Raw genomic sequence first — 42,489 nt, 5'->3', positions numbered from 1 at the left:
CCGGCCAGCAACTGACGACGCTGTGTGCCTGGTCCGAAGAAGAATTCCTGCGCCATACCGAAGGCAGCGCCATCCGCCGCATCGGCCACGAGCGCTGGCTGCGCAATATCGCCGTGGCGCTCGGCAATGCCCTGCGCGCCGGTGCGGACGACAGCCTGCGCAGCGCCTTGCTGGCGCGGCGCGAACATGGCAGCGAGGTGGTCAGGGAACATGTGGCATGGGCGCTGGATCAGGCGTCCCTTCATGAGTTGTCCATAAAACAGGCATCCAGCCCTTGACGGGCGGGCGCCTTCAGCTATTTATTTTGTAGCAGTATAGGCGCGGCCAAGTCCGGCCGTCCAGCCCCGCCGGCAAAACCCCGCCAGCGGCGGTCCTTATAATCCCGCTGTGTCCAACACCCCGTCCTGTCGCCCGCTGTGGGCCCGCTTCGCCGCGTGGCTGGGGTTTCTGGCCGTCTTCTCGGCGCTGCTGGCGCCCGTGTCCATGCTGGCGGAGGACATGCGGACCGGCAAGCTGGGCGGTCTGTGCACGATGGCCTCCGGCGCATCGTCCGCTGCGGCCGGGGACCTTCCGGGCGGTGACGGGTCTTCACCGGCTGCGGCGCATTGCGACCTCTGCGGCTCGACCGGGCCTGGTTTGCCGCCGTCCTGCCAGGCCGGCGTTTTTCCCGCACCCATCCCCGCGATGGTTGCCGTCTTCGATGATGCCGTCCGCTCGGCGTCGTCGCCGGGGCTGCCCTTCAGCCGCGGCCCGCCTGCACTTTGAACTGAAACGCCTCTGAGGAGGTTTCCCGCGTGTGGGCCGGACCGCCCGCGCGCTTGTTTTCATTTCAATGTGTGGTTTCCATGAAATTTTTATCGACTATCAAAATAATAGCGCTGTGCGCAGGAGTGGCGGGCGCTACACCTGTTTTTTCCCATATTTCCCTGGCCCAGGGGCAGGCCCCGGCCGGCAGCAGCTACAAGGCGGTGTTCGGTGTCAGCCACGGTTGCGCAGGCTCGGCCACCACCGGGCTGGACGTGCATTTGCCCGCGGGCTTTCAGGGTGCCCGGCCCATGCCCAAGGCCGGCTGGACCGTGACGACCCGGGTCGACAAGCTGGCAGCGCCCTACACCAGCCATGGCAAAACCGTGACCGATGACGTGATGCTGGTCAGCTGGCGTGCGGCCAACCGTGAAGCGGCGCTGGCCGATGCCCATTACGACGAGTTTGTGCTGCGCGGCAAGTTGCCCACCCAGGCGGGCCCGCTCTGGTTCAAGGTGCTGCAGACCTGCGAGTCAGGCCGCAACGACTGGTCAGAGCTGCCGGCCACCGGCACCTCCACCCAGGGCCTGAAATCACCAGCCGTCCTGCTGGATGTGCGGCCCGATGGGGCCGGACAGCACCACCACTGAGTAGTATTTTTTTCGACGCATCCTCATTTTTTTAACGAAAGCGATTCATGAAAACAAAAGTTATTGCCGCCCTGTGGGCACTTTCCGCCGGACTGGTGTACGCCCAGACTGTGGACGTCAAGGACGCCTGGGTGCGCGCCGCCGTGCCCGGCCAGTCGGGCACCGGCGCCTTCATGAGCATCACGGCCAAAGACGGTGCCAGGCTGGTGGGCGTGTCGTCCCCGGTCGCCGGTGTGGCGGAAGTCCATGAAATGAAGATGGACAACGACGTCATGCGCATGCGTGCCATCCCCGCGCTGGACCTGCCCGCCGGAAAAACTGTGGCGCTCAAGCCCGGTGGTTACCACGTGATGCTGATGGAGCTGAAACAGGCCCTGCCCCAGGGCAGCACGGTGCCGCTCACGCTGACACTGCGGGACGCCAAAGGGCAGGAAAGCAAGGTGGAGCTGAAGCTGCCGGTGGCCGCCGCGGCGCCGGGTGCGGCCATGCCGGCATCGGGCAGGCCCGCTGCCATGGACCACAAGCACTGACTATTTGGATTTGCCGCCCAGACGGCGGTAGACGGTGGCGCGGCTGATGCCGAGTGCCCGTGCCGCTTTCATGACGTTGCCGCGGGCTTCGTTGACCGCCTTGCGGATCAGCGCGGTTTCGACGTCCTTGAGCGGCAGCGCCGGCGCCGGCGCAGGTGACGCCCGGCCAGTGAACCACCCCGGTGCCGCTGCGCGGCCACGCAGCAGCGGCAGCGCGTGCAGGCGCAGTCCCGACCACAGGGGCACCTCCATGGCCTGGGGGCTTCCCGCGGTGTCGCTTCTGGCGGCATCAAACAGCATTTCGTAGGGCAGGGCAAACAGTTCGCTGCAATGGACAGCGGCCGGGCCGCCGGCCTGCAGCGCCGGCACCATCTGCCGCGCCGCCGGGTTGGCCCCCAGCACCCAGCCGTCCGGATCCAGGCTGACCAGTCCGTCGCTGTCTTCTCCGAGGCTGTGGCTGGACCAGTTCAGCCGGATCAGCAGATCGTGCGGCCGGCTGTGGATCAGCGCGTTTTCGATGCTGCGCGCCGACTGCACTACCAGGTGTTTGAGCTCGGGTCGCTCGACCGCGTCCACACCGGTCAGGTCCAGCATGCCGGCGCAGCGGCCGTCCGGTCCGAACAGCGGAGCGCCGGCGCAGCTGTAGGCCGAGTTGGCATTGAAAAAATGCTCGCCGCGGTGCAGCCAGACCGGTTGCAGCTCGGTCAGCGCCGCGCCAATGGCGGTGGTGCCCACACTTTGTTCGGACAGGTCCACGCCGATGCGCGTGATCAGGTCGGCACGCCGGTCGCGCCGGTCGATGGCGCCGTTGACGTCCACCACCACGCCCTGCGCGTTGGTCAGGATGGCGAAGTAACGCGTGCTGGCAATGGCCGCGCCCAGTTTTTCGAGCACCGGGCGTGCTGCCTGCACCAGCACGTGGTTGGCCTCCTCGGTGCGGCGCAGCGCCTGGGCCGACAGCACGTCGAAACTGACCTCCTGTTCGGGCCTTTTGCCGCTGGCCAGGCAGCGCTGCCAGGAGCGTTCTATCCACGATTCGGCCAGCAGGCCGGGCAGGCTCTGGCCGTCCCGCAGCACGGCCTGACGCGCCTGCGCGATCTGCTGCAGGCGCTGTTCGGAGGAGGTCGGAAGGACGGTCAGCATGGGTGGTCAATGCCCGTGAAAGGCGGCTGTCTGCGGGAGGATGCCCGCGGTGGCTGCAGCGTATCAGACCTCGTGGCGACGCGCTGGCGGCCGGTCACCAACTGTTCCATTTTGAGAATTTCACCGGGCTTTGGCAAGCTCCTAGGGTTTAACCTAGGCCCCCGCAGGGTCGCCAATTCAACAATGATCGGTGTTTCGTCCGTAGCCAAACCCGTCAACAAAAACAGCCCACTGGAGACAAGCCCATGCAAGTTCAATTCAAAGTCAACGGAAAAGCCAAAAGCGTTGAAACCCCGCCCAACACCCTGCTGGTGCAGGTGCTGCGCGAGCAGCTCAAGATGACCGGCACCCATGTCGGCTGCGACACCGCCCAGTGCGGCGCCTGCACGGTCATCATGAACGGCCGCGCCGTGAAGTCCTGCAACATCCTGGCCGCCCAGGCCGAGGGCAGCGAGATCACCACCATCGAAGGCCTGGCAGCCGCCGACGGCACCATGCACCCGATGCAGGCGGCGTTCAAGGAATGCCACGGCCTGCAATGCGGCTTCTGCACCACCGGCATGGTCATGAGCGCGGTGGACCTGTGCAAGCACCATCCCAAGGCCAGCGAGGGTGAAATCCGCGAGCTGCTCGAAGGCAACATCTGCCGCTGCACCGGTTACCAGAACATTGTCAAGGCGGTGCAGCAGGGCGCTGCCGCCATGGCGACCTGAACCGCTGCACCGACCTCTTATTCCGGCGCCGCCATCGGGCGAACCGCTGGCAACTTTGCCAAACAGTTTCTTTCCAAATTTTCAGGAGTACACACATGGGTGCATCCGATTTCGTCAACCTGCCAAACATTGGCACCTCCGTCCGCCGCAAGGAAGACTACCGCTTTCTGACCGGCGGCGGGCAATACACCGATGACATCACGCTGGCCAACCAGAGCTACGCGGTGTTCGTCCGTTCCCCGCATGCCCACGCCAAGATCAACAGCATCAACACCGCTGCAGCCAAGGCCGCGCCCGGTGTGCTGGACGTGTTTGTCGGTGAGGACGTGGCGGCCGACAAGATCAACGGCCTGCCTTGCGGCTGGCTGATCACCAGCACCGACGGCAACCCGATGAAGGAGCCGCCGCACCCCATCCTGGCCCAGGGCAAAGTGCGTTATGTCGGTGACCACGTCGCCATGGTGGTGGCCGAAACGCTGGAGCAGGCGAAAAACGCCGCCGAGCTGGTCGAGGTCGATTACGACGTGCTGAGTGCCGTCGTGCGTGTCACCGACGCGGCCAAGGCAACGGCCCTGCACGAAGCTGCCCCCGACAACCATTGCTACAAATGGGCGATTGGCGACAAGGGCCAGGTGGATGCAGTCTTCGCCACGGCCGCCCATGTGACCAAGCTGGACCTGACCAACAACCGGCTGATTCCCAACGCCATGGAGCCGCGCGCGGTGATCGGCTCCTACAGCCGCGCGACCGACGAATACGTGCTGTATGTCTCGAACCAGAACCCGCACGTCGAGCGTCTGCTGCTGACGGCGTTCGTGATGGGCCTGCCCGAGCACAAGGTGCGTGTCATCGCGCCCGACGTCGGTGGCGGCTTCGGCTCCAAGATCTATCTGTATGCCGAAGACGTGTGCCTGACCTGGGCGTCCAAAAAACTCAACCGCAACATCAAGTGGACGGCTGACCGCAGCGAGGCTTTTGTCAGCGACGCCCATGGCCGCGACCATTCCAGCCACGCCGAAATGGCGATGGACAAGGACGGCAAGTTCCTGGCCATGCGTGTGCACACCGACGCCAACATGGGCGCCTACCTGTCCACCTTCGCGCCGGCGGTGCCGACCATCCTCTACGCGACGCTGCTGGCCGGCCAGTACACCTGCCCGCAGATCTACGTCGAGGTTGATGCCTGGTTCACCAACACCGCCCCGGTCGATGCCTACCGCGGCGCCGGTCGCCCCGAGGCGACCTACCTGCTGGAACGCCTGGTGTCGCGCTGCGGCTGGGAGCTGGGGCTGGCGCAGGACGAGATCCGCCGCCGCAACTTCGTCAAGGATTTTCCTTACCAGACGCCGGTGGCGCTGCAGTACGACGTGGGCGACTTCCACGCCCTGCTCAAGCGCGGCAACGAACTCGCCGAGGTGGCCGGCTTTGCCCAGCGCAAATCCGCGTCGGCTGCCAAGGGTCTGCTGCGCGGCATGGGTTACTCCTGCTACATCGAGGCCTGCGGCCTGGCGCCCAGCAACATTGCCGGTGCGCTCGGGGCGCGCGCCGGTCTGTTCGAGTGCGGCGAGGTGCGGGTGCACCCAACCGGCAGCGTGACGGTATTCACCGGCTCGCACAGCCATGGCCAGGGCCACGAGACCACCTTTGCGCAGGTCGTGGCCGCGCGCCTCGGCATTTCGGTGGATCAGGTCGATGTGGTGCACGGCGACACCGGGCGCGTTCCCTTCGGTATGGGCACCTATGGGTCGCGTTCACTGTCCGTGGGCGGCACGGCCATCATGAAGGCGCTCGACAAGATCGAGACCAAGGCCAAGAAAATTGCCGCGCACCTGATGGAGGCCAGCGACGCCGACGTGGAGTTTGCCAACGGCGAGTTCACCATCAAGGGCACCGACAAGAAGGTGACCTTCGGCCAGGTGGCGCTGACTGCTTACGTGCCGCACAACTACCCGCTCGACAAACTCGAACCCGGCCTGAACGAGACGGCGTTTTACGACCCGACCAACTTCACCTTCCCGGCCGGCACCTACATCTGTGAGGTCGAGATCGACCCCGCCACCGGTGTGGTGCGGGTCGACCGCTTCACCGCGGTCGATGATTTTGGCAACATCATCAACCCGATGATTGTCGAAGGCCAGGTGCATGGCGGGCTGGTGCAGGGCATCGGCCAGGCGCTGCTGGAGAACTGCGTCTACGACCCCGAGTCCGGCCAGTTGCTGACCGGCTCGATGATGGACTACGCGATGCCGCGCGCCGACGACATGCCCAACTTCACGCTGGACACGCTGTGTACGCCCTGCAGCCACAACCCGCTGGGCGCCAAGGGCTGCGGCGAGGCCGGGGCCATCGGTTCGCCGCCGGCGGTCATCAATGCCGTGCTCGACGCCCTCAAGCCGCTCGGCGTGACGGACTTCGACATGCCGGCGTCCCCCAGCCGCGTCTGGGAAGCCATCCAGTCGGCCAAGAAATAAACAGCTATCCAAGGAGAAAACCACCATGTACCCATTCACCCTGGAACGACCCACCTCCCTGGCTGCCGCCGCGCAGCTCACGGCCGATGGCGCCAAAGCCCTGGCCGGCGGCCAGACCCTGCTGGCATCGATGAAACTGCGCCTGTCCAGCCCTGACCAGCTGGTGGATCTCAGCGGCATCAAGGAGCTGAGCAGCATCAAGCGGGAAGGCAATGCCTTTGTGATCGGCGCCATGACGCGCCACGCCGACGTGGCGACCAACGCCGAGCTGAAGGCGGCGCTGCCGGCGCTGGCCGACCTGGCCGCCAACATTGGGGACCGCCAGGTGCGCGCCATGGGCACGCTGGGCGGCTCGGTCGCCAACAACGATCCTTCGGCCTGCTACCCGAGTGCGGTGCTGGCGCTGGGCGCCACCATCCACACCACCAAGCGCAAGATCGCCGCCGACGACTTTTTCCTCGGCATGTTTGCCACCGCGCTGGAAGAGGGCGAGCTGATCACCGCGATCAGCTTTCCAATCCCGAAGCGCGCGGCCTACATGAAGTTCAAGCAGTCGGCCTCTCGTTTTGCGCTGGTCGGCGTGTTTGTGGCGCAGTTCGATGCCGGCGTGCGCGTGGCGGTCACCGGCGCCTCCAGCGGCGTGTTCCGCCACGCGGGGCTGGAAGCGGCGCTCAGCAAGAGCTTCACGCCCGAAGCGGCCGCAACAGTGAAAATCGACGCGACCGACCTCAACAGCGACATCCACGCGACGGCGGCCTACCGCGCCAACCTGATCAGCGTGCAGACCCAGCGCGGCGTGGCGAAGGCGCTGGCTGCCTGAGCCATGGCTTGTCATTGCGGGCTTGACCCGCAATCCATGCCTGCGCTCTGCCTCCTGCTGACGATGGAAGATGCGACATGGATCCCGGATCAGGTCCGGGATGACATCCGCTGCGACATGTTGATTAAATTGGCCTCCCACCCTTGATGGGTGGGCGCAAGTAGCTATTGAATAGATAGCAACAGGTACACTGACCCGATGACACCCTTTCCCACGATTGATGCACTGGTCCAGGCGCTGCAGGGCGCCGGCTACTTTGCGGACCGGCGGCTGGCCACGGCAGTGTTTCTCGCGCTCAAGCTGCAGCGCCCGCTGCTGCTCGAAGGCGAGCCCGGCGTCGGCAAGACCGAACTGGCCAAGGCGCTGGCGCTCGCGCTGCAGCGCCAGCTGATCCGCCTGCAGTGTTACGACGGGCTGGAGCAGCGCGAAGCCCTCTACGAGTGGAACTACGCCGCCCAGCTGCTGCACATGCGGGCCGTCGAAGGCCACGGCGACGCGGCCGATGTCGAACGCGAGGTCTACCAGGACCGCTACCTGATCCGCCGGCCGCTGCTGCAGGCGCTGCAGACCCCGGCGCCGGGCGCCGTACTGCTGATCGACGAGGTGGACCGCGCCGACGAGCCTTTTGAAGCCTTTCTGCTCGAGTACCTCGGCGAGTACCAGGTCAGCATTCCGGAAATCGGCACGGTGCGCGCGCAGGTGACGCCGGTCACCATTCTGACCAGCAACCGCACCCGTGAACTCAACGACGCGGTCAAGCGGCGTTGCCTGTACCACTGGCTCGATTACCCCGACCGCGACCGCGAGCTTGCCATCATCCGCGCCCAAGTGCCGGAGGCGGGTGAGCAGCTGTCAGCCCAGGTGGCTGGTTTTGTGGACCGGCTGCGCCGCTCGCCGTTTGGCAATGCCTTCCAGCGCGCGCCCGGCATCGCCGAAAGTGTCGAGTGGGCCAAGGCGCTGGTGGCACTGGACACCCTAGTGGTGGACCCGGAGGTGGTGGCCGATACCGCTGGCATTTTGTTCAAGCAGCGGGAAGACGTGGCCGCGCTCACGCATGAGCTGGCGGTGGAACTGCTCAAGCCTGAAGAGGCGGGTGCATGAGATGGACGGCGTTTATGCCGGGTCATTTTCCGCAGAGCTTCGACCAGTACGCGAAGTGACAAGCGTGGAGGTTCCCTCTTCACCAGCCGGGGCCGCGGATCTGGCTTCGCCAGGCCGCAGGCGCAGTGCCCCCTCGGGGGGCAGAGAGCTACGCGCAGCGAGCGAACGTGGGGGCCTATGCTTTTAGGTGACGCACGCAGCGGCAAACTCGCCGACAACATAGCCGGTTTCGGCCGCGCCTTGCGCCGCGCCGGCGTCAAGGTGGACAGCCAGCGCATTGCCTTGGCCAAGGAAGCCGCACTCGCCGTCGGCGTCAGCGAAAGGGAAGACCTGAGCGCCGCCTTCGAAGCCGTCATGGTCAGCCGCGAGCAGGATCGGCTGGTGTTTCGCGAGTTGTTCGACGTGTATTTCCAGGACCCGAAAGTCGCCAACAAGCTGCTCGCGCAGCTGCTGCCCAGTGCCGAGGGCAAGGCCGAGCCGAGCAAGCGCCGCCCGCGTGTGCGCGAGGCGCTGGCGCCGCAAAAGGCCTTCGGCCAGCAGGCCAAACCGACGACTGAAGACCAGAAGGTCGAGTTCGACGCCGTCATGACCGCCAGCGACATCGAGCGTCTGCAGCATGCCGACTTCAACGCGCTGTCGGCCACCGAATACCGGCTGGTTGAGCGGCTGGCGCGTGACATCAAGCTGCCCTTGCCGATGTTCGCCTCGCGGCGCAGCCGGCCGGCCGCCAGCGGCGCGCGCATGCACTGGCCAGGCGTGATGCACCAGGCCGCACGCACCGGCGGCGAGCTGATGCACCTGCCGCGGCTGCAGCGGCGCGAGCAGGCCCTGCCGCTGCTGGTGCTGGTCGATGTGTCGGGGTCGATGGAGCGTTATGCGCGCCTGCTGCTGGCCTTTTTGCATGCCGCTACCCGGCGCCACCCGCACCGCGACGTGTTCGCCTTCGGCATGCACCTGACCGATCTGACGCCGGCTTTCCGCCAGGCCGACACCGACGAGATGCTGGCCCACGCCAGCCTGGCGATTGAAGACTTTGCCGGGGGCACCCAGCTCGGGGCGTCGCTGGCCACCCTGCGCGAGCGCCATGCGCGCCGCCTGGTCGGCCGGCGCACCATCGTGCTGATCATCACCGACGGGCTGGACACCGGCGAGCCGGCCGACCTGGCCCGCGAACTGGCCTGGCTGCGCCGGCGCAGCCGCCGCCTGCTGTGGCTCAACCCCTTGCTGCGGTTTGAGGGCTACGCGCCGCTGGCGCGTGGTGCGGCGGTGCTGCATGCCCAGGCGCACGGCATGCTGGCGGTTCACAATCTGGCCAAGCTTGAGGAACTGGCCGCCAGCCTGGCGGCTCTGATGAAGAAATAACATGACAAAACACTGTTTGTCATTGCGGGCTTGACCCGCAATCCATGCCGCATCAACCCGGCAATTTTGAAAAGTGCCGACATGGATCCCGGATCGAGTCCGGGATGACAAGTCCCCAAAAGTTAGAAAAAAGGAAAAAAACATGGACATGCAAGGAAGCCGCCAACTGGCCGTGACACAACAACAGGCCTGGGACGCGCTCAACGACCCGGCCGTGCTCAAGGCCTGCATCCCGGGCTGCGACAAGGTGGAGCCTACCGGCGAGAACCAGTACGCCATTGCCATGGCGCTGAAGATCGGCCCGGTCTCGGCCAAGTTCACCGGCAAGATCACGCTCACCGACATCAACCCGCCGGCCAGCTACAAGCTGTCGTTCGACGGGCAGGGCGGTGTGGCCGGTTTCGGCAAGGGCAGCGCGGCGGTCACGCTGACGCCCAATGCCGACGGCTGCGAACTCTCCTACACCGTGCATGCCTCGGTCGGCGGCAAGGTGGCCCAGCTCGGCCAGCGCCTGATCGACGGCGCGGCCAAGTCCATGGCCGAAGATTTTTTCAAGCGTTTCGATGAGGAAATGCAGCGCCAGCATCCGGAAAGTTATGCCGCCAAAATGGTCATGGGTGATGTCACCACGGAGCCGGCCGGCCCGGCTATCCCGATGTGGGTATGGGTCGTGGGTGCCGCGGTGCTGATCGCCGGCGCGGTCTGGCTCGCACGTTAGGCCGCCAAGTCAGAAGGTCAGAAAGGAGAAAGGCCATGGAAAACCTCGATGTGATGGTTCTGCGCACCCTGCGCGACTGGCGCACGGCGGGCAAGCGTGCCCTGCTCGCCACCGTGGTGCGCACCTGGGGCTCGTCGCCGCGACCGGTAGGCTCCATCATGGCGCTGTGTGAAGACGGCGCCGTGGTCGGCTCGGTGTCCGGCGGCTGCATTGAAGATGATTTGATCTACCGCCACACCCAAGCCTACGCGACGGCGCCTGCGCCGGACGGCGGCCACACCATGCCCTCGGGGCAGCCGACCTTTGTTAAATACGGCATCACCGCCGACGAAGCCCACCGCTTCGGCCTGCCCTGCGGCGGCACGCTGGAACTGCTGCTCGAATACGACCCCGACGCCGCAGCACTGGCTCAGCTGGTGCAGGCGCTCGAGGCCGGGCAGCTGATGCAGCGCACGGTGCGTCTGACCGACGGCGCGGTCACCCTCGCCGCCGCCCGCGCCCCGGCCGAGCTCAGCGTTTCGTCGGTCGAGCTGGTCAACACCTTCGGGCCCGAGTACCGCATGCTGCTCATCGGCGCGGGCCAGCTCACCGAATACCTGGCAACCATGGCCCTGTTCAGCGGTTTTGCCGTCACCGTGTGCGACCCGCGCGAGGAGTACCGCAGCGCTTGGTCGGTCGCGGGCGCCAAGGTGCTCAGCGAGATGCCGGACGACGTGGTGGTCGCCTTCAAGCCGGACCGGCGCAGTTGCGTGATTGCGCTCACCCACGACCCCAAGCTCGACGACCTGGCGCTGCTCGAAGCGCTGGCCACCGACGCCTTTTATGTCGGCGCCATAGGCTCGCGCCGCAACAACGAGGCGCGCCACCAGCGCATGGCAGAGCACTTCGGCCTCAACGAAGCCGCGCTGGCCCGCCTGCGCGGCCCCATCGGCATCTACATCGGCAGCAAGACGCCACCCGAAATCGCCGTCAGCGTGATGGCCGAGGTGCTGGCGGTGAAAAACGGCGTGGTCCTGCCGCGCGACATGGAAGTGGCGCAGGCCAAGAACGAACGTGCGGTGCTGGCTAATGACCCGGGTGACCTGGTCTGCGGGGTGGCGCGCAGTTCCTGAGGCGCCGCCACGGCCTGCCGCGCGCAGGCTGCGCCGGACCACAGCCTGGCGGACCGGGCGCCATCATTGCGCAGAATTCCGAAAAGACCGGGCTGCGGCCGGGAACTGGACGTAAGATCGCAGGCACTCTTGCGAGTGACCTGCATTCGAGGCATTGGAGTCTGACTCCTCGCATGCGCCGACAGGTTGTCCCCCTATTACCGGAGTCCCTTTATGACCACCGCGCGTCGCACCCTTCTCAAGGGCGCGGCAGCTTGGGGTGCACTTTCTGCTGCACCCCTGCCTGCCCTTGCCCAGCCTTTTCTTTTTTCCCCCTCGACCGAGCTGATGCCCAAAGGCAAGAAGCGCCGCGTGCTGGTGCTGGGCGGTGGATGGGGCGGCCTGTCTGCCGCCCGGCACCTGCGCGAAACCGCACCCGACCTGGAAGTGGTGCTGCTCGAGAAGAACCCGATTTTCTGGTCCTGCCCGCTCAGCAACAAATGGCTGGTGGACGTGGTGGACACCTCCTTCCTGGTGCATTCGTACACCGCCGCCGCCAGGCGCTTTGGCTACACCTACGTCCAGACCGAAATCGCCGACATCGACCGCGACAGGAAGCGCGTGCACACGGCGCAGGGTTTTGTGGACTACGACTGGCTGGTGGTGTCGGCCGGCGTCCGCGTGTCGTATGAGCCCTGGTTCGGCAACGACCGCCAGGCCAGTGCGTACACCCACGTGAATTACTCCAGCGCCTATGTGCCCAGCGCCGAACACCTGGCGCTGAAGCAGAAAATCAAGGCCTTCAAGGGTGGCACCTTCGTGATGACCTTGCCCCCGCCGCCGCACCGCTGCCCGCCGTCGCCGTACGAACGCGCGTGCCTGATGGCCTCTTACTTCCAGCGCAACAAGATCCCGGCCAAGATCGTGATTCTGGACCCCAAACCTTCCATCTCACCCATTGGCGGCGGCTACCGCCGGGCGTTTGACGAGCTGTACGACGACGTCATCACCTATGTGCCCAACGCCGGCGTGAAAGAGCTGGACCCCTTCAACCGGGTGGTGAAAACGGCAGCCGGTGACTTCCGCTTTGACGATGCGATTTTCATGGGCCACCACCAGGCGGCCGATCTGGTGTGGAAGCTCGGTGCCGTCGGCAAGACGGCTGAAGGCAAGGCCACCAACTGGGCGGCGGTGCACCCCGAGTTCTACAACATGAAGGACGATCCGAATGTGTTCGTCATTGGCGACAGCGTGGGCGCCGTGTCGCCACAGTTCGGCCACTACCCGAAGAGCGGCCACATCGCCAACCGCATGGGCCGCAGTGTGGCGCAGTACATCAGCCAGCAGGCCAAGGGCCAGCCGATGAAGCCCGTCATCATCGACAACCTCTGCTACATGCTGGTGAACACCGAGCCGCTGGAAGCCATCAGCGTGAAGTTTGAATACAAGATGGGCCCTGAAGGCCATCTGCTGCAAACCCTCACAGATGACATCTTTCGCCGGCCCCAGCTGTGGCAGGAAGACCTGCGCTGGTATGGCAGCATGGTGCAGGATTTTGTGGGCAGTTGATCTGCGCGCTGCTGGTTGACCACAAGCGGCCAGGGGGCCGCTTCTGCGTTTTTGGGATGTAAATACGTTCAGGGCAAGCCAGACTGAAAATCGGCCTTTGAGACATGGACAGAGCGGATGGCAAGACCGAACGCGCGGTGCCGGCCAATGGTCAGGGCGACCTGGTATGAGTGATGGCGCGGGGATCTTGAGGGGCGGGCGGTTTGAGGGGCTGCAATGCAGCGAATGCAGTCGGTCGTCGAACTCAAATGAACAGCCTCTTTCGGCCAAGACCGGACGGTCGCCGATGCCGCTCAGTTCGGGCGAAAGCAGACATCCGCGGCATGCGCATAACGGATTCAGTGCGAGTCAAGAGCGCATTGCAAGAAACAGGTACGCACAAATCGATGAACCTAGATGCCTAGGCAATATGTAACAGATGCCAAAGTAGCACCAATCTCCGACAGACCTTATTCCGCGCCCGACAGATATTCCGGGCAATTAAAGTCGTAAACACGGACCCTGGATCCATGCGGGTTCGCAGCGTCAAGAATGTGCAACAAGCAGAGCCGAAGGCGTAAACACGTTCGCAGCAATCAGAGGGCGCTGTCACGGCGCATCGGTCGCCGCTGTTGCCTGTTCCCGGCGAACAAAACGGCGCTTCGCCCATTGCAGCAGGTCGTCAACGTAGGTGAATACCACCGGAACCACGAGGAGGCTCAGCACAGTGGACGTGAGCAGGCCACCAATCACGACGATGGCCATGGGCTGGCGGAAGCTGGGCTCCGCGCCCAGGCCCAGCGCGTTTGGAAGCATGCCAGCGCCCATGGCCACCGTGGTCATCACGATGGGGCGGGCCCGCTTGTGGCAAGCGTCGATCAGTGCATCCAGCCGGCTCAAGCCGTGCTCACGCCGCGCCATGATGGCGTACTCCACCAGCAGGATGGAGTTCTTGGTCACAACGCCCATGAGCATCAGGACGCCGATTACCGCCGGCATCGAAAATGCCTGCTGCGACACCCACAAGGCGATCAGCGCGCCGCCCATCGCCAGCGGCAGGGCCGACAGGATGGTGGCAGGCTGCATGAAGTCATGGAACAGCAGCACCAGCACAGCGTAGATGCAGAAAATTCCGATGGCCATGGCCACACCAAAACTCTGGAAAAGCTCGGACATGCGCTGCAATTCGCCCTGCTCCACGCGTTTCACCCCTGAGGGCAGGTTTTTCAGCGCCGGCAGTTCCACGGCCTCAGCTTGGACTTCGCCGAGTGCGCGCCCGCCGAGCTCGACGCTCAGCGTCAGATTGCGTGAGCGGTCCAGGCGGGCAATCTGCGAGGGGCCGCTGCCCATGGCGATCTCGGCGACGGATGCCAGGCTCACCGTGCCACTGCTGCCCTGGACGCGCAGTTGACCCACCGCATCAAGGTTGGTCTGTACTGCCGGATCCATGCGCACACGGATGGGAATCTGGCGTTCCGGCAAATTGAGCTTGGGCAGCACCGTCGAATAATCACCATAAGTGGCAAACCGAACCGCTTCGGCGAGCGCCTCCGTGGTCACCCCCAGCGCCGCCGCACGCTCGGCGTTCGGCCGGATCTGAATTTCCGGCCGCTGCAGGGCGGCGCTCGAGGTCACGTTACCGATACCCTTGAGCGTGCGCAGCTGGCCCTCGACCTGCGCAGCGGCGGAGGCCAGCGCCTGCGGGTCATCGCCGGCCAGCGTAATGGCCAATGACTCCCCGCTGCCGCCACCTCCTACCGAAACCCGCACACCGGGCAGCGCCCGCAAGGTCAGGCGCATTTTTGCCTCGACGCCCGACTGCTTGAGCGTGCGCTCGCCGCGCGGCACCAGGTCCACCGTCAGCGTCGCGCTGCTGACATCGGCCGACGCGCTGGCGCCCATGCCCCCCCCACTGGTCGCGGTGCCTGCGGAAACAAAGACGCTGCTCACTTCAGGCAGGCTGCCCAGCAATTGAGCCGCGCGGCGGCCGGTCTCCGCCGTGTCATCCAGCGTACCGCCCGGCGGCAGCTTCAAGCTCACACTGGACTGGGCCTTGTCCTGCGCCGGCATGAAACCCGTGGGCAGAAAGGGGATCAGCGTGAGTGACAACACGAAAAACACCACAGTGGCCAGTACAGTTCCCTTGCGTCGGGCCAGGGTGGTGCGAACCCAGCGCAGGTAACGTGTCATCAGCGGCCCGTCCGTGTCGCCGTGTGCGCCGGGCTGGATCGGCTTGAGCAGGTAGGCCGCCATCATGGGCGTGAGCAGGCGCGCGACCAGCAGCGAGGCCAGCACCGCGACCGAGGCGGTGATTCCGAACTGGCGAAAAATAAGCCCCGGGATACCGCCCATGAAGGCCGTCGGAAGGAAAACCGCGACCAGCGTAAAAGTCGTGGCGATCACCGCCAGGCCGATTTCGTCGGCGGCCTCCATGGCCGCCTGGTAGGGGGTCTTTCCCATGCGCAGATGCCGCTCGATGTTTTCCACCTCCACGATCGCGTCGTCGACCAAGATGCCCACCACCAGCGAAAGCGACAGCAGCGTCACGGTGTTGAGCGAGTAGCCGGCAAGCGCCATCACGCCAAACGTCGGGATGATCGACAGCGGCAGGGCCGTTGCGGAAATCAGGGTGGCCCGCCAGTCGCGCAAAAACCACCAGACCACCAGGATGGCCAGCAGTGCACCTTCGACCAGCAGCAACATGGAGCCTTCGTAGTTCTCCTGAATCGGCGTCACTGTGTTGCTTGCCTCTGCGATCTTCACTTCGGGGTGGGCCTTGGCGAAAGCGTCCACGGCAGCGCGTACCTCCCCGGCAACGCCCACATCGGAGTATCCCTTCGAGCGCGTTACCTGGAAACCGACGACGGGCTTGCCGCCGCGAAAGGCGCGTGTGCTGCGCTCGGCATGGGTATCGGTGATGCGGCCGATCTGATCCAGCCGGACGTAACGCCCGTCGGTCAACGGGATGCTGATGGCCGCAACCTCTGCCGCCGACCCGACCGTCGCGATGGTGCGGGTCGACTGCCGCTGGGACCCGATCTGCCCCTGGCCGCCCGAGCTTTCCCTCTGCACGGCCTTGAGTTGCGAGGATACAGCCGAGGGCGTGACGCCGAGGCCGGCCATCAGCGTGGGATCGAGATCCACATGGACTTCGCGGTCGACACCACCGAGGCGTGCCACCGACGAGACCCCCTTGACGGCCAGCAGCGCTTTCGATATGTCGTTGTCGACGAACCAGGTGAGATCCTGCTCGTCCATCTTGCCTGACGCGATGGTGAAAGTCAGGATGGCCGATCCCGCTGTCGTCAGCTTGGAGACGGTGGGTGAGTTCATGCCTGCCGGAAGTTCCGCGCGGGCACTGTCGACCGCGTTACGCACCTCGCTCAAGGCCTCCTCGCTGTCCTTGTCGAGCTGGAAACTGACGCTGATGCTGACCGCGCCTTCGGTGATCGTGGTGGTGATGTGATCCAGACGCGTGAGCGAAGCCAGCTTGTCCTCGATTTTTCGCGCCACCTCGGTTTCGAGCTGCGCCGGTGCCGCGCCTTCGAGCGATGCACTGATCTGTATCGTCGGCAGATCCATGTCCGGGAAATCCTGGATCTCCAGGCGCTGAAATCCCAGCACGCCAAGCACCGTGAGCAGGAAGAAAAGAAGGACCGCGGGGACCGGATTGCGGATCGACCAGGAGGAGACGTTCACTTGGAACCCTCTTTCTGCACGGCCGTCGTGGGCACTGAAGCCACGGTGACTGGCGCTCCCTCCGAGAGGAAGGCACCGCCACTGGCCACCACGCGGACAGTGCCGTCGATCCCGGACACGATCTCGATCCGGTCGCCCTGCCGCCGCGCGGTGGTGACCAGCCGGCTGGCCACCTTGTTGGCCGAATTCACCACGTAGACATAGCTCCGGCCGTCACGCAACACGACTGCGGATTGCGGCAGGGTGACTGCCGGCTTTGCTTCGAGTTCGATCGTGCCGCTGGCGAAGAGTCCCGGCTGCACGCCTTCGCCGGACGGCAGGCTGACATACGCGATTCCGCGGCCGGTGCTGGTGCTCAGCGTTGGCGAAACCAGGCGCACTTTACCCTCCACCTTGTTGCCACCAGGCAGAACGAGGCGGGCGATCTGCCCTGCGCGTACGCCAGCAAGCTGGCGGGAATCCAGTTCGGCACGCCATTCCACACGCCCCTGGCGCACCAGGCGGAACAACTCTGCGCCGGTGTTGACCACATTGCCCAGAATCGCCGACTTGGAGGAAACGACGCCATCGTCCGCCGCCACGATCCGCGTGTGCGCGAGTTTCAGGCGCGCGCTTTCAACGTCCGCCTTGGCCGAGGCGACGGATGCCAGTGCTGTCGCCTCATTCGTGCGGTATTCGTCCATCTTTTGCGGCGCCAGGGCGCCGGCCACATCCACGGACTGCGCCCGTTGCAGGTTGGTGCTGGCCTGGGTCAGGCTGGCGCTGGCCTGCGCTGCCAGGGCCTCCTGCTTGCGCAACTCCGCACGCACCGTATCGTCGGCCAGCTCCGCCATCAGCTGGCCGCGCCCGACTGAATCGCCCACATCGACCAGCAGCCGCGCGATGCGCAGCCCGCCCGTCTCGGGACTGACGATGATCTCCTGCCAGGCCGTCAAGGCGCCGCTGGCTTGCAGCTGCTGTGGCCAGCTCTGTGCTTCGGCGGTGACGACGTTGACGGTCAGGGCACTCACGCTGGACTCCGTCGCCGTGCCCGGATCCTCTGCCGTCAAGGCTCGCCATGTGAACAGTGCGATCAGCAGGACGGTGACAGTGACGGCGGCCGCGATCACCAGCTTTCGATGGGTGTGGAGTTTATTCTTCATGGGTGGGTCTTTTCTTCGTCAATGGTGCCGGCGGGAGGGCTTGCCGGGGTCGCGCGCTGCCAGTCCCCTCCCAGCGCCTTGTACAGGGCGATCCAGTACGCGACGCGATCACGTTGCAAGCCAATCAATTCGATCTGGGCCGACAGCGCCTGGCGCCTCGACTCCTCCAGCGTGAGCAGGCTGATGGTGCCCGCGCGCCATTGCGCTTCGGCGCCCACGAGGTATCGCCGGTACTCCTGGGCCGCGCTTTCCGACTGCGCCGTGCGCTGCGCAGCACTGTCCAGGCGGACCAGGGACTGCTCCACTTCCTTCACGACCGTTCGCACGGTTTGACGCCAGTCGGCATAGGCCGCTTCGTAGCTGGCTCGCGCGCTGTCGACGGCGGCTCGCGTACGCCCGCCGTCGAAGAGGGGAATGGACAATGCGGGGCCGAAAGACCAGCTGGTCAGCGCCGAAGCAAGGCCAGTCGCGGAAACCTTGATGGTCCCCGACAGCGACAGGCTCGGGTAGAGGTCGGCTTGCGCCACGCCGATATCTGCACTTGCCGCCGCCAACTCACGCTCGCGCGATGCAAGGTCAGGCCGCTGACGGAGCGCCTGTGCCGGCACGCTTTGTACGGCCAGGCCCGCCGGCTGCGGGACGCCGGTGCTGCCTTGCGCCAGTTGCTGACGCAACCCGGGCTCGTCAATCCCTGTGAGGTTCACCAATGATTTCACCAGCAGCTCGCATTGGGCGCGTTGCGCGAGCCCCGCAGAGATGGTGCTGGCCAGGCTGGCGCGAGCCAGTGAACCTTCCGTGCTGGCGGTCAAGCCAGCACGCACCAACGATTCCGTGGCCTTGGCGGTTTCGTTCATGGACGTCAGTTCCTGCGCATAGGCGTCGGCGAGCAGGCCGCAGGCGCGGTATTGCACATAGGTGTCCGCCACTTCCGCCGCCAGGGAAACCCGCGCATCGTGCCAATCGTTCTCGCGCGCCTGCACACGGGCGCGGGCGGATTCGGTGCTGCGCCGTACCTTGCCAAACAGATCCAGTTCCCACGAGGCATCCAGCCCGGCGCTGCGAGCGGTCGCCACGCCGCCAGTTTGCTGTGTGCCGCGTGTCACCGATGCCTGTCCACTCGCGCCCGGCAGACCTGATGCACCGGCGCTGGACAGCGTGGCACGCGCCTTCTCGATGTTGGCCCAAGCCTTGGCTAGCGTGGGGCTGCCGGATTCGGCGGAACGCAGGAGCCGGCTCAGCGCCGGATCATTGAACTGGCTCCACCAGTCGCCGAGCGCGGTCCCGCTGCCTCCATGGGGCAGGGGCGCCTGCCAAAGCGCCGCCGCTGCGGGTGCGGGCTCTGCATAGTCCGGTCCGACCGCCGCACAGCCGCCAAGCGCAATGGCGAGGCCGATCGCGAGAATGGAAAACGGTTGCCGGCGGGTGGGTCGATGGGTTTGCATGCTGCTCCTGAAGGTCAGCAGTCATGGTAGGGATCGCGAATGCTCGCCAGCGTTGGCGAAAGTTAAGCTGGGTAAAAAAACCGGTCCTCACCGGTCTGCACCGGGGCTTTCAAGCGATACTGATGTCGCAATGATTCCGGTCCTGCTCGTTGATGATGACCTCGAACTCACGGCGATGCTGTCGCAGTATCTGGTCCGTGAGGGCTTCGATGTGCGCGCCGTACACGATGGCCAGGCCGGCGTCTCCGAGGCAGCTTCCGGTCGCTACGCCATCGTCGTACTCGACGTCATGATGCCTCGGTTATCAGGCATGGAGGCATTGCGCCGCATTCGCACCATGAGCAAGGTCCCGGTGCTGATGCTCACGGCGCGCGGTGACAATGTTGACCGCATCGTTGGCCTGGACATGGGAGCCGACGACTACGTCCCGAAACCCTGTACGCCCGGCGAACTGGTCGCGCGCATCCGCGCCATCCTGCGGCGCACGGAAGCGCGTGAGGCTGCCGCCCCCCCTTCCGGGCAGCGTGTGCTGCAGGCGGGCGCGCTGGTTTTGTCGCCCGGTAACCGGCAGGCGACATGGCGAGGGACGCCCCTGGAGTTGACAGGCACGGAGTTCAGCCTGCTCGAAGTCCTGGCGCGCCACGTCGGCCAGCTCGTGAGCAAGCAGGATATTTCGCTGCAGGCGTTCGACCGCCCGCTGGCACGATTCGACCGGCGCATTGACGTGCACATCAGCAGCATCCGCCAGAAGCTGGGGACACGGGCTGACGGCGAATCCTGGATCCAGAGTGTTCGCGGTCTTGGCTATCAGCTTCTGGAGGACTGACGGGTATGGGTACGCGACGCTTCGGCCGGCTCTTCTGGAAGCTGCTGCTGGCGCTGTGGCTCAGCATGGTGCTCTCGTTCGCCGGCACCATCGCCTATATCACGCTCACCGGGCGTCCTCCGCCTTCGGAAGACGTCGCCACTTTCGGCTTTGTGCCGTTCGTACCACTGATATCGGCCATAGTCGCTGTCCTCATCATCGGCCCGGCGCTGGCATGGTATCTGTCCCGCCCGTTGCGCCATCTGCGCTGGGCCTTGCGCCGTGCCGCCGAGGGCCGTTTCGACACGCGCGTGCAGCCGCTGATGGGTGGGCGACGTGACGAGATCGCGGACCTGGCCGGGGAGTTCGATCACATGGCTGCGCAGTTGCAGCAGGTGACCGAGTCGCGCAAGGTGCTGCTGCACGATATTTCCCACGAACTGCGCTCCCCGCTGTCCCGCCTGCAGGCTGCCATCGGCCTGCTGCGGCAGGACACCTCCCAAACAGACGCGATGGTCGAGCGTATCCAGCGCGAGAGCGAGCGACTCGATGTCCTCATTGAGGAGCTCCTCACGCTCCACCGCCTCGAGGCGCCCGCCGGCATGGTATGTGAGCGGGTCGACGTGATCGAGCTTTTGCATGCCATCGCCGAAGATGCCGACTTCGAGGCGCGGCCTCTGTCGCGCCAGGTCAGCATCGACGCACCCGGCCAGTTCGTCGCCCAGGTCAACGGCGAACTGCTGTATCGGGCTTTTGAAAACGTCATTCGCAACGCCGTGAAGTACACCGCGCCCGGCACAGTCGTCGAAATTCACGCGGCGGTCAGCGCCGACAGCGCGCAACTGGTGGTGACGGTCCTCGATCGCGGCCAGGGCGTGCCAGCGCCCATGCTGCAGAAGATCTTCGAACCGTTTACCCGCGTCGAAGGGGGCGAGTCAGTACGCGGCGTAGGCCTGGGTCTCGCCATCGCGCGGCGCGCCATGAGCTTGCACGGTGGTCGCATCGAAGCAAAGCTGCGCGACGGCGGGGGCATGATCATGACGCTCTGCTTGCCCGCCGCGGCAGAGGCCACGAATGCGGCCGAAGAATGGTCCAGGTGATGCTTGAAGAAATTTGAGACCCACATCCATTAGTCCGCCACATCGCCCCCGCGGTTTTTGTGGCAATCAACACTATTCCGAGCAATTAAAGTCATAAACAGGGGGCTAGTATCCATGCCGGCTTGCAGACGGTTGGATCTTTTCGCGGTGAAGTTAAAGTCGTAAACAATACTACAAGCCGTAGCCCATATGAGACCGCTGTCGGCCACAACCGGCCATTCACGAATTCCCCACAGAGCTGCCGCTCACCCCAGTTTTCGGGTTGACGCCCCGTGGCGCGAAAGCTACGATGCTGCGGGGTTTCTCGCTATTTTCAATAGAGCAAACTATTCAATTGGGATAGGCGTCAATGCCAGTTTTTGTGACTAAAGTTGCCACGTTATACCGCAGTACTTTGCGGTCTACATTACGTTAGGTGTCACCCCCATGAACGAAGCCGAACGTGCCGCCGGGCTGCCGGCTACCGCCCAGTATCAGTATGCCGAGCGCGTAGGCAACCAGCTCTTTGTAGCTGGTCAGGTGCCCCATGACTCCCAAGGGCGTGTTGTGGGCTTGGACGACCCCCATGCTCAAGCTCTCCAGTGCTTGAGCAACCTGAACGCACTGTTGGCGATTCATGGTTTCTCAACTTCTGATGTCCGGCAACTTGTCGTCTACGTTGTCGGGGGACAAGCCAATCTCTCAGCGGCATGGAAAACTGTCGCGGACTCCTTCGGTGGACAGGTTCCTCCAGCCACTTTGTTGGGCGTCGCAGGCCTAGGCTATGCGGGGCAGTTGGTCGAAGTGCATGCCACAGTGCTCAAGGCATAGAGCCTCCGTTGGCGAGACACAGCGTGACGCCTAACCCTTCGCTCCAGCCGACCAGCTACGGCTGGCTTCGCCAGCCTACGCAGGCGCCTGAGCTCAAACGTTAGGCGTCTAGGGACCCTCTGTGATCGTCCGAGCAGAAGAATCGCAGGATCAGCAAGCCGTCAGGTCTGTGAATCTGGCAGCCTTCGAGACTGCAGCGGAATCCAATCTCGTTGACGCGCTGCGTCAGCAAGCACGCCCACTTGTCTCCTTGGTCGCCCAGGACGGCGAAGAGGTCGTCGGCCACATCATGTTCAGCCCCGTTTCCCTCGAGGGGCACGCAGAGCTGAGCCTCATGGGGTTGGCCCCGATGGCCGTCTTGCCGGCGCATCAGCGCAAGGGCGTGGGCTCTGCCTTGGTCCGTGCCGGTCTGAAGCGCTGCCGCGCGCTCGGCGTTGGCGCAGTTGTCGTGCTCGGACACCCGAGCTACTACCCCCGCTTCGGCTTCCAGCCATCGGTTCGCTTCGGCATCGTCTCGGAATACGACGCACCGCCTGAGGCCTTCATGGTCCTGGAGCTTCAACCAGGCTACTTGGGTGGCGCATCGGGAACCGTCAAGTTCCACGCGGCATTCCAAGACGCCTAACCCTTCGCTGGAGCCGACTCGCGCCGGCATGGCGCTCGCGGCTCAGCTCAGACGTTGAATGTCTGCTTTTCACGCAACCGTGAGACTGCTATGGGCCCATAGCGGTCAATCGGGCTACTCCTCCGAATGGCCGCTTCCAGCAAGAGGCCGACACCACGCTTCCATGTCGCTCTACGCTCAGCATTGGAAGCTCTTCTGCATGAGAAACCAGTCTCCAGCCCTTATGCAGTAAGCACAAACAGCTATCAAAACAAGAGCAGTTCAGCAGATTCAACCTGGCCGCTCAAGCAGGGATGAGGTACGGCCCACACCCGGCGATCACCCCCAAAAGTTACCCCCACACCCTGTTGCCTAGGCTGTGGATAAGGCCCTGAACAACCCGCGAATGCCGCGCCAGCGCTGGCGATGCCGGGCATGCTCAAGAAACAGGCAGCTGCAGTGGTGAGCCGTCCGCGGCGAGCGTCTCGCCCTTGCGCTCGACGATCAGGCCGTAGGCGTGAGGCTGGCGGTGCAGATCGAAGTTGAAGGTGGTGCGTTTGTAGACGGCGCAAAAATCCAGGTCGCAGCGGGCGATGGCCATTTCGTCGTCCTTGGTCAGGCAGCGCGCCACCACCTCGCCGGACGGGGCGACGATGCAACTGCCGCCTATGCTGTCCACGCCTTCTTCCAGCCCGGCCTTGGCCACGCCCACCACCCAGGTGCCGTTCTGGTAGGCGCCGGCCTGCATGGACAGCTGGTTCTGGAACAGCGACAGGTCGTCATGCGCCGGCGCGGGCGCGTTGTGCACCGGGGTGTTGTAGCCGATCAGCACCATCTCCACGCCTTGCAGGCCCATCACGCGGTAGGTCTCGGCCCAGCGCCTGTCGTTGCACAGGGCCATGCCCAAAACGCCGCCGAAGGCCTGCGTCACGCCCCAGCCGGGGCCGGGGGTGAAGTAGCGCTTTTCCAGGTGCTGGAAGCGCCGCCACGGCTCGTGTTCCTTGTGGCCGGGCAGGTGCACCTTGCGGTACGTGGCCACGATGTTGCCGGTGCGGTCCACCAGGATGGAGGTGTTGTAGCGCACCGCGCCGGTCGCCTCTTGCGCCAGCTCGGCATAACCCAGGTAAAAGCCGACGCCGAGTTCGCGCGACAGGTCGAACAGCGGCTGCGTGGCGGCGTTGGGCATGGACTGCTCGAAGAAGCTGTTGATCTCGGCTTCATCTTCGATGTACCAGCGCGGAAAGAAGGTGGTCAGCGCCAGTTCGGGAAAAACGATGAGCTGAGCGCCCACGGCGTGGGCCTGGCGCATGAGCTCACACAGGCGGGCCACCACCTGGGTGCGGGAGTCGGCGCGTTGAATGGGGCCGAGCTGGCCGAGGGCGACGTTGAGATAGCGGGGCATAAAAGTAAAGGTAGAGGGGCAGAAGTTAGGAAGGGCGATTGGCCAGCGCCAGAACCACCTGCAGCAGCAGCTGTGCGCCGCGCTGCAGGTCAGCGGGTTCGGTGTGTTCGCGCACGTTGTGGCTCAGGCCGCCTACGCTGGGCACAAAAATCATGGCGCTGGGGCAGACACGGGCCAGCATTTGCGCGTCGTGTCCGGCACCGCTGGGCATGCGCTGGTGGCTGCAGCCCAGGGCTTGCGCGTGTTGCTCCACCAGGGCCACCACCCCGGGGTCAAAGTCCACCGGCTCAAAACGGGCCAGTGCGCGCGAGCTGGTGCGCACGCCTTCTGCCTGGGCTGCTTGCTGTACATAGGCGTGCAGGTCCGCCTCGGCCTGCGCCAGCGCGGCGCTGTCGGTGTTTCGCAGGTCCACAGTGAACACGGCTTTCTGCGCGATGACGTTGACCAGGTTCGGGCTGAGCCGCAGGGCGCCGACGGTGGCCAGCTGGCGGCCGCCCATGCGTGCGCTGAGCTCGCGCACAAATACTGCCACTTGTGCGGCCACCAGCGCCGCGTCGTGGCGCAGCGCCATGGGCGTGGTGCCGGCGTGGTTGGACTGGCCTTCCACCGTGAACTCGGTCCACGAGATGCCTTGCACGCCTTCGACCACGCCGATCTGCACGCCCATCTGCTCCAGCACCGGCCCTTGCTCAATGTGCAGCTCCACAAAGCTGTCCACCACGGGCGCGCCCACCGGGGCCGTGCCCTGGTAACCGATGCGCTGCAGCTCGGCCTGCACCGACATACCGTCGGCATCGCAAGTGGCCAGCGCCTCCTGCAGCGGCTGGCCGCCGACGTAGACAAGGCTGCCCATCATGTCGGGCTGGAAGCGCGCGCCTTCCTCGTTGGTGAACACGGCCACGGCCAGCGGGCGGCGGGTTGGCAGTCCCGCCTCGCGCAGCGTGGCCACCACTTCCAGACCGGCCAGCACGCCGTAGTTGCCGTCGTACAAACCACCGGTGCGCACCGTGTCGATGTGCGAACCCATCATCACCGGGGGGCCATCCTCGGTGCCGGGGAAGGTGCCGACGATGTTACCAATGGCATCCATCTCCACGCGCATGCCCAGCGCGCGCATGCGCGCCGCCGTCCAGTCGCGGCCCGCGCGGTCGGCATCGCTCAAGGCCAGGCGGTTGACGCCGCCACCGGGCAGCGCGCCGATCTGCCCCAGCGCCTGCAGGCTTTCCAGCAGGCGCGGGCCGTTGATCTGTGGGGCGCTCATGCGGTCGCTCCGTCCTGCAGCACCTGGGCGGCGCTACGGCCTACCAGTTGCTGGTACAGGGCCGGGTCGGTATCGCTCTCGCTGCCGAACAGCAGCACGCGGCTGTCCGGCCCCAGGCCCAGCGACGCGCGGGTAGCGGGGTCTTGCGCGGCGAGCAGGGCCGCAGCCAGGCCCGCCACGGCGGACTCGCCAGCGACGATGACCGGGTCACCCGTCTGCGGGCTGGCCAGCAGGCGCATGACATCAACTGCGGCAGCATCGGGGATGGTGCAAAACGCATTGGCGCCGGTGGCCAGAAAGTCCCAGGCCAGCAGGGAGACTTCGCCACAGGCCAGGCCAGCCATCAAGGTGTCCAGATCACCCTTGACCGCGACCACGGCGCCGGCACGCGCGCTTTGCAGCAGGCAGTCGGCACGTTCGGGTTCCACCACCACAAACACCGGGCGATGCGCGCTGTCGCGCTCCCAGAAATACGCACACACGGCCGCCGCAAAACCCCCCACGCCCGCCTGCACGAAGACGTGTGTGGGCCATTGCGGCAGGGCGCTGACGGCCTCGTGCACCATGAGCTGGTAGCCCTGCATCACGTCACGCGGAATGTCCATGTAGCCGGGGTAAGAGGTGTCCGAGATCACAAACCAGCCATTGGCTCTGGCATCGCGGTCGGCCTGCTGCACCGCGTCGTCGTAATTGCCGCTGGTGCGCACCACCTGCGCGCCGTAGCGGGCAATCGCTGCTTTGCGCCCCTCGCTGACGGTGGCGTGAATGTAGATGACACAGCGGCAGCCCAGCATCTGCGCGCCCCAGGCGACCGAGCGGCCGTGGTTGCCGTCGGTGGCGCAGGTGACGGTGATGTCGGCACAGGCCTGGCGCAACGCGGGCTCGCTCTGCAACTGCGCGTGGCTGACACTGCGGCCCAGGCGCTGGCCCAGTTCGCGGCACAGCAGGCGCGCCACGGCATAGGCCCCGCCCAGCGCCTTGAAGCTGCCCAGACCGAAACGCGAACCTTCGTCCTTGTAGTGGATGCTGGCCACACCTGCGGCGTGGGCGAGCCCGGAAAGCGAACGCAGCGGTGTTTGCGCATAACCGTCCCATGCGGTGATGACGGCACTGGCTTGCTCCAGTGCCGGTGCGCTGAGCAGCGTGCTGCGGTGCGCGCCATAGGGCTCGCCGGTGGCAAAGCGGGGATTGGGCAGCAGCGTGAAAGGGTGTTGGGTGAAGGCGTTCATGAGATGGGAGGGTTCAGAGAGGATCAGAGAGGAGGTTCGAGGTCGGCCAGTTGCGCATGGACTTGCTCGATGGCGGCCATGCGGATGCGGGCTTTTTTGGGCAACTGGGCCAGCGTGGCGGTGGCCAGGTAATTGATGAGGCTGATGGCGCTGACATAGGAGTCAAAAATCGGCTCGTCCTGCGGCGGGCAGATGAACAGGGCCTGCGCCCGCGCCGCCAGCGCCGACACGCGGGCATCGCTGACCAGCACCAGCGCGGCGCCGGCATCACAGGCAATGCCCACCACCTGCGACAGGCGGCGGGTGCGGCGGCGAAAGTCCATGGCCAGCAGCACGTCGTGGGGCTGGATTTCCGCCAGCAGTTCAGCCTCTTCACCGGCGCCCTCGTTGAGCAAGTGGACCTCGGCGCGCATCTGCGACAGCAGCGCCCGCGCATACGACGCTGCCATGTAGCCGTTGCGGTAACCCACCACCCAGACGCGGCGCGCGCCGGCCAGCAGCCTGGCTGCCTGCTGCACGCCCTGGTCGGTCACGCTGTCGGCCAGGGCCTGCAACTGCTGCACGTCTTGCGCCAGGTGGTGTTGCAGCGGGCTGGCGCTGGTGCCCTGCTGCGCCATGCGGTACAGCGGCGAGGGCTGGGGTGTGCCGTTGCGCTGGTGCTGCCGGAAGGTCTGGAAGTCGGCAAAGCCCAGGCGTTTGAAAAAACGCGCCGTGCTGGCTTTGGAGACGCCGGCCAGCGCCGCCAGCTCGGTGGCGCTGTAGGCCAGCAGGTCTTTTTCACGGGCCAGCACCACGTCGGCCAGCTTGCGGTCCACCAGGGACAAAGCAGCGTACTGAACCTGAATCCGTTCGCGCAGGGTGATGATTTTGGACTTGGTCATGGCAGGGCGGCTGAGAGGTTTTGGTGCGGGTGCGCCCAAAAGAGAGCATGCGCACCACTATGAAACATATTTTTCATGGATTTGTAGTCAAGAAACACATATTTCATATTGTCCGTCATCTGTTTGCAAGGGCAATGCCATGCGAAACAGGTGGCACACATTTTGCGGAAGAGGAGATGTCTCCCCATCACCTTTACAGGAACCCTTCCATGAAATTCAAAGCCCTCTCTACCCTGGCTGGCCTGGTTGCCAGCGTCGTCCTGACCGTGGCCAGCCCGGCCCACGCGGCCGATGAATCACTTTCGTCCGTGTTGGCCAAGAAGTCGATTGCCCTGGGCGTCGCCTCCGACTTTCCGCCTTATGGTTACATGGGCCCGGACTTCAAACTCACCGGCGTGGACGTGGCCACCGCGCAACTGATCGCCGACAAGCTGGGCGTGAAAGCCGAGTTTGTGCCGGTCAGCACCCCCAACCGCATTCCCTATCTGCAGACCAAGAAGATTGACCTGATCGTCTCCGCCCTGGGCAAGAACCCCGAGCGCGAGAAAGTGATCGACTTCACCGTGGCCTACGCCCCGTTCTTCCAGGCCGTGTTTGGCCCCAAGGCGCTGAGCATCAAGAGTTTTGACGACCTGGCCGGCAAGAGCATTGCCGTGACCCGCGGCACCATCCAGGACGATATGCTGCAAAAGGTGGCTCCGCCCACCTTGAAGATCCAGCGCTTCGAGGACGATTCCACCACCGTGGCCGCCTTCATCTCGCAGCAAACCCAGTTGCTGGCCACTGGCGCCGCCGTGGCCGCGGCTGCCGTGCAGAAGAACCCCCAGGTGCAGGCCGAATACAAGCTGCTGCTGAAAGACTCGCCCAACTTCATCGGCGTGCGCAAGGGTGAAACCGCGCTGCTGAACAAGGTCAACGAGATCCTGCGCGCCGCCAAGGCCGACGGCACGCTGGAGCAGTACTCGCAAAAATGGCTGGGCCGCGGCACCGGCGTGTTGCCTGATTAAGGCTGTTGAGCGCTTCAAAACCCTCATCCAACATCCGTTCGCCCTGAGCTTGTCGAAGGGCCCTTCGTCAAGCTCAGGACAGGCTTCGACAAGCTCAGCCCGAACGGAGCGGGGGCATCACTTCGGCAGCATTCCTGACTCATCATGATTGAATTCAACTTTCTCACCGTGCTGGCCCAGTGGCCCATGCTGCTGCGTGGGCTGGGCCTGACGGTGGTACTCACCGCTATTTCGGCAGTGCTCGGTGTCGTGGTGGGCACGGCGTGTGCCTGGGCGCGGCTGCATGGCGGCGCGTTGCTGAAACGGGGGGTGGGGGCTTATGTGGAGCTGATGCGCAACACGCCCTTCATCATCCAGCTGTTCTTCATTTTTTTCGGCCTGCCTTCGCTGGGCTTGCGGCTGTCGGTCGAGGTGGCGTGTGTGCTGGCCATGGTGCTCAACCTGGGCGCCTATTCGTGCGAGATCGTGCGTGCCGGCCTGCAGACCACGCCCAAAGGGCAGCTCGAAGCCGCCATGAGCCTGGCGCTGACGCCCTGGCAGATTTTTTCACGCGTGGTGCTGCCGCCGGCCCTGGCGCGCATCTGGCCGGCGCTGGTGAGCCAGATCATCATCGTGATGCTGGGGTCGGCGGTCTGCGGGCAGATCTCGGCGGAAGAACTCTCGCAGGCGGCCAACCTCATTTCCAGCCGCACCTTCCGCAGTTTCGAGGCTTACATCATCGTCACCGTGGTTTATCTGCTGCTGGCGATTGGCGTGCGGCAGTTGCTGTACTGGGTGGGGCCGCGCTTCATCTTCTCCAGCCGTTAACGGGCTCGCACCATGGTTCAGTTTTCTCTCTGGGACATCTTCAGCTTTCTGCTCGGCGCCGTGCGCTGGACGGTGGCGCTCTCGCTGATCGCCTTCGTTGGTGGCGGGCTGGTGGGTTTGGGCCTGCTCCTGCTGCGGTTTGCCAGGGTGCGCGGCGCGGCCACGGCGGTGGCCTGGTATGTGCAGATTTTCCAGGGCACGCCGCTGCTGATGCAGCTGTTCCTGGTGTACTTTGGCCTGGCCCTGCTGGGCATGGACACCTCGCCGCTGGTGTCCGCGGCGATTTGCCTGACCCTGTATGCAAGCGCCTACCTGACCGAAATCTGGCGCGGTTGTGTCAACGCCATCCCGAAAGGCCAGTGGGAAGCCTCCACCACCCTGGCGCTGAGCTTCACGCAGCAGATGCGCCACGTGATCCTGCCGCAGGCGCTGCGCGTGGCGATTGCGCCCACGGTGGGTTTTCTGGTGCAGATCATCAAGGGCACGGCGCTGGCCTCGGTCATCGGTTTTGTCGAGCTGACCAAGGCCGGCCAGATGATCTCCAACGCCACCTACCAGCCCTTCCTGGCCTACACCTTTGTGGGCCTTTTGTACTTTGCCCTGTGCTACCCGCTGTCGTGGTGGAGCCAGCGGCTGGAAAACCGCCGTCTGGCCTGATTTATGACCCAACCATCACCCATCCCCCCGTTCGCGCTGGTCGACATCCGTGGCCTGCACAAAAGTTTTGGCCCCACCGAAGTGCTCAAGGGCATTGACCTGCAGGTCGCACGCAAGGAAGTGGTCTGCATCATCGGCAAGAGCGGCTCGGGCAAGAGCACGTTGCTGCGCTGTATCAACGGGCTGGAAACCTTCGAGCGCGGCAGCCTGGCCGTGGATGGCCAGGCCCTGCAGCACGGCGATACCAACGCCATGCGCGAGCTGCGCCAGCAGGTCGGCATGATTTTCCAGAGCTTCAACCTGTTCCCCCACCTGAGCGCCGGGCGCAACGTGATGCTGGCGCCGACGCTGGTCAAGGGCCTGCCGAAGGAAGAAGCGCGCACGCGTGCCCAGGCGCTACTGGAGCGCGTGGGACTGGGCAGCCTGTTTGACCGCATGCCCGATCAACTCTCGGGCGGACAGCAGCAGCGCGTGGCCATTGCCCGTGCGCTGGCCATGGACCCCACGGTGCTGCTGTGCGACGAGATCACCTCCGCCCTCGACCCGGAACTGGTCGGCGAAGTGCTGCAGGTGGTGGAGATGCTGGCCAACGAGGGCATGACGCTGATCCTGGTCACCCACGAAATGGCCTTTGCCCGTAAGGTGAGCGACCGCGTGGTGTTCATGCACCAGGGGCTGATTCACGAGGCGGGTACGCCGGACGAAATTTTCAACCGCCCCCAGACGCCCGAGCTGCGGCAGTTTCTGGCGGTCTAGCACGACTGATTGCGGAAAGTCCCGGTTGGAGGGGCTGGTGTTGTTCGAAACACAGCATCGGGCGCTGGTTTTTATAACAAAAGGGCCTCTAGACGTTATACCGTAAGCGCAAGCCGCTACTAAAAAAGGAGCGTTCTGGCTGGGTCGATCTGGCCAGTAGCGCAGGCTGGAGGTGCAAGCCCGCACCCGGCGATCCCCCTCAAGTTACCCCCACGCCCTGTTGCCTAGGCTGTGGATAAGAGCCTGAACAACTCGCGAATGCCGCGCCAGTGCTGGTGATGCCGGGCTTGCTCAAGAAAGAGGCAACGGGCCTAGCCCTTCAGGTCCGGCACCAGGGCGGCCAGTTTTTCATAATCAAGTTCGAGGCTGCCGGGCTGCAGCAGCGACTGCATTTGCTGCCGGATCGGTTCGGCCAGGGCATCGGCTGCGGCGGAGGGCGTGCGCCCTTGTGCCCGCAGCAGAAATACCTCGCGCACGATGCCGGGCGCGGCCAGCGGCTTGATGGCGAGCTGGCTGCTGCTGAAGTGCGACAGCGTCAGGCTGGGCACCAGGCTGATGCCGACCCCGCTTTCCACCAGGCCGCGCACCGCCTCCAGCCGTTCGACCTCCATCACCGTGTTGGGTTTGTGCGGCCGCAGGGCCGCGTCGATCTGGTGGCGCAGGCGTGTGGTCGTCGTGAAGTGGATGAACGGGAACTGAACCAGCTTTTCAATCTTAATGGCCGCCTTGCCGGCGAGCACGTGGTCTTTTCTGCAGACGACATAGAAGCGGTCCAGGCACAGCAGTTCCTTGTGGATGTCGGCGTCTTTCGCGTCGATGGTGGACAGGGCCAGGTCCACCTTGCCTTCCCGCACCAGGTCCACACAGGGCTGGGGCAGGGCATCGACCACCTCGATATCGATGGCCGGGTGTTTGCGCCGGTAGTCGGCCACCACCACCGGCAGGAAACGCGCGCACAGCGAGGGGATGCCGGCCACCGCCACGCGGTCCACGATGCTGAGGTCGCGGCAGACGCTCCCCATGACATCGTCGAAGTGCGACACCACCTCGCGTGCGGCGCGTTCAAAGCGCCGGCCGGCTGCGGTCAGGTCGACCTTGCGGGTGTCGCGGTCAAACAGCCTGGCGGCCAGCGTGTCTTCCAGCGAGCGGATCAGGGAACTGAAGGCAGGCTGGGACAGATGCATCTGCTCTGCGGCGCGTGTGAAGCTGCGCAGGTCAGCCAGTGCCAGGAAAGCACGCAGTTGACGTGTGGACAGGTTCATCTGTGCGGATGATACCCAAGGACGCTGCGGGCCCGCAGACCCGACGGGCCGCGATGGATTCCGATTGATCCGGTTTTCCTTTGAGTCTCATCGGGAATTTCGAATTCACAGGCGGCCCGGCTTGCCCCATAGTCCGTCTGGCGTGACCCGTCACACCCTGCTTCAACATCGCGTTCCCTGTGAAAGCCTCTTCATGAAAACCATCCGCATCGGTGCCGGCGCCGGCTACTCGGGCGACCGCATCCCCCCCGCCGTGGAGCTGGCGGAAAAGGGCGACCTCGACTACCTGGTGTTCGAGTGCCTCGCCGAGCGCACCATTGCCCTGGCCCAGCTCGAGCGCAGCAAGGACGCGCGCCTGGGCTTCGACCCCTTGCTGCGCGACCGCATGGAGGCGGTGCTGCTGGCCTGCGCCGGCCGCGGCGTGAAGATCATCACCAACATGGGCGCTGCCAACCCGCAGGCGGCGGGCGAGGAAGTGATCCGCATCGCGCGCGAGCTCGGGTTGGACCGCCTGAAGGTGGCGGTGGTGCAGGGCGACGACGTGTGGCCCGGCATCCAGGACCAGGAGCTGACCCTGCTCGAAAGCGGTGCCCCGCTGCAGTCCCTGGGCAATGCCGTGTTGTCGGCGAATGCCTACCTGGGCGCCGAGGCGCTGGTGCGGGCGCTGCGGCTGGGCGCGGACGTGGTCATCACCGGGCGGGTCGCCGACCCGGCCCTGTTTGTGGCGCCGCTCATCCACGAGTTCGACTGGTCCATGTCGGACTGGCAGAAGATGGGCCAGGGCACGGTGGTGGGCCATCTGCTGGAATGTGCCGGCCAGGTCACCGGCGGGTATTTTGCCGACCCCGGCTACCGCGACGTGCCCGACCTGGCCAGGCTGGGTTTTCCGCTGGCGGAAGTGTCGGCCGACGGAAGCGCCGTCCTCACCAAGGTGGCCGGTTCGGGCGGCTGCGTCACCGCCGCCACCTGCACGGCGCAGCTGCTGTACGAAATTGAAAACCCCGCCCGCTACCTGCAGCCCGATGTGGTGGCGGACTTTTCGAAGGTGACGCTGACCCAGGTAGGCCCTGACCGCGTGCGCATCGAAGGGGCCAACGGCCACCAGCGCCCGCCAACGCTGAAGGTGACCGTGGGTTACCGCGACGGCTTCATCGGGGAAGGGCAGATTTCCTACGCCGGCCTGGGCGCCGAGGCGCGCGGCCGGCTGGCGCTGGACGTGCTGAAGCAGCGGCTGGAGGCCTCGGACATCGAGGCGCTCGACAGCCGTTATGAACTCATCGGGGTCAACGCCATGCATGGCGAGGCCCTGTCCGCCGGCTACGCGCCGTATGAAGTCCGGGCCCGTGTGGCCTGGCGTGTGGCCACCCTGAAAGAGGCGGAGCGGGTGGCCAACGAGGTCGAGGCCATGTACCTCAATGGGCCGGCCGGTGGCGGCGGTGTCACCAAGTCGGTCCGCGAGGTGATCGCCGCGGCGTCCACCCTGGTGCCGCGTGACCTGGTTCAGACCTCAATCACCATGATGGAGCTTTGAAAATGTTATTGCGCGACATTGCCCACACCCGTACCGGCGACAAGGGTAACCGGTCCATCATTTCCGTCATCGCCTACGACCTCAAGGACTTCCCGGCGATCGAGCGCGCCCTCACCGCGGAACGGGTGCGCGCGTATTACGCTGATACCGTCAAGGGCGAGGTCGAGCGTTACGTGGTGCCGCATCTGGGCGCCCTGAACTTCGTGCTGCACGACGCGCTGGGCGGGGGGGTGACCCGGTCCCTGGCGCTGGACGCCCATGGCAAATGCCTGAGCTCCGCCATTCTGGGCATGGTCATCGAATAAGCTAGCGTATTCCACAATTTTTAAACAGGAGACATCAACATGAAGTGCAAGTCGATTCTTTTCGCGGCTGCGGCCACCTTTTCGCTGGCCGCGTTCGGCCAGGCCTATCCGAACAAGCCGATCAAGGCCATCGTGCCCTTTGCCGCGGGCAGCGCCACCGACCAGATCGGGCGCGCTTTCGCTGCCAAGATGTCGGAAACGCTGGGGCAGACCATCGTGGTCGAGAACAAGGCCGGGGTCAACGGCATGCTGGGCGCCGATGCGGTCGCCAAGGCGGCGCCGGACGGCTACACCATCCTGATCGGAACCAACAGCACCAACGCTGCGCTCAAGAGCCTGATGAAAAAGCTCCCCTACGACCAGGACACGGCCTTTGCGCCGCTGGGCTACATGGGTTCGGTGCCGCTGATCGTGGCCGTCAACAACGACGTGCCGGCCAAAAACCTGCGCGAATTTGTGGACCTTGCCAAGGCCAAGCCGGGTCATGTCACTTTTGCCAGCGCCAGCACCTCGCAGCTGGTGTCGTCTGAAATGATGGCCGGCATGGCCGGCATCCAGATGACCAACGTGCCCTACAAAAGCGGCCCGGCAGCCATGACCGACCTCATCGGCGGCCAGGTGATGATGTTCACCGCCGACTTTGCCGTCATGCTGCCGCAGGTCAAGGGCGGCAAGGTTCGCGGCCTCGCGGTCACGTCGACCAAGCGCTCGCCCGCGGTGCCGGAACTGCCGACGGTCAACGAAGCGCTGGGCCTCAAGGACTATGAGCTGATTGCCTACTTCGCCATGTTTGCGCCGGCCGGCACGCCGCCCGAGATCGTTGCCAAGCTGAACCAGGCCATCAATGCCGCGGCGCAAAGCAAGGACTTGCAGGAAAAATTTGCACCCATCGGCTTCCTGGTCGAGCCCGGCACGCCGGAAGCCCTGGCCCAGCGCAGCAAGCTTGAAACGGCCAAGTGGGCCAAGGCGATCCGCGACGCGAAGATCGAGCCGCAATAACCACCTGTCAGCGCCGCCTGCGGGACGACCGGTTTTTTTCGGCCGTTCCGCGTCTGTGTGGCGCTACCTGTCCGCGTTTTCGCTGCGCGCATAAAACGACTTCTTGGCCACTTCGACGACGAAGACGTAGGCCAGCGTCAGCCCGATCAGGGCCAGCACCAGCGGGGCCGGCAGCGGCACGAAGCCGAAGACGGCGCTCAAGGGCAGGTAGGGCAGCACCAGTGCAAGGGCGATCACGGCCAAGGTGCTGCCCAGCAGCAGATTGCCGGGCCGGCTGCGGTAGAACGGGCGGCGGGTGCGCACCACCAGCGCGATCACCAGCTCGGTCAGCAGCGACTCCAGAAACCAGCCGGTCCGGAACTCTTCGGGCGCCGACTTGAACACCCAGAGCAGGATGGCAAAGGTCAGCAGGTCGAAGGCCGAGCTGATCAGCCCGAAACGCACCATGTAATTGCGGATGAACAGCGTGTCCCAGCGGCGTGGCCTGGCCACCCATTCGGGATCGACCCGGTCGCTGGCAATCGCCGCGCCGGGAATGTCGGACAGGAAGTTGTTGAGCAGGATCTGCGAGGCCAGCAGCGGCAGGAAGGGCAGGAACAGCGACGCCACGGCCATGCTGGCCATGTTGCCGAAATTGGCGCTGATGGTGGTCAGGATGTACTTGAGCGTGTTGGCGAAGGTCCGGCGGCCCTCGTCGATGCCCAGGCGCAGGATGCCGAGGTCCTTGCGCAACAATATGAAATCCGCGGCGTCCTTGGCCACATCCACCGCCGTGTCCACCGAGATGCCGACGTCGGCCGCGTGCAGCGCCAGAGCGTCGTTGATGCCGTCGCCCATGTAACCGACCACATGGCCGGTTTTCTGCAGGGCCAGGATGATGCGCTCCTTCTGGTTCGGGTCCACCTCGGCGAACACCGTGGTGGCGCGGACCGCATGCATCAGGGCTTCGTCGCCCATGTCCTGGAGTTCGTGGCCGCTCAGGGTGCTCACCGCAGGCAGCCCGACCGCTTCGGCGATGTGCCGCGCCACCTTGCGGTTGTCGCCGGTGATGATCTTGAGCTGCACGCCACGCTGTGCCAGGTCCAGCAGGGTCTGCCGCGCGTCGGCCTTGGGCGGGTCCATGAACAGCAGGAAGCCGGCAAAGCACAGTCCCTGTTCCTCTTCACGGCCATAGGGCCCGCTGCGCGCCGGCACCTGGCGCGAGGCAACGCCGAGCACGCGGTAGCCCTGCGTACTCCAGGCCTCGTAAAGCGCATCAATGCGCGCGCGCATGGCGGCGTCGAGCGGTGCGCCTTCAACACCCGCACTCGTGCACATGGCGAGGACCTTGTCGAGCGCGCCCTTGGTGATCAGCGTGCGCGCACCGCTGGCGGCGGCCGCCACCACCGACAGGCACTTGCGCACGAAGTCATAGGGGATTTCGTCCACCTTCTGCAGCGCCCGGAAGTCAACGCCAGCCTGGTGTGCGGCGGCCAGCACGGCGTCGTCGAGGGGGTTGACCAGCCCGGACTGGAACTGCGCATTGATGCCGGCCAGCCGCAGCACCGCCGTGCTCGGCTGGCCGGCGCTATCGACCGCGCCGTCGAGCGCCACCACGCCCGCCGTCAGGGTGCCGGTCTTGTCGGTGCACAGCACATCCATGCTGCCCAGGTTCTCGATCGAATTGAGCCGGCGCACGATCACGCCCAGCCTGGCCATGCGCTTGGCGCCGTGCGACAGCGTGATGCTGACAATGGCCGGCAGCAGCTCGGGCGTCAGGCCCACCGCCAGCGCCAGGGCGAACAGCAGGGAGGAGACAGCCGGCCTGTCCATGAAAATATTGATGGCCAGTACCGCCACCACCATCACCAGCATGATGCGCGTGAGCAGGTAGCCGAAACGCTGGATGCCGCGCTCGAACTCGGTCATGGGCGGGCGCAGGGCGAGCTTGCCCGCGATCTGGCCGAACACCGTGGCCTGGCCGGTCTGCGCGATCAGCACGCGCGCCGTGCCGCTGCTGACACTGGTGCCCATGAACACGCAATTGCTGCGTTCGGCCAGGCTGGTGTTGCCGGCGACAAGGCCGGGCTTTTTCTCGACCGGAAAGGTTTCGCCGGTGAGCACCGCCTGGTTGATGAAGAAGTCCTTCGCCTCCAGCACCACGCCATCGGCCGGGATCAGGCTGCCGGCGTTCAGCAGCACGATGTCACCGCGCACCACGCGGGACGACGGCAGGTTTTTGGCTTGCCCGTCGCGCAGGACCAGCGAATGGATGGTGATGCGGGAACGCAGCTTCTCGATCGCATTGCCGGCAATGTATTCCTGGGCGAAGCCAAGCAGGGTGCTGCCGAGGACCACCACCAGCACCATGCCCGCATCCATCCACTCCGCGGCAAGCAGGGAGATGACGGAGGCCACGATCAGGATCAGCACCAGCGGGCTTTTGAACTGGTTCGCCAGCAGCCCGAGCGCGCTGGCCTTTTTCAGCGCCTTGAGCGCGTGCGGCCGCTCGCCTTTCAGCCGAGCGCCGGCTTCGCGGCGTGACAACCCGTTGGCGCTGGCGCCGAGTTGGCCCATGAGTTGTTCCGTCGGCAGACTCCAGTAGGCCTCGGCAAGTGCCGGTGCACCGGCACCGGTCGCCGGTTTTTTCTGGAACAGGCGGGAAAGGAAATACACGGGCGTCACCCTGAATGCGTTGTCGCGCAACCTGCCAGCATGACGGAAAAGCCCGGGCTTGCCCATGCGCTGGCGCAAGGTTCCGCCAGACAGTGTGCCGTGCCGGATCCTGGTCTGCCGTCTTGCGCAAGTTTGCTTTGGACCGCCGGGCCGTGCATTCGCTACCTGGAGGTGGCTGTAAATTTCAAAGCGAAATAGCCTTCCCACCCTTGTTCCACGGGCGCCGGCAGCTATCGAAGAGATAGCTTGTACGGGGCTGGGCGGTGCGTGAGCTTGCGCACATCGGGCCGTGGATGTGCCCCGAAGCGTCGAGACGACATCACCGGCGTTGTTGTTTCGTCACGCCTGTTCACTTGCGCCGGTCGCTGGGGTAAGCTCCTGAAAAACAGGGAGGATTCGACATGCTCCAGCTACTTTGCAGTGCCGGTCGTCGTGAGATTCCGCGGTGTTGCGGAACATTGCAAGGCTAGACATCGTGGAAGATTTTCTTGCATTCGCTGCCTGGATCGTCTTTGAGGTCGTGCTCATTCAAACGGGTCGGGCGGCGGTCTGGTCCGCTTCCTTGGGGCGTTGGCGAGGAGAAAAGCTCGCCGAGAATGAGGGTCGCATCTACGGCCCTGCAGGCGCCCTCTCGTTTTTGCGGGAAGGCCGTCGAGTGGTGACGGCTAACGGCATGCTCTTCGCAGGTGTCTTTTTCTATGTCGCACTTGCGTTCGCATTGCTCGTTTATTTTGGCTGAGCCCATTGGCGGCCCAGCGCCGACGCCTGCTGCTTCGTCCGGAGTTAAACGTTAAGCTTTGTTAATGAGTTCTCCTGATTTTCCCTCTCAAGTGAGTTGATGAAGCGTTTGACCTTTCCCTTGTGGCGCTTTGTTGCCGTCGAGCGCAGCCCTGACGGGCGCGGCTCGCTTGGTACGCGAAAGTCCGTTTGACTTGTTAACCCTCAGGAGCCCCCATGCAGCTGCCCTTCACCAATGAGCAGTTCTTTGGCGTCTTCCGTCTCTACAACAGCACCGTCTGGCCGGCGCAGTTTTTTCTTGTCCTGCTTGCGATGCTGGCCATCGTCTTCATTGCGCTTCGGCGTCCCTGGTCCGGCGCGGCCGTGTCAGCCATTCTGGCTTTGCTCTGGGTTTGGCTTGGCGCCGCCTACCACCTGGCGTTCTTTGCGCGCATCAATCCTGTGGCCTACGGGTTCGGCGCGCTGTCCATCGTCGGAGCTCTTCTGCTCGCCTGGCACGGCGTGATCTGCCGCCGCTTCGAGTTTGCTTTTGACAGGAGCTTTCGTACGGGTCTCGGGATAGCCCTGCTCGCCTTCGCACTCGTCGTTTATCCCGTCTGGCCCACGCTGGCAGGGCATGGGTATCCGGAGCTTCCCACCTTTGGCCTGCCGTGCCCCACCACCATCTTCACGATCGGTGTGCTCGCGCTCGCGTCGGGCGCGCGCCTGCGCGCAGTCCTCGCTGTGCCCATTCTTTGGTCCCTGGTGGGCAGTCAGGCCGCCTTCCTCCTGGATGTCAAACCCGACCTCGGCCTGCTCGTGGCCGGTGTCGTGGCGGTGGGGCTGTTTATCTGGCCTGCTCGCGTCGGTAAGGCCTCGTCCACCAGCGCGTGAATCTGAGGGCTATCCCCTCGCGCCAGCAGACGCGTACCGGCGCAGGCCGCCAACCGCGCTCGCCCCACCGTCCGGTGTGACGCCCAGTGCAGTCATGCATCTTTTGAGATAAAAAAGTCATCCAGCCCTTGCGCCACGGGCGCCAGCAGCTATCAAAAGCAGAGCGAATTTACTTGTTCAATTTTGCCAGCAACGCCTGAATTTCCTGCCGGCGGCCGCTGTCGGCCAGTTCACGGCCCGGACGCGGCGGGGCCTTCAGTGCGGCTTCCAGGTGGGTGCGGGCTTCGGCATGGCGGTCGCGGCCGAGCAGGTACTCGCCGTAGAAGAAGTTCGCGTCGATGCCGGTCGGGTTGATGGCCAGCGACTTCTTGAACAACTCTTCAGCCTTGTCCTTGTTGCCGAAACCGACCGGCCAGCCCGGCACCTGGGCGTACAGCGTGGCCAGGCTGGTGTAGGCGGAGCCGGCGAGCGCCTTGTCGTTGATCTTCAGCGCTTCCTCGAAACGCAGCTTGGCCTCCTTGGCCAGCGACAGCGCGCCCAGGCCGCCCTTGGCACCGGCTTCGCTGGAGACCACGATGCCTTCCCAGGTCAGCGCCTCGGCGCTGGCGGGGTTGGCTTCCACGATCTTGTGCACCTGCTGCGCGAGCGCGTGGTACAGCTCGGCCTGCTGTTTTTCAGGCTGGCGGTACTTGATCTCGGCCCACTGGTCCTGGATCGGGCGTATCAGTTCTTCCGGGGTGGCCGCGGCGGTTAAGCCGGCAAAGGAAAGCAGGAGAGGAAGGGCGAGGAGGGAACGTAAAACGGGGTGCATGAAAAATCCTTTCAGTGCTGTTCAGAAGCGGGGGCGTGTTGCTTGATGATGGCCAGCTGGCCGGCCAGGCCGCGGTCTATCAGTGCGGGAGCGAAACCGTTGAGCCAGGCAAACAGGCGTTCCGGAAAACCGAAATGGTGTTCACCCTTGCCGTGGCGCAGGGCCGCGACAATCTGCCGCGCGACGGCCTGGCTGCTGTCGCTGTTGTTCTTGAGTGCGCGGTTGAGCTGGTTGACGGCTTCGGTATTGAGCGGCGTATCGATCACGCGCGGTGCGATATGGATGACCGCCACCGGGGTGTCGGCCAGTTCGCGGCGCAGCGCCTGCGAAAAGCCGCGCAGGCCCGCCTTGGCGGCGGAATACGCTGCAAAGCCGGGATAGGGCAGGCTGCCGAACATGGACCCGACGTTGACGACAGCGGCGGTTGGCCGCGTCTTCAGCCACGGCAGCAGGGCCTGGGTCAGGCGCAGCGGTGCTTCGAGGTTGGTAGCCAGCACCTGTTCGACGGTGGGCCAAGCCTGCTGGTCGAACAAACCAAAAGCGCCGACGCCGGCATTGTTGATCAGCACATTGACACCGAAGGCGCGCGCGGCGGCGTTTGCTGCCGCGATACCTTGCGCCGTGGTGAGGTCGGCGACCACACTGTCGGCACTGGCGCCCAGCTCGGCCTGGAGGGCGGCCAGCCGCACCGCATCGCGGCCGGCCAGCAGCACGGCGGCGCCGGCACCAGCCAGCGCGCGCGCGAGGTCCTGGCCCAGGCCGCCACTGGCGCCGGTCAGCAGAATGCGCGCCAGGTTCAGTTGCATGGCACGGCCTCGGGGTGTGACAGCGCGCGGAAGATGTCGCCGTACAGGCGGTAAAACACGCGGGCGTAACGCACGACGTCCTGCTGGTCTGCTGGTTCCATCTGTTCCAGCAGTTCAGCCAGGTGTTGGGTGTGTTCCTGGTCCAGCGTGCCGTGCGAACGAAGATAGGAAAAGGCCGCGTCCGGCAGCTTCAGCCCCTGCTGGATGCGGTCGGCGGCCATCAGGGCCAGCGCGACGCTGGTGCCTTCGAGCACAAACACCATGCCGAAAAAGCCCGCGGGGTTGCCCCGGTTCACCAGGTCGTAGGCATAGGCCACCATCAGTTCGGCGGGCAGCTGGGGGCGGCTGTCACGGACGGCATCGGCGTCGCCGCCGGCCGCGCGGATGTCGTCCAGGATCCACTGTTCATGGCCGATTTCTTCGGCGATGTACTCGGCCACCGCCGGGCGCAGCCAGGCCAGCCGCTCGGGCAGGCGTCCGCCCAGGGACATCAGCAGCGGGGTGGTGTGGCGCACATGGTGGTAGGCCTGGCCGAGAAAGGCGTGGTAGTCCGGCAGCTTGACGCGGCCCTGCAGGCAGTCGGCAATGATGGGAACGGTCAGCAGCTGGTCGCGCTCTTGTTGGGTCGAGGCGGTGAGTTGCTCATAAAACGACATGGGAAGCATCCTTTTTTTCGTAAAGCGCCGCCAGGGCGGCGTCATGGTGGGAGGCGATGGCGCTGCGCAGCGGCCGGCCGTTGCCGGTGGCTTGTCCGTTGTGCAGCGTGAAGGGAGCGCCGGCGATCCAGCCGCCCACGCGGGCGTAGTCGGGCAAGGTGCTGTTGGCCTGCGCGACGGCAGCATCCAGCTGGGCCGGCGTGGCGCCGGGGCTGGCGACCAGCACGGCGCTGAGCCAGGGGCGGGCATCACCCATCACCGCCGCCTGGGCTATGGCCGGCTGGGCCAGCAACACCGACTCCACCCATTCCGGCGAGATGTTGCGGCCGAAGGAGGTGATGAGCAGGTTCTTGCGCCGGCCCGACAGCAGCAGGTGGCCATGGGCATCAAGCTCGCCGAGGTCGCCGGTCGCGAAGTCTTCCGCAGCGGTTGACTGACTGAATGCGGTGTCACCGACATAGCCGAGAAAAGCCGGGCTCGCAATGCGCACTTCCTGGTCCACTATGCGCAGGCGCACATGCGGCAGCGGGCGACCGACGCCGGGGCCGTCATCGCCGGGGCGGTTGATGCAGACGACCGAGCCGCATTCTGTCAGGCCGTAACCCTGGTAGGCCGGAATGCCCAAGGCGCGGGCGCGCTCCATCAGGGCCGGGTCCACGCGGGCGCCGCCGACGGCGACAAACGCCAGATCGGCCGGGGCGCGCTGGCCGCTGATCATCAGAAACAGGGTCCAGGCCTTGAGCAGTTCGGGCACCAGGATCAGGCTGTGCGGACGGTGGGCCACAACGGCCTGCTGCAGCGCCGCCGCGTCGAAGCCGGCCATGCCGCGCCAGCCCAGGGTTTGCAGGGCGGGCAGGTGAACCTCGGCACCGCGCAGCAGGGGCGCGTAAATGCCGGCGGTGTTTTCCAGCAGCAGCGCCAGCGGCAACACCGCCATGTGCTGCGTTATCGGCAGGTCGCCCAGCCGTGCAGCCACGCCCTCGGCGGTGGCCATCAACCCGGCGGCGCTGAGGCAGGCGCCTTTGGGCGTGCCGGTGCTGCCGGAGGTGAAGGAGATCTTGGCGGTTCCGGCGGGCAGCGCGACGGCCGGGCACGGCCGCTGCATCCAGACCAGGCCGTTCCATGGCGCGCCGGCGGCAAAGCCGAGGTTCAGCGCCAGGATTCTATCGGGCTGGTCGGTCAGCAACACGTCGGTGCCGGTCTGTTCCAGCTGCGTATTCCGCTGAACGTGAACGGTGATTCCGGCATCGTGAACACAGATTCCGGTGCTGTGAACGGCAATTCCGGGCAAGGTGAACGCGGCGGCACAGGTGGTGCGATGTTGCGCGCTGTTATTTTAGGCCGAGGTGGTTTTTCGGCG

38 protein-coding genes and 1 pseudogene are annotated in these 42,489 nt (G+C 65.1%); 25 read left to right on the top strand and 14 right to left on the bottom strand.

Translation table 11 applies throughout. The features are described 5' to 3' along the window. From AAG813_RS17830 to AAG813_RS17815, 4 genes and pseudogenes are all read left to right on the top strand, one after another. A pseudogene (locus AAG813_RS17830) lies at nucleotides 1-278 on the top strand (tRNA epoxyqueuosine(34) reductase QueG); the annotation flags it as partial. 109 nt (nucleotides 279-387) lie between these two features. After that, nucleotides 388-765, top strand: coding sequence for a DUF2946 family protein (locus AAG813_RS17825; protein WP_341917210.1), 378 nt, complete (start codon nucleotides 388-390; stop codon nucleotides 763-765). Between the two features lie 80 nt (nucleotides 766-845). After that, nucleotides 846-1,394 carry a YcnI family protein gene (locus tag AAG813_RS17820; RefSeq protein WP_341917209.1) on the top strand — a complete coding sequence of 183 codons (549 nt, stop codon included), beginning with the start codon at nucleotides 846-848 and terminating at the stop codon, nucleotides 1,392-1,394. 47 nt (nucleotides 1,395-1,441) lie between these two features. After that, on the top strand, nucleotides 1,442-1,924 hold the full coding sequence (locus tag AAG813_RS17815) for a copper chaperone PCu(A)C (protein ID WP_341917208.1): 483 nt from the start codon (nucleotides 1,442-1,444) through the stop codon (nucleotides 1,922-1,924). Here the strand turns inward: AAG813_RS17815 and AAG813_RS17810 are convergent, their stop codons facing one another. Beyond that, nucleotides 1,925-3,067 carry a helix-turn-helix domain-containing protein gene (locus tag AAG813_RS17810; RefSeq protein ID WP_341917205.1) on the bottom strand — a complete coding sequence of 381 codons (1,143 nt, stop codon included), beginning with the start codon at nucleotides 3,065-3,067 and terminating at the stop codon, nucleotides 1,925-1,927. Nucleotides 3,068-3,312: 245 nt separating this feature from the next. Between AAG813_RS17810 and AAG813_RS17805 the strand changes: the two genes are divergently transcribed. From AAG813_RS17805 to AAG813_RS17770, 8 genes are all read left to right on the top strand, one after another. Then, nucleotides 3,313-3,780, top strand: a complete 468-nt coding sequence (locus AAG813_RS17805; protein ID WP_096665720.1) for a (2Fe-2S)-binding protein — start codon at nucleotides 3,313-3,315, stop codon at nucleotides 3,778-3,780. A gap of 95 nt (nucleotides 3,781-3,875) precedes the next feature. Beyond that, nucleotides 3,876-6,251 (top strand): xanthine dehydrogenase family protein molybdopterin-binding subunit, encoded by a 2,376-nt coding sequence (locus AAG813_RS17800; RefSeq protein WP_341917202.1) that lies wholly within the window; start codon nucleotides 3,876-3,878, stop codon nucleotides 6,249-6,251. A 25-nt stretch (nucleotides 6,252-6,276) separates the two neighbouring features. Beyond that, the gene (locus AAG813_RS17795) at nucleotides 6,277-7,071 is read left to right on the top strand and encodes a xanthine dehydrogenase family protein subunit M (RefSeq protein ID WP_341917201.1); all 795 of its coding nucleotides are present in this window, start codon (nucleotides 6,277-6,279) and stop codon (nucleotides 7,069-7,071) included. A 198-nt stretch (nucleotides 7,072-7,269) separates the two neighbouring features. Further along, a complete protein-coding gene (locus tag AAG813_RS17790) occupies nucleotides 7,270-8,172 on the top strand; it encodes a MoxR family ATPase (protein WP_341917200.1) in 903 nt (300 codons plus the stop codon). A 177-nt stretch (nucleotides 8,173-8,349) separates the two neighbouring features. Next, nucleotides 8,350-9,534 carry a VWA domain-containing protein gene (locus tag AAG813_RS17785; RefSeq protein ID WP_341917199.1) on the top strand — a complete coding sequence of 395 codons (1,185 nt, stop codon included), beginning with the start codon at nucleotides 8,350-8,352 and terminating at the stop codon, nucleotides 9,532-9,534. A gap of 142 nt (nucleotides 9,535-9,676) precedes the next feature. Beyond that, nucleotides 9,677-10,252: a carbon monoxide dehydrogenase subunit G gene (locus tag AAG813_RS17780; protein ID WP_341917197.1), complete on the top strand. Its 576-nt coding sequence runs from the start codon at nucleotides 9,677-9,679 to the stop codon at nucleotides 10,250-10,252. Between the two features lie 35 nt (nucleotides 10,253-10,287). Continuing rightward, the gene (locus AAG813_RS17775; RefSeq protein WP_341917195.1) at nucleotides 10,288-11,364 is read left to right on the top strand and encodes an XdhC family protein; all 1,077 of its coding nucleotides are present in this window, start codon (nucleotides 10,288-10,290) and stop codon (nucleotides 11,362-11,364) included. Nucleotides 11,365-11,577: 213 nt separating this feature from the next. Then, nucleotides 11,578-12,912 (top strand): FAD-dependent oxidoreductase, encoded by a 1,335-nt coding sequence (locus AAG813_RS17770; protein ID WP_341917194.1) that lies wholly within the window; start codon nucleotides 11,578-11,580, stop codon nucleotides 12,910-12,912. Nucleotides 12,913-13,500: 588 nt separating this feature from the next. Here AAG813_RS17770 and AAG813_RS17765 read toward each other — a convergent pair. Genes AAG813_RS17765 through AAG813_RS17755 form a run of 3 tightly spaced genes read right to left on the bottom strand, consistent with a single transcriptional unit; the run spans nucleotide 13,501 to nucleotide 19,174 of the window. Then, on the bottom strand, nucleotides 13,501-16,590 hold the full coding sequence (locus AAG813_RS17765) for an efflux RND transporter permease subunit (protein WP_341917192.1): 3,090 nt from the start codon (nucleotides 16,588-16,590) through the stop codon (nucleotides 13,501-13,503). After that, entirely contained in the window at nucleotides 16,587-17,732 is a 1,146-nt protein-coding gene (locus AAG813_RS17760) for an efflux RND transporter periplasmic adaptor subunit (RefSeq protein WP_341917191.1), read from the bottom strand. The genes AAG813_RS17765 and AAG813_RS17760 overlap by 4 nt, the downstream gene beginning before the upstream one ends. After that, on the bottom strand, nucleotides 17,729-19,174 hold the full coding sequence (locus AAG813_RS17755; RefSeq protein ID WP_341917189.1) for an efflux transporter outer membrane subunit: 1,446 nt from the start codon (nucleotides 19,172-19,174) through the stop codon (nucleotides 17,729-17,731). The genes AAG813_RS17760 and AAG813_RS17755 overlap by 4 nt, the downstream gene beginning before the upstream one ends. Nucleotides 19,175-19,304: 130 nt before the next feature. Between AAG813_RS17755 and AAG813_RS17750 the strand changes: the two genes are divergently transcribed. From AAG813_RS17750 to AAG813_RS17735, 4 genes are all read left to right on the top strand, one after another. After that, the gene (locus AAG813_RS17750; protein ID WP_341917212.1) at nucleotides 19,305-20,000 is read left to right on the top strand and encodes a response regulator transcription factor; all 696 of its coding nucleotides are present in this window, start codon (nucleotides 19,305-19,307) and stop codon (nucleotides 19,998-20,000) included. A gap of 5 nt (nucleotides 20,001-20,005) precedes the next feature. Then, the gene (locus AAG813_RS17745) at nucleotides 20,006-21,079 is read left to right on the top strand and encodes an ATP-binding protein (protein WP_341917187.1); all 1,074 of its coding nucleotides are present in this window, start codon (nucleotides 20,006-20,008) and stop codon (nucleotides 21,077-21,079) included. 426 nt (nucleotides 21,080-21,505) lie between these two features. After that, the gene (locus AAG813_RS17740; protein ID WP_304866855.1) at nucleotides 21,506-21,889 is read left to right on the top strand and encodes a RidA family protein; all 384 of its coding nucleotides are present in this window, start codon (nucleotides 21,506-21,508) and stop codon (nucleotides 21,887-21,889) included. Between the two features lie 121 nt (nucleotides 21,890-22,010). Further along, a complete protein-coding gene (locus AAG813_RS17735; protein ID WP_341917182.1) occupies nucleotides 22,011-22,514 on the top strand; it encodes an N-acetyltransferase in 504 nt (167 codons plus the stop codon). A gap of 418 nt (nucleotides 22,515-22,932) precedes the next feature. Here the strand turns inward: AAG813_RS17735 and AAG813_RS17730 are convergent, their stop codons facing one another. Genes AAG813_RS17730 through AAG813_RS17715 form a run of 4 tightly spaced genes read right to left on the bottom strand, consistent with a single transcriptional unit; the run spans nucleotide 22,933 to nucleotide 27,266 of the window. After that, entirely contained in the window at nucleotides 22,933-23,895 is a 963-nt protein-coding gene (locus tag AAG813_RS17730) for an N-carbamoyl-D-amino-acid hydrolase (protein WP_341917180.1), read from the bottom strand. Between the two features lie 25 nt (nucleotides 23,896-23,920). Further along, nucleotides 23,921-25,156, bottom strand: coding sequence for a Zn-dependent hydrolase (locus AAG813_RS17725; protein WP_341917178.1), 1,236 nt, complete (start codon nucleotides 25,154-25,156; stop codon nucleotides 23,921-23,923). After that, nucleotides 25,153-26,385, bottom strand: coding sequence for a diaminopropionate ammonia-lyase (locus AAG813_RS17720; RefSeq protein WP_341917176.1), 1,233 nt, complete (start codon nucleotides 26,383-26,385; stop codon nucleotides 25,153-25,155). The genes AAG813_RS17725 and AAG813_RS17720 overlap by 4 nt, the downstream gene beginning before the upstream one ends. Before the next feature lie 23 nt (nucleotides 26,386-26,408). Beyond that, nucleotides 26,409-27,266, bottom strand: a complete 858-nt coding sequence (locus AAG813_RS17715; protein ID WP_341917174.1) for a MurR/RpiR family transcriptional regulator — start codon at nucleotides 27,264-27,266, stop codon at nucleotides 26,409-26,411. Nucleotides 27,267-27,475: 209 nt separating this feature from the next. Here AAG813_RS17715 and AAG813_RS17710 point away from each other — a divergent pair, with 209 nt between their 5' ends. The 4 genes from AAG813_RS17710 to AAG813_RS17695 all read left to right on the top strand — a co-directional run bounded on the left by AAG813_RS17710 (nucleotide 27,476) and on the right by AAG813_RS17695 (nucleotide 30,493). Beyond that, on the top strand, nucleotides 27,476-28,273 hold the full coding sequence (locus AAG813_RS17710; RefSeq protein WP_341917172.1) for a transporter substrate-binding domain-containing protein: 798 nt from the start codon (nucleotides 27,476-27,478) through the stop codon (nucleotides 28,271-28,273). A gap of 144 nt (nucleotides 28,274-28,417) precedes the next feature. After that, the gene (locus AAG813_RS17705) at nucleotides 28,418-29,080 is read left to right on the top strand and encodes an amino acid ABC transporter permease (protein WP_341917170.1); all 663 of its coding nucleotides are present in this window, start codon (nucleotides 28,418-28,420) and stop codon (nucleotides 29,078-29,080) included. 12 nt (nucleotides 29,081-29,092) lie between these two features. Then, complete coding sequence (locus tag AAG813_RS17700) at nucleotides 29,093-29,737, top strand: amino acid ABC transporter permease (RefSeq protein ID WP_341917168.1); 645 nt, start codon at nucleotides 29,093-29,095, stop codon at nucleotides 29,735-29,737. 3 nt (nucleotides 29,738-29,740) lie between these two features. Beyond that, the gene (locus AAG813_RS17695) at nucleotides 29,741-30,493 is read left to right on the top strand and encodes an amino acid ABC transporter ATP-binding protein (RefSeq protein WP_341917166.1); all 753 of its coding nucleotides are present in this window, start codon (nucleotides 29,741-29,743) and stop codon (nucleotides 30,491-30,493) included. 311 nt (nucleotides 30,494-30,804) lie between these two features. Here the strand turns inward: AAG813_RS17695 and AAG813_RS17690 are convergent, their stop codons facing one another. Further along, the gene (locus AAG813_RS17690) at nucleotides 30,805-31,755 is read right to left on the bottom strand and encodes a LysR family transcriptional regulator (RefSeq protein ID WP_341917164.1); all 951 of its coding nucleotides are present in this window, start codon (nucleotides 31,753-31,755) and stop codon (nucleotides 30,805-30,807) included. Between the two features lie 193 nt (nucleotides 31,756-31,948). On the opposite strand from AAG813_RS17690, the gene AAG813_RS17685 reads away from it, so the two are divergent. From AAG813_RS17685 to AAG813_RS17675, 3 genes are read left to right on the top strand one after another with little or no spacing between them, the layout of a single operon-like run. After that, on the top strand, nucleotides 31,949-33,286 hold the full coding sequence (locus AAG813_RS17685; RefSeq protein WP_341917162.1) for an acyclic terpene utilization AtuA family protein: 1,338 nt from the start codon (nucleotides 31,949-31,951) through the stop codon (nucleotides 33,284-33,286). A gap of 2 nt (nucleotides 33,287-33,288) precedes the next feature. Next, a complete protein-coding gene (locus tag AAG813_RS17680) occupies nucleotides 33,289-33,591 on the top strand; it encodes a hypothetical protein (protein WP_300537269.1) in 303 nt (100 codons plus the stop codon). A gap of 39 nt (nucleotides 33,592-33,630) precedes the next feature. Further along, on the top strand, nucleotides 33,631-34,590 hold the full coding sequence (locus AAG813_RS17675; RefSeq protein ID WP_341917159.1) for a tripartite tricarboxylate transporter substrate binding protein: 960 nt from the start codon (nucleotides 33,631-33,633) through the stop codon (nucleotides 34,588-34,590). 63 nt (nucleotides 34,591-34,653) lie between these two features. On the opposite strand, the gene mgtA is transcribed toward AAG813_RS17675, so the two are convergent. Continuing rightward, nucleotides 34,654-37,245, bottom strand: coding sequence for a magnesium-translocating P-type ATPase (mgtA, locus tag AAG813_RS17670; protein WP_341917156.1), 2,592 nt, complete (start codon nucleotides 37,243-37,245; stop codon nucleotides 34,654-34,656). A 475-nt stretch (nucleotides 37,246-37,720) separates the two neighbouring features. Here mgtA and AAG813_RS17665 point away from each other — a divergent pair, with 475 nt between their 5' ends. Both AAG813_RS17665 and AAG813_RS17660 read left to right on the top strand, forming a co-directional pair. Beyond that, complete coding sequence (locus AAG813_RS17665; RefSeq protein ID WP_341917154.1) at nucleotides 37,721-37,984, top strand: hypothetical protein; 264 nt, start codon at nucleotides 37,721-37,723, stop codon at nucleotides 37,982-37,984. Nucleotides 37,985-38,199: 215 nt separating this feature from the next. After that, a complete protein-coding gene (locus tag AAG813_RS17660; protein ID WP_341917152.1) occupies nucleotides 38,200-38,856 on the top strand; it encodes a DUF6064 family protein in 657 nt (218 codons plus the stop codon). Between the two features lie 169 nt (nucleotides 38,857-39,025). Here AAG813_RS17660 and AAG813_RS17655 read toward each other — a convergent pair whose 3' ends face one another. From AAG813_RS17655 to AAG813_RS17640, 4 genes are read right to left on the bottom strand one after another with little or no spacing between them, the layout of a single operon-like run. After that, the gene (locus AAG813_RS17655; RefSeq protein ID WP_341917150.1) at nucleotides 39,026-39,667 is read right to left on the bottom strand and encodes a hypothetical protein; all 642 of its coding nucleotides are present in this window, start codon (nucleotides 39,665-39,667) and stop codon (nucleotides 39,026-39,028) included. An 11-nt stretch (nucleotides 39,668-39,678) separates the two neighbouring features. Next, a complete protein-coding gene (locus tag AAG813_RS17650; protein WP_341917148.1) occupies nucleotides 39,679-40,473 on the bottom strand; it encodes an SDR family oxidoreductase in 795 nt (264 codons plus the stop codon). After that, nucleotides 40,464-41,129 (bottom strand): iron-containing redox enzyme family protein, encoded by a 666-nt coding sequence (locus AAG813_RS17645; protein ID WP_341917146.1) that lies wholly within the window; start codon nucleotides 41,127-41,129, stop codon nucleotides 40,464-40,466. The genes AAG813_RS17650 and AAG813_RS17645 overlap by 10 nt, the downstream gene beginning before the upstream one ends. Next, nucleotides 41,116-42,420 (bottom strand): AMP-binding protein, encoded by a 1,305-nt coding sequence (locus AAG813_RS17640; protein WP_341917144.1) that lies wholly within the window; start codon nucleotides 42,418-42,420, stop codon nucleotides 41,116-41,118. Before AAG813_RS17640 ends, AAG813_RS17645 begins: the two co-directional genes overlap by 14 nt. Nucleotides 42,421-42,489: the final 69 nt, after the last annotated feature.

Origin of the sequence: Polaromonas sp. YR568, from assembly GCF_943371715.1 — a bacterium.
GTDB lineage: Bacteria > Pseudomonadota > Gammaproteobacteria > Burkholderiales > Burkholderiaceae_C > Polaromonas.
Note: the sequence above shows the minus strand (reverse complement) of the source record. Positions and strands in the feature narration are given on the sequence as shown.

Bases quoted from the DNA above. Each gene is read 5' to 3' on its own strand.
- AAG813_RS17800 (WP_341917202.1), top strand. From the start codon at position 3,876: ATGGGTGCATCCGATTTCGTCAACCTGCCAAACATTGGCACCTCCGTC.
- AAG813_RS17690 (WP_341917164.1), bottom strand. From the start codon at position 31,755: ATGAACCTGTCCACACGTCAACTGCGTGCTTTCCTGGCACTGGCTGAC.
- AAG813_RS17715 (WP_341917174.1), bottom strand. From the start codon at position 27,266: ATGACCAAGTCCAAAATCATCACCCTGCGCGAACGGATTCAGGTTCAG.
- AAG813_RS17750 (WP_341917212.1), top strand. From the start codon at position 19,305: ATGATTCCGGTCCTGCTCGTTGATGATGACCTCGAACTCACGGCGATG.
- AAG813_RS17780 (WP_341917197.1), top strand. From the start codon at position 9,677: ATGGACATGCAAGGAAGCCGCCAACTGGCCGTGACACAACAACAGGCC.
- AAG813_RS17695 (WP_341917166.1), top strand. From the start codon at position 29,741: ATGACCCAACCATCACCCATCCCCCCGTTCGCGCTGGTCGACATCCGT.
- AAG813_RS17815 (WP_341917208.1), top strand. From the start codon at position 1,442: ATGAAAACAAAAGTTATTGCCGCCCTGTGGGCACTTTCCGCCGGACTG.
- AAG813_RS17755 (WP_341917189.1), bottom strand. From the start codon at position 19,174: ATGCAAACCCATCGACCCACCCGCCGGCAACCGTTTTCCATTCTCGCG.
- AAG813_RS17820 (WP_341917209.1), top strand. From the start codon at position 846: ATGAAATTTTTATCGACTATCAAAATAATAGCGCTGTGCGCAGGAGTG.
- AAG813_RS17730 (WP_341917180.1), bottom strand. From the start codon at position 23,895: ATGCCCCGCTATCTCAACGTCGCCCTCGGCCAGCTCGGCCCCATTCAA.
- AAG813_RS17725 (WP_341917178.1), bottom strand. From the start codon at position 25,156: ATGAGCGCCCCACAGATCAACGGCCCGCGCCTGCTGGAAAGCCTGCAG.
- AAG813_RS17795 (WP_341917201.1), top strand. From the start codon at position 6,277: ATGTACCCATTCACCCTGGAACGACCCACCTCCCTGGCTGCCGCCGCG.
- AAG813_RS17775 (WP_341917195.1), top strand. From the start codon at position 10,288: ATGGAAAACCTCGATGTGATGGTTCTGCGCACCCTGCGCGACTGGCGC.
- AAG813_RS17660 (WP_341917152.1), top strand. From the start codon at position 38,200: ATGCAGCTGCCCTTCACCAATGAGCAGTTCTTTGGCGTCTTCCGTCTC.
- AAG813_RS17810 (WP_341917205.1), bottom strand. From the start codon at position 3,067: ATGCTGACCGTCCTTCCGACCTCCTCCGAACAGCGCCTGCAGCAGATC.
- AAG813_RS17770 (WP_341917194.1), top strand. From the start codon at position 11,578: ATGACCACCGCGCGTCGCACCCTTCTCAAGGGCGCGGCAGCTTGGGGT.
- AAG813_RS17700 (WP_341917168.1), top strand. From the start codon at position 29,093: ATGGTTCAGTTTTCTCTCTGGGACATCTTCAGCTTTCTGCTCGGCGCC.
- AAG813_RS17720 (WP_341917176.1), bottom strand. From the start codon at position 26,385: ATGAACGCCTTCACCCAACACCCTTTCACGCTGCTGCCCAATCCCCGC.
- AAG813_RS17785 (WP_341917199.1), top strand. From the start codon at position 8,350: ATGCTTTTAGGTGACGCACGCAGCGGCAAACTCGCCGACAACATAGCC.
- AAG813_RS17685 (WP_341917162.1), top strand. From the start codon at position 31,949: ATGAAAACCATCCGCATCGGTGCCGGCGCCGGCTACTCGGGCGACCGC.
- AAG813_RS17705 (WP_341917170.1), top strand. From the start codon at position 28,418: ATGATTGAATTCAACTTTCTCACCGTGCTGGCCCAGTGGCCCATGCTG.
- AAG813_RS17805 (WP_096665720.1), top strand. From the start codon at position 3,313: ATGCAAGTTCAATTCAAAGTCAACGGAAAAGCCAAAAGCGTTGAAACC.
- AAG813_RS17650 (WP_341917148.1), bottom strand. From the start codon at position 40,473: ATGCAACTGAACCTGGCGCGCATTCTGCTGACCGGCGCCAGTGGCGGC.
- AAG813_RS17675 (WP_341917159.1), top strand. From the start codon at position 33,631: ATGAAGTGCAAGTCGATTCTTTTCGCGGCTGCGGCCACCTTTTCGCTG.
- AAG813_RS17655 (WP_341917150.1), bottom strand. From the start codon at position 39,667: ATGCACCCCGTTTTACGTTCCCTCCTCGCCCTTCCTCTCCTGCTTTCC.
- AAG813_RS17760 (WP_341917191.1), bottom strand. From the start codon at position 17,732: ATGAAGAATAAACTCCACACCCATCGAAAGCTGGTGATCGCGGCCGCC.
- AAG813_RS17645 (WP_341917146.1), bottom strand. From the start codon at position 41,129: ATGTCGTTTTATGAGCAACTCACCGCCTCGACCCAACAAGAGCGCGAC.
- AAG813_RS17710 (WP_341917172.1), top strand. From the start codon at position 27,476: ATGAAATTCAAAGCCCTCTCTACCCTGGCTGGCCTGGTTGCCAGCGTC.
- AAG813_RS17745 (WP_341917187.1), top strand. From the start codon at position 20,006: ATGGGTACGCGACGCTTCGGCCGGCTCTTCTGGAAGCTGCTGCTGGCG.
- AAG813_RS17740 (WP_304866855.1), top strand. From the start codon at position 21,506: ATGAACGAAGCCGAACGTGCCGCCGGGCTGCCGGCTACCGCCCAGTAT.
- AAG813_RS17790 (WP_341917200.1), top strand. From the start codon at position 7,270: ATGACACCCTTTCCCACGATTGATGCACTGGTCCAGGCGCTGCAGGGC.
- AAG813_RS17680 (WP_300537269.1), top strand. From the start codon at position 33,289: ATGTTATTGCGCGACATTGCCCACACCCGTACCGGCGACAAGGGTAAC.